General features: G+C 46.8%; 42 protein-coding genes (2 of these 42 cut by a window edge). 17 read left to right on the forward strand and 25 right to left on the reverse strand.

What is annotated here, in order from left to right:
- The 3 genes in view from KDM90_RS07240 to add are tightly spaced (at most 14 nt apart) and all read left to right on the forward strand, a layout consistent with a single transcriptional unit that may run on beyond the window.
- A protein-coding gene (locus KDM90_RS07240; protein ID WP_212674900.1) for an ATP-binding protein crosses the window boundary here: on the forward strand, positions 1 to 1869 show its 3' portion. Its footprint begins 15 nt before the window's first position; the window shows 1869 of its 1884 coding nt (coding positions 16-1884); its start codon lies off the left edge, out of view; the stop codon is at positions 1867 to 1869.
- A gap of 6 nt (positions 1870 to 1875) precedes the next feature.
- On the forward strand, positions 1876 to 2664 hold the full coding sequence (locus KDM90_RS07245) for a class I SAM-dependent methyltransferase (protein ID WP_212674901.1): 789 nt from the start codon (positions 1876 to 1878) through the stop codon (positions 2662 to 2664).
- Between the two features lie 14 nt (positions 2665 to 2678).
- Complete coding sequence (gene add / locus KDM90_RS07250; RefSeq protein WP_212674902.1) at positions 2679 to 3728, forward strand: adenosine deaminase; 1050 nt, start codon at positions 2679 to 2681, stop codon at positions 3726 to 3728.
- 74 nt (positions 3729 to 3802) lie between these two features.
- Here the strand turns inward: add and KDM90_RS07255 are convergent, their stop codons facing one another.
- Positions 3803 to 6313 (reverse strand): TonB-dependent receptor plug domain-containing protein, encoded by a 2511-nt coding sequence (locus tag KDM90_RS07255; protein WP_212674903.1) that lies wholly within the window; start codon positions 6311 to 6313, stop codon positions 3803 to 3805.
- Between the two features lie 293 nt (positions 6314 to 6606).
- On the opposite strand from KDM90_RS07255, the gene KDM90_RS07260 reads away from it, so the two are divergent.
- Both KDM90_RS07260 and KDM90_RS07265 read left to right on the forward strand, forming a co-directional pair.
- On the forward strand, positions 6607 to 7251 hold the full coding sequence (locus KDM90_RS07260) for a DUF938 domain-containing protein (RefSeq protein WP_212674904.1): 645 nt from the start codon (positions 6607 to 6609) through the stop codon (positions 7249 to 7251).
- 187 nt (positions 7252 to 7438) lie between these two features.
- Positions 7439 to 10513 carry a diguanylate cyclase gene (locus KDM90_RS07265; protein WP_212674905.1) on the forward strand — a complete coding sequence of 1025 codons (3075 nt, stop codon included), beginning with the start codon at positions 7439 to 7441 and terminating at the stop codon, positions 10511 to 10513.
- A gap of 11 nt (positions 10514 to 10524) precedes the next feature.
- Here KDM90_RS07265 and KDM90_RS18265 read toward each other — a convergent pair whose 3' ends face one another.
- From KDM90_RS18265 to KDM90_RS07280, 3 genes are all read right to left on the reverse strand, one after another.
- Positions 10525 to 12102 (reverse strand): methyl-accepting chemotaxis protein, encoded by a 1578-nt coding sequence (locus KDM90_RS18265; RefSeq protein WP_212674906.1) that lies wholly within the window; start codon positions 12100 to 12102, stop codon positions 10525 to 10527.
- Between the two features lie 127 nt (positions 12103 to 12229).
- Complete coding sequence (locus KDM90_RS07275) at positions 12230 to 13738, reverse strand: sensor histidine kinase (protein WP_212674907.1); 1509 nt, start codon at positions 13736 to 13738, stop codon at positions 12230 to 12232.
- A gap of 2 nt (positions 13739 to 13740) precedes the next feature.
- Positions 13741 to 14661: a type 2 periplasmic-binding domain-containing protein gene (locus KDM90_RS07280; RefSeq protein ID WP_212674908.1), complete on the reverse strand. Its 921-nt coding sequence runs from the start codon at positions 14659 to 14661 to the stop codon at positions 13741 to 13743.
- 285 nt (positions 14662 to 14946) lie between these two features.
- Here KDM90_RS07280 and KDM90_RS07285 point away from each other — a divergent pair, with 285 nt between their 5' ends.
- Together KDM90_RS07285 and KDM90_RS07290 are read left to right on the forward strand one after the other, a co-directional pair.
- Complete coding sequence (locus KDM90_RS07285) at positions 14947 to 15723, forward strand: substrate-binding periplasmic protein (RefSeq protein WP_212674909.1); 777 nt, start codon at positions 14947 to 14949, stop codon at positions 15721 to 15723.
- Positions 15724 to 15824: 101 nt separating this feature from the next.
- The gene (locus KDM90_RS07290; RefSeq protein ID WP_212674910.1) at positions 15825 to 16106 is read left to right on the forward strand and encodes a PsiF family protein; all 282 of its coding nucleotides are present in this window, start codon (positions 15825 to 15827) and stop codon (positions 16104 to 16106) included.
- 119 nt (positions 16107 to 16225) lie between these two features.
- Here the strand turns inward: KDM90_RS07290 and KDM90_RS07295 are convergent, their stop codons facing one another.
- Complete coding sequence (locus KDM90_RS07295; protein ID WP_212674911.1) at positions 16226 to 18622, reverse strand: heavy metal translocating P-type ATPase; 2397 nt, start codon at positions 18620 to 18622, stop codon at positions 16226 to 16228.
- Positions 18623 to 18784: 162 nt separating this feature from the next.
- Between KDM90_RS07295 and KDM90_RS07300 the strand changes: the two genes are divergently transcribed.
- Positions 18785 to 18991, forward strand: coding sequence for a heavy-metal-associated domain-containing protein (locus KDM90_RS07300; RefSeq protein ID WP_212674912.1), 207 nt, complete (start codon positions 18785 to 18787; stop codon positions 18989 to 18991).
- 35 nt (positions 18992 to 19026) lie between these two features.
- Here KDM90_RS07300 and KDM90_RS07305 read toward each other — a convergent pair whose 3' ends face one another.
- The 5 genes from KDM90_RS07305 to KDM90_RS07325 all read right to left on the reverse strand — a co-directional run bounded on the left by KDM90_RS07305 (position 19027) and on the right by KDM90_RS07325 (position 23231).
- On the reverse strand, positions 19027 to 19758 hold the full coding sequence (locus KDM90_RS07305) for an LrgB family protein (RefSeq protein WP_212674913.1): 732 nt from the start codon (positions 19756 to 19758) through the stop codon (positions 19027 to 19029).
- Entirely contained in the window at positions 19755 to 20159 is a 405-nt protein-coding gene (locus KDM90_RS07310) for a CidA/LrgA family protein (RefSeq protein ID WP_212674914.1), read from the reverse strand. Before KDM90_RS07310 ends, KDM90_RS07305 begins: the two co-directional genes overlap by 4 nt.
- A gap of 68 nt (positions 20160 to 20227) precedes the next feature.
- On the reverse strand, positions 20228 to 21037 hold the full coding sequence (locus KDM90_RS07315; RefSeq protein WP_212674915.1) for a substrate-binding periplasmic protein: 810 nt from the start codon (positions 21035 to 21037) through the stop codon (positions 20228 to 20230).
- A 167-nt stretch (positions 21038 to 21204) separates the two neighbouring features.
- Positions 21205 to 22251: a hypothetical protein gene (locus KDM90_RS07320; RefSeq protein ID WP_212674916.1), complete on the reverse strand. Its 1047-nt coding sequence runs from the start codon at positions 22249 to 22251 to the stop codon at positions 21205 to 21207.
- 35 nt (positions 22252 to 22286) lie between these two features.
- Positions 22287 to 23231 carry a LysR family transcriptional regulator gene (locus tag KDM90_RS07325; RefSeq protein WP_212674917.1) on the reverse strand — a complete coding sequence of 315 codons (945 nt, stop codon included), beginning with the start codon at positions 23229 to 23231 and terminating at the stop codon, positions 22287 to 22289.
- A 214-nt stretch (positions 23232 to 23445) separates the two neighbouring features.
- Between KDM90_RS07325 and KDM90_RS07330 the strand changes: the two genes are divergently transcribed.
- Entirely contained in the window at positions 23446 to 23931 is a 486-nt protein-coding gene (locus tag KDM90_RS07330; protein WP_212674918.1) for a hypothetical protein, read from the forward strand.
- A gap of 153 nt (positions 23932 to 24084) precedes the next feature.
- On the opposite strand, the gene KDM90_RS07335 is transcribed toward KDM90_RS07330, so the two are convergent.
- The 5 genes from KDM90_RS07335 to KDM90_RS07355 form a co-directional block, all read right to left on the reverse strand.
- Entirely contained in the window at positions 24085 to 24495 is a 411-nt protein-coding gene (locus KDM90_RS07335; RefSeq protein ID WP_212674919.1) for a DoxX family protein, read from the reverse strand.
- 141 nt (positions 24496 to 24636) lie between these two features.
- Positions 24637 to 25338, reverse strand: coding sequence for a pirin family protein (locus KDM90_RS07340; RefSeq protein WP_212674920.1), 702 nt, complete (start codon positions 25336 to 25338; stop codon positions 24637 to 24639).
- A gap of 229 nt (positions 25339 to 25567) precedes the next feature.
- Entirely contained in the window at positions 25568 to 27898 is a 2331-nt protein-coding gene (locus tag KDM90_RS07345) for a bifunctional diguanylate cyclase/phosphodiesterase (RefSeq protein ID WP_212674921.1), read from the reverse strand.
- A 726-nt stretch (positions 27899 to 28624) separates the two neighbouring features.
- The gene (gene katG / locus KDM90_RS07350; RefSeq protein WP_212674922.1) at positions 28625 to 30856 is read right to left on the reverse strand and encodes a catalase/peroxidase HPI; all 2232 of its coding nucleotides are present in this window, start codon (positions 30854 to 30856) and stop codon (positions 28625 to 28627) included.
- Between the two features lie 234 nt (positions 30857 to 31090).
- Positions 31091 to 32014 (reverse strand): LysR family transcriptional regulator, encoded by a 924-nt coding sequence (locus KDM90_RS07355; RefSeq protein WP_212674923.1) that lies wholly within the window; start codon positions 32012 to 32014, stop codon positions 31091 to 31093.
- Positions 32015 to 32124: 110 nt separating this feature from the next.
- Here KDM90_RS07355 and KDM90_RS07360 point away from each other — a divergent pair, with 110 nt between their 5' ends.
- The 4 genes from KDM90_RS07360 (at position 32125) to KDM90_RS07375 (ending at position 36233) form a co-directional block, all read left to right on the forward strand.
- Positions 32125 to 33378, forward strand: coding sequence for an acyl-CoA dehydrogenase family protein (locus tag KDM90_RS07360; RefSeq protein WP_212674924.1), 1254 nt, complete (start codon positions 32125 to 32127; stop codon positions 33376 to 33378).
- A gap of 77 nt (positions 33379 to 33455) precedes the next feature.
- A complete protein-coding gene (locus tag KDM90_RS07365; protein ID WP_212674925.1) occupies positions 33456 to 34517 on the forward strand; it encodes a phosphotransferase family protein in 1062 nt (353 codons plus the stop codon).
- Positions 34518 to 34591: 74 nt separating this feature from the next.
- Positions 34592 to 35311, forward strand: coding sequence for a histidine phosphatase family protein (locus KDM90_RS07370; protein ID WP_212674926.1), 720 nt, complete (start codon positions 34592 to 34594; stop codon positions 35309 to 35311).
- A 79-nt stretch (positions 35312 to 35390) separates the two neighbouring features.
- On the forward strand, positions 35391 to 36233 hold the full coding sequence (locus KDM90_RS07375; protein ID WP_212674927.1) for an SDR family NAD(P)-dependent oxidoreductase: 843 nt from the start codon (positions 35391 to 35393) through the stop codon (positions 36231 to 36233).
- A 165-nt stretch (positions 36234 to 36398) separates the two neighbouring features.
- Here KDM90_RS07375 and KDM90_RS07380 read toward each other — a convergent pair whose 3' ends face one another.
- Complete coding sequence (locus KDM90_RS07380; RefSeq protein ID WP_212674928.1) at positions 36399 to 38372, reverse strand: sigma-54-dependent Fis family transcriptional regulator; 1974 nt, start codon at positions 38370 to 38372, stop codon at positions 36399 to 36401.
- Between the two features lie 453 nt (positions 38373 to 38825).
- Here KDM90_RS07380 and exaC point away from each other — a divergent pair, with 453 nt between their 5' ends.
- The 4 genes from exaC to KDM90_RS07400 all read left to right on the forward strand — a co-directional run bounded on the left by exaC (position 38826) and on the right by KDM90_RS07400 (position 45192).
- A complete protein-coding gene (exaC, locus tag KDM90_RS07385; protein WP_212674929.1) occupies positions 38826 to 40346 on the forward strand; it encodes an acetaldehyde dehydrogenase ExaC in 1521 nt (506 codons plus the stop codon).
- A gap of 177 nt (positions 40347 to 40523) precedes the next feature.
- Positions 40524 to 40901, forward strand: coding sequence for a DUF779 domain-containing protein (locus KDM90_RS07390; protein ID WP_212674930.1), 378 nt, complete (start codon positions 40524 to 40526; stop codon positions 40899 to 40901).
- A 314-nt stretch (positions 40902 to 41215) separates the two neighbouring features.
- Positions 41216 to 42136: a phosphate/phosphite/phosphonate ABC transporter substrate-binding protein gene (locus KDM90_RS07395; RefSeq protein ID WP_212674931.1), complete on the forward strand. Its 921-nt coding sequence runs from the start codon at positions 41216 to 41218 to the stop codon at positions 42134 to 42136.
- Positions 42137 to 42153: 17 nt separating this feature from the next.
- Entirely contained in the window at positions 42154 to 45192 is a 3039-nt protein-coding gene (locus KDM90_RS07400; RefSeq protein WP_212674932.1) for a hybrid sensor histidine kinase/response regulator, read from the forward strand.
- Positions 45193 to 45223: 31 nt separating this feature from the next.
- Here KDM90_RS07400 and KDM90_RS07405 read toward each other — a convergent pair whose 3' ends face one another.
- The 9 genes from KDM90_RS07405 to KDM90_RS07445 all read right to left on the reverse strand — a co-directional run.
- Positions 45224 to 46780, reverse strand: coding sequence for an amidohydrolase family protein (locus tag KDM90_RS07405; RefSeq protein WP_212674933.1), 1557 nt, complete (start codon positions 46778 to 46780; stop codon positions 45224 to 45226).
- A 115-nt stretch (positions 46781 to 46895) separates the two neighbouring features.
- On the reverse strand, positions 46896 to 47984 hold the full coding sequence (locus tag KDM90_RS07410) for a S1/P1 nuclease (protein WP_212674934.1): 1089 nt from the start codon (positions 47982 to 47984) through the stop codon (positions 46896 to 46898).
- A gap of 224 nt (positions 47985 to 48208) precedes the next feature.
- Complete coding sequence (locus KDM90_RS07415; RefSeq protein WP_230409659.1) at positions 48209 to 49978, reverse strand: bifunctional metallophosphatase/5'-nucleotidase; 1770 nt, start codon at positions 49976 to 49978, stop codon at positions 48209 to 48211.
- A gap of 198 nt (positions 49979 to 50176) precedes the next feature.
- Positions 50177 to 52573, reverse strand: a complete 2397-nt coding sequence (locus KDM90_RS07420; RefSeq protein WP_212674935.1) for a TonB-dependent receptor — start codon at positions 52571 to 52573, stop codon at positions 50177 to 50179.
- Positions 52574 to 52883: 310 nt separating this feature from the next.
- Positions 52884 to 53726: a 2OG-Fe(II) oxygenase family protein gene (locus tag KDM90_RS07425; RefSeq protein ID WP_212674936.1), complete on the reverse strand. Its 843-nt coding sequence runs from the start codon at positions 53724 to 53726 to the stop codon at positions 52884 to 52886.
- Between the two features lie 135 nt (positions 53727 to 53861).
- Positions 53862 to 54854 (reverse strand): nucleoside hydrolase, encoded by a 993-nt coding sequence (locus KDM90_RS07430; RefSeq protein WP_212674937.1) that lies wholly within the window; start codon positions 54852 to 54854, stop codon positions 53862 to 53864.
- A 143-nt stretch (positions 54855 to 54997) separates the two neighbouring features.
- A complete protein-coding gene (locus KDM90_RS07435; protein ID WP_212674938.1) occupies positions 54998 to 55966 on the reverse strand; it encodes an ABC transporter permease in 969 nt (322 codons plus the stop codon).
- Entirely contained in the window at positions 55959 to 57056 is a 1098-nt protein-coding gene (locus KDM90_RS07440) for an ABC transporter permease (protein WP_212674939.1), read from the reverse strand. The genes KDM90_RS07435 and KDM90_RS07440 overlap by 8 nt, the downstream gene beginning before the upstream one ends.
- Positions 57053 to 57671 carry the 3' portion of an ABC transporter ATP-binding protein gene (locus tag KDM90_RS07445; protein ID WP_212674940.1) on the reverse strand. Its footprint extends 902 nt past the window's final position, so the window shows 619 of its 1521 coding nt (coding positions 903-1521); its start codon lies beyond the right edge, outside the window; the stop codon is at positions 57053 to 57055. The genes KDM90_RS07440 and KDM90_RS07445 overlap by 4 nt, the downstream gene beginning before the upstream one ends.

Below are 57671 nucleotides of genomic sequence, written 5' to 3' on the forward strand. Positions count from 1 at the left end.
AATCAAGCCTTGCCCCTCCTTCAATTTGCCGCAGGACTGCATTCATACCCCGGTTTTGCGTACGGACATAAGCAAGCTTCTATCTCGAGCGTGTTGAAAATCAATAAATCAATCAACATTGCAATACCATCGAGACTTGAACAACTCAATCAACAAATCGCAGAAAATCTAAAGGCGCCGGTGCCTGAATTAAATTCGTCAGACGATGACAACATCATGCACAGCATCTGGCATTGGGTTCAAACCATACAGATCGCCGCAGAACATCCTGTATGGGGAAGACCCTACACCGAACGTTCCAATAAAAATATTGAACCCGTTTTCCTTTTTAGTTTTCCTTGCTTCCACCATGAATCGTGCACGGCAACACTGAAACTAGTCATCAACACATTTAATCTCGCGTTCTCTACATTAGAGATCTCGCCTGATTTTTATGAGCACCATTTTCTGACGAAGGCACTGGAGCTAATTGAGCAAATCAAGCGATATCACCTCAAGGGTTTCAATCCGATTCATTTTTTGACCGCAGCATTCGAATTGAATACTCCGGTGATTTTCCTCTACCGAAATGTTATGCAATTTGGTCAGGGAATCAATGCGAGAGTGATGAATAGCTCGTTTAGCGAGAAGACACCCGTTGTCGGTGTGCAGCTGGCCCGCGACAAACTCGCTTGTTCACATTTGCTGCGTATGGCCGGTTTGCCAGTCGCGGAGCACGTTATGGTGCGCACACTTGACTCTGCACTTTTAGCGGCCGCGCAACTCGGTTTTCCTGTGGTTGTAAAACCAGCAGACTCAGATGGCGGTCGCGGTGTTTCAGCGCATTTACGCGACGAACTCGCTGTAAAAGACGCCTATGGAAAGGCATTAGAGTTTTCGAATAATATTTTGGTCGAAAAACATATCTTCGGTAAAGACTATCGAGTCCATGTTGTACACGGAAAAGTGCAAACAGTCCTCGAGCGCGAGCCAGGTGGTGTTCGTGGTGATGGCCTATCCACTGTCCGTCAATTGATCGAAAAACAGAATGATGAAAGAAAGCACGCGACCGACGACAGACGTTATTTGCATCCGATTCATATTGACCATGAAGTTGACACGATGCTTGCAGAAATTGGCTTAAATCAGCAAAGTATTCCGAGCAAAGACCAATTTATTCGCCTGCGCGCAGCGTCAAATGTTGCTAGTGGGGGAATACCCGTCATTGTCGATAAAATCAAAATGCATCCAGACAATTGCGCTTTGGTCGAACGAGCCACCGATATTCTTCGTCTTGATATTGCCGGTGTCGATTTACTTATTCCTGATATCAGCGTTTCTTGGCTGACCTCTGGTGCTGCAATCTGTGAAGTGAATGCACAACCACAAATGCATACAACAATGCACAAACCGACATTGCAGGCTTTGCTTGGTGAAAGAAATGGGCGAATTCCATGCTTTATTTATTTATCCAGTGCGCCTAACAAAAAAACTATCCAAGAGATTGTCGACGCAATGCGACCCTTTGGGACAGGTATTGGCGTCGCAACCCAAGATACTGGGACACTCGATGAGCTCTGTCTACTGAAAGGCCATAACTCGGTATTTGAACACGCTCGAGGACTACTAATCGACCCACATTTGCGTGCTCTTCTTATTGTCGTCGATGAACGTGATTCTGGTATTTTAAAATCAGGCTGGCCAATCGATATGTGCGACTACCTTTTTATCGACCATTCTGAGCCAAGTCTCAACCGTAAGAAATATTTATCATTTACAAATGGAATTGAAGTACGACAAAAGCTGGAACTGACAAATGAGCATGCGAACCCTATCAAACAAAGCGTTATGCAAGCAATGTCCAATACACTAACTGCTGGGCACGCTTAATTTCTTATGACGACAGCGACACACAATACCCAATTATGGAACCAAAATGCCGACGCATGGAGCGAAGGCATTGCATCTGCAAAAGACCAAATTAACGAAAGTTTCGGAATCCCGTATTTTCTTGGCTTGCTCGGTGATATTCACGGATTACAGGTACTCGATGCGGGTTGCGGAGAGGGACGAAGCACTCGACATCTCGCTCGTCGAGGCGGCCTGATGACCGGCATTGATATTGCAGAATCCATGATCGCCAATGCAAAGAAAAAGGCCGTCGATTCCGCGATTAAAGACACCGCACCAATCAATTATTTTGTCGATTCCTGCCAACAAATAAAAAGTGCGGAAGACAAGCAGTATGATCTTGTTACTTCCTATATGGCACTGATGGATACCCCTGATTTACCGCAGGTTTTAGCAGAGTTTTTTCGGGTACTTAAGCCTGGAGGAAAACTAGCGGTGATGGTTAGACACCCTTGTTTTTTCACACCTGGAATGAAAATTCTCAACAATCAAAATGCGCAAAGAGTTGCACTTACCGTTAGCAATTATTTTTTACGGCAAGCATATGTCGAAAAATGGTCGTTCTCCGAACAGGATGGAAACGCTTTTCAAGTGACGCGCTATCCTTATACGATCAGCGACTATCTACAAAATTTACTGAAAGTCGGCTTCCAATTGAGCCAAGTTGTCGAGCCAAGGCCAACAGCACCGATGGTTAATCAAGAACCTCGCCTTCAGTTTTGGCAGCAACATGCAGCACTTTATTTATTTTTCTCTGCGACTAAGCCGACGTAAGTGGGACGAATACGATGCACGCCCATCCCCCCCTTGATACCCAACTGCATGAGCGCATTCGTCAATTGGCAAAAGTTGAATTGCACTTACATCTTGAGGGTAGTATTTCACCAGAAACCTTATTAGATTTAGCGAAGAAGCATCAATTTACGATACCTGCAAAGTTCGCGACACCAGACCTCGTTCGTTCGCACTATAGCCGCTACAAAGATTTCCGTGACTTTGTGAACATCTTCATCTTAGGTGTGAACTGCCTCAAAACACCAGAGGATTTTTATTTGGTGATGAAACAACTGGGGGCCCGTCTCGCCAGCCAGAATGTTCTTTATGCTGAGGTCACTTGGACGCCACAATTCTATTTACTCAGACCGTGTGGCCTTGACTCGATCTTGCGTGTATTAAATCAAGCCCGCAGAGAAATCGAAACGGAATTGGGCATACGAGTTCGTTGGATTCCCGATTTGATTCGTAATTTTCCGAAACCCGCCCCCAAAGTAACGCAGTGGTTGATACAGCAGATGCGTCGTGGCGACAGCGGTATCGTCGCGCTTGGCTTAGGCGGTCCTGAGTATGCACACCCAGCGAGCAATTTTGAATTAATATTCCAAGCCGCACGAGAATGTGGACTACCAGCAAATCCACATGCGGGTGAAAATGATGGCCCAATCAGTGTTCGTAACACTTTGCATTGCCTTCAACCACGTCGAATTGGACACGGCGTCCGCGCAAGCGAAGATCCCGAGTTGATGGCATTACTTCGCACACAAAGAACTCATTTGGAAGTTTGCTTGAGTAGCAATATTCAATTAGGTATCTACGCTGATTTCGAACAGCATCCACTCAGGACTTTGCTCGATGCAGGCTGCGAATTGAGTTTACATACTGACGACCCAGTGTTGTTTCAGACCAGCCTCAATCAAGAATACCAATATGCTTTGGAATACTGTGGCATGCATTGGAATGAATTACTTCAATCGATCAATGCGGCCTTGAATGCGAGCTATCTTGATGAGTCAACAAAACGCATTCTACAAAAAGAACTTTCACGCAATTCAATGGTATGAGCACCCACTCAATCAAAAAAAACGGCGCCTCTTCGGCGCCGTTTTCATGAGAAACATCGACTAGACCTTGGAAACTAGAGACTATAGCTCATACGTGCATATACAAACCGACCGGAACGTCCAAATGGTGAGTAATTAGAAAATGTCGTCGCACCTGTTGTGTTCAACGCAGGTAAACGAGGGTCACTATAGACATCAAATAGATTGTCCGCTCCGACAGCCAACTTCAATTTCGGAGAAAAATGGTAACGGAACTCAAAGTCAACCAAAGTTTTGGGTGATAGCACTTGGTCCAATGCAGCCGTTGTACCAGGGTCTAAAACTTCACCATAGCGGGTCGCACGAAGTGTTGCACCAAAATCGCTTAATTTCCAGTCCACGCTGGCGTTAAGCTTATTACGCGGTTGCCCTTTTTCAAAAACCAACACATTAATACGATCAAACAAAATCGGTGCTGGACTCAACGCAGCCAATTGTGCTGTCTGCGGCACTTTGGTCACTTCAGTCTTGGTAAAATTCCCTGCAACAGTAAAATCAAATCGCCCTGATGACTCCGTCAATAATGGCCAATTCGATACGATATCCAGTCCCTTCGTTGTCGTATCAACCCCGTTAATAAAGAAGCGTCCGCCACCTATTCCGATAAAGCCTTGCGCAGTCAAATAATTCCGCACGTTTGCCGCAGTCAAATTTTCAGACAACACGATACGATTACTTAATTTGATCTGATAGGCATCAACTGTGATACCCAATTTTCCGAAGCTGAATACAGCTCCCAAGGATTGATTAAATGATTTTTCTGCATCCAGTGGCTTCGCGCCCAACGCTACTGCCGCAGGGTCAGTTGGCTTAAATGTCGTTATTTCAAACGGTACACCGTTGATGAAATTCGTTGCTGTTGAAGTAAAGTACTGTTGCTGTGGGGATGGCGCTCGGAAGCCATTCTGCAAAGACCCTCGAATCCCAAATTGCTTACTAAAATCATAGCGAGTTGCAAACTTGCCCGTCACGTTACTGCCAAAATCCGAGTAACGTTCAGCACGCAACGCGGCCGATGCTTGCCATTCTTTGCTTAGATTCGTTTCGACATCAAGATAGGCGCCGATTGCGCTACGGCTATTGTCGGATGCGTTCGCTGGCGTAAAGCCAGGAAATACTTGCGCACCAGGCGCAGTGGGTGAACCATTCGCCAGTTTTTCGCCGCCAAAGCGATACGAATCGGCTTCGCCCGCAAACAAACTGTACCCTTCACGACGAGCCTCAAATCCAGTTGCGAAGCTGATCGGGGATGAAAATTCTGGCAAACTAAATGAACGCACCGCCGACAAATTAAATACTAATTGATCGTACGAAAAACCACCTGCGTAAAATTGCTTCTTGCTATTTGGACCGATGGAACGATTCAGGGTGTCTTTAATCGTGAACTGCATCTTATTTTTGCCGTAACCCAAAGACGCATCCATATCCCAATTACCGGCCAACCAACTCACGCCAGCGGTCGCACTAAAATCATCGACCTGTGGTGCTATTTTGGGTAAAAAACCATCAGGGTAAACAGCAAGTATATTTTGATCCTGTAATGGTCGCCGGAAAAAACCAGCCGACAAGGCATCACGTCGTTGGTAACTAGACCAACCATAAATTTTTGTCCCGCCTTCTAATGTCTGACCGGCATTCACGAACACCGTCGACTGTTTCAGTTCTGGTTCGCCATACCATGCATCGAAACGATTGAAAGTCTTCTCACGTGGGTCAAATGCACCGGAAACCAATGGGTATTGCTGGCGAAAATCCCATCCACCCCGTTCGGTATGCTCTTGATCTTTTAACTCGGCAGCAATCGTGACATAGCCAGTTTCACCAAACGATAATCCCTTCCAAATACTCAGTGTTCCAGTTCCGCCGTCATGGCGCTCGCGGGATGTACCGGGAGCGGACCATGTCGCACCTGCAGGCGTCGCTGAAGTCAAGTAATCATATTCGGTTATACGCTGACCGTAGCTTGCTGTCACTTCGCCGCCATCACGATCTTCACGCAAGCGTAGATTAATTACTCCAGAGAGAGCATCTGAGCCATATTGTGCCGATGCTCCATCACGCAGGACTTCAATGTTCTTCACGATCGCGCTAGGAATCGTATTTAAATCCACCGCCGCGGCACCACGCCCCACGGTACCATTCACGTTAACTAAAGAAGATGCATGGCGGCGTTTCGAATTCACCAATACCAAAGTTTGATCCGGTCCTAAACCACGCAAAGTCGCCGGCCGTATCGTATCTGTTCCATCGGTGAGTCCGGGACGCGGGAAATTTAGAGAAGGCAAAGCCACAGACAAGGCCTGATTGATTTCACTCACACCTAAGTTTTGTAAAGATTCCGCAGAAATCACATCGACAGGTGCCGTTGTATTTGTCGCAGAGCGATTTTGCATCCTAGTTCCCGTTACAATCACGGACGCCGGCTTATCGTCTTGTGATTGTATTGAACTGGTGACCGCATTAGTTTGCGCAAAACTCCAACTTGAACAGAATGTCGACGCAATTGCCAACACGAGAGTTGACCGCTTTAATTTAGAATGCTGCATTGAAAACCTCCAGACATAAAATGACACCAAGTGCAAAAAAAGAAATGGGGGATGCAGACGACACAATGTGAGAACATCATGACAGCAAGAAATTTTCAAGTCAATTTAAGCCCACTGAGATACAACAGATAGTCCTAAACACAAAACTTTCCTTGAATAGCCGTATCGCTCCAATGAAAAACCCATCGTCAACTCAGGGTTTCAAACAAATTATCAAAACGACTTAGAAAACGAAGAACTGTCATTTAACCAATCGTTTTCTGAATAGACCAAACCGTCAAACACAACGCACCATGAACATCGACGTCAAACAATATTCTCCCGCCTGCGAGCGCAACCAAGATCCCATCTTGGCGCAACTAAAACACTATTTAAACAGCGCCATGCATGTTTTGGAAATCGGCAGCGGAACGGGACAACATGCTGTCTACTTCAGCCAACATCTGCCACATTTAATGTGGCATCCAAGTGACAGATGTGAAAACCATCCTAGTATTCGTGCATGGATTGCTAGTTCAACTAATAACAATATCGCGCAACCTATCGCATTGGATGTCGCCCATGATCCATGGCCTACGTTCAAATTCGATGCCATTTTTACTGCCAATACCTGCCACATCATGCGTTGGGAAGAAGTCTGCATAATGTTGAAAAAGGCAGCATCAGTGCTTAAAACCAAGGGCCACATGTTGATTTACGGGCCGTTTAATTACGACGGTCAATTTACCAGCCCAAGCAACAAAGATTTTGATGCTGCATTACGCCTACAAGCGCCCCATCGCGGTATCAGGGACATACAGGACATTGTGCAGATTACCAATACATTCGGTTTCGATTTACTGAACGATATCGCCATGCCTGCGAATAATCGCTTACTGGTATTCTCACTCCTAGAAAACACCAATGACAGTAATCATAGCCCGAGAAACGACGAATGAAATAAGTCTCTTCTTAGTTTGTGCAGTACTTGTTAAAAATGGTTAAAGAAAGGAATGACGCCAAGCTCCGGTGCTAGAGTAGCGCGATTAAGCTCAGCCAATAATTCGTTCGTCTATCGAAATCGCGCACCTGATGAGAATTTTCCAATCTGTTTTTACCACTTTTGTATTTCTCTTCCTGTGTCTAATGAGCGGAAATACCAATGCGGAAAAAATCGACACAAAGCATCAGAACCCATATCTCGCCGAGCGCCTTCATAACTTCGAAAATGGTACGCCACTACTGCGCCATTTCAGTCCACAAGAATACAAAGCGCAGGGACAAAACTGGGCAATTGTTCAAGATCAACGCGGCATGATTTATGTCGGCAATAACGATGGTGTTCTCGAGTACGACGGCGAACGTTGGCGCTTAATTCGCGTTGCCAATCAAACTACTGTTCGTTCGCTAACAGTCGATCAGAGTGGGAATATATTTGTCGGCGCTGTGGGTGAAATTGGCTATTTAAAGCCCGATGCATCGGGGCGCATGCAATATGTTTCATTGCTAGAAAAACTTGCCCCAGACGACCGACAATTTTCCGATGTATGGCGTTGCTTTGCGACCGAGCAGGGCATTTTCTTTTCATCCTATCAGCGTTTGATCCGAATCCATGGTGAGCAAGTCGAGGTCTGGAAACCCAAAGTCAGTTTTCAATTAAGTTTTTGGGTCGATCAACAACTATTCATTCGCGATGCAGAAGTTGGACTCATGCGCTTAGAGGGTAAAGAGCTGAAACTAATAACAGGTGGTGAACGCTTCGCCTTTGAACGGATCTATACAATTTTGCCATGGAGTCGAGATGAAATCAGTGGCAAAAACCAAATATTAATAGGAACCCGCCAACTCGGCTTTCAATTATTTGACGGAGACCAATATAGCAAGTGGCCCACCGAAATCGACAAAGAGCTGCAAGCAAATTTACTCTATAGCGCAGCACAATTATCTGATGGTCATCTCGCGTTTGGTACCATCCAAGGTGGATTGTATATTATCGACAGACAGGGACATCTACTCACCCATTTAGATAAAACAAATGGCTTACCAGACCAAGCGGTTTATGGCTTGAAAGTCGATCAAGCAAAAGGCTTATGGGTCGCACTTGATCGAGGCTTATTGCGAATTGAAGTAAGTAGCCCACTCACCAAATTCAATGAGACCAATGGCTTAGTCGGTTCCACACTGTCCGTGCACCGACATCAAGGCAGAATCTATGCTTCGACCACACAAGGCTTATATCAGTTAAAGCCGGGACCAGACGCGCGATTTGAACGAGTCCCAGGCGTCGATGGTCCCACTTGGAGTTTCTTATCGATCGGAGACACACTACTGATAGCCAACTATCAAGGCGTCTACGAAATTCAAACTCATCGGGTCAATCGTGTCCTGAGCGCAGATGCAGCCTTTTCTTTAGCACAATCGAAAAAGTACCCCGACTTCATCTTGGTTGGATTGCGCAGCGGCTTAGCAATTCTTCATTACAAAGATGGGCATTGGCAAAATGCCGGCAGCGTGCCCGGAATAAAAGATGAGATTCGAACAATTCAAGAAGATACGGATGGTCGAATCTGGGTGGGAACGAATGCCAGTGGCATTTTAAGAATCTCTCAAGACAAGCTGTTCTCAATTAACAAGCAGCCACAGGTTGAGCGTTTTGGTGTCAGCCATGGGCTCCCTAATCCCAACAAGAATTGGGTCTATTGGATTCAAGACAAAATCCGTTTTGCGACGGCAAAAGGCGTCATGCTCTTCGATGAAAAAACGGGCCGCTTTATGGTTGATCCATTATTTGAAAAACTCTTTAGTGAACCTCGGCCCGTATTCAGTCTGTATGAAGATAAACAACGCGGCATTTGGATGTTTTCACAGCATCAAACGACGGGATCTGAAGAAGTCGGTATCGCGAAATTGCAAGCTAATGGAAGACTAGAGTGGGACTCGAAAGCACTGAGCGCCCTCTTTGGTGAACGCGCAGAGGGAATGATGCGCATTCTCAGTGATCAAAATGGCGTCATCTGGCTTGGAGGTAGCAAGGGATTGTTTCACTACGACCCCCAAATTCAACAAGACTACCAATATCCGTTTGCTGCGATGATACGCAATGTCAGTAAAGGCGATACAACAATTTTTGGTGGTGAAGGTCAGATTCAAAAACCAGCTCTTGCTTATCAAGACAATCGACTCCGTTTTGACTACGCCGCACCGAATTTCAATTCACAAAAAATGAGTCAATTTCAAGTTTTCCTTGAAGGAAACGATGAGGGTTGGTCGGACTGGACAAGCGAGAGCTACCGAGACTACAGCAATCTCTACGAAGGCAACTATCAGTTCCGCGTCAGGGCTAAAAACCACTATGGCACGATCAGTCAAGAAGCCGTTTTTGCATTTTCAATTCAGCCACCTTGGTATCGAACTATTTGGGCATATTTGTTTTACGCTGCCTGTGGTGGCTTCATTCTTTTCATCGCAGTTCACTGGCGTTTAGCGCGCCTGCGTCGCCAAAAATTACAGCTTGAGCAATTAATTACAGAACGAACGGCAGAACTCCAACACGCTTATGCAGAAATCGAAAAAATCAGCCTGACCGATCCTCTCACTGGTTTAGGAAATCGACGCTTCTTTACCCAGCAAATTGAGCAATTGGAAGTCCATCCCTTGCAGGATGAACGCCGCCAAGCGAACGCAAGCCGCCTTGCCTTCGTGATGTTGGACATCGATTACTTCAAACAAGTTAACGACCGTTTCGGACATGCGGCAGGCGACACAATCTTAACTGGATTTGCCGAGATACTTCGGCAGCATTGCCGAAAAGATGATTTGGCGATTCGTTGGGGGGGTGAAGAATTCTTATTATGCGCAAAAATCAGTGATGAAATGGAGGCACTGCTTTGGGCAAGTCGATTAAGAAAAGCAATCAGTGCTGCACCATTCAATCTCAGAGATGGGATGCAGCTCAGCTGTACTTGCTCCATTGGGATTGCATGCTTCCCATTTCAACTCGACGCACCCGATGCCTTGAACAAGGAAGATATTATCGGCTTAGCCGATATGGCACTCTATCTCGCCAAACAACAAGGACGGAATCGCTGTATCGAACTCTATCCAAACAAACAGGTCATACAACACTTACAGGATCACATCCCGCTCGACTTCGCAGCACTACTCAATTCCGGCATGTTACTCACGCGCTCGGATCTCGATATGATACCTCCTGCTGAATAAGCTCACCATCGCTAACGTAAGACTGGTCGTGCGGAGAACGCGGTGTTACCGCCAACTTTAAACACACTCACCAATTCAGACAAGGTCGCCGCTTGATTTTGCATTGCTTCAGCAGCGGCAGCGGCCTGTTCGACCAAGGATGCGTTTTGTTGTGTCACACCATCCATTTGGATTATGGCTTGATTAATCTGATCGATGCCTGTCGATTGTTCCGTGCTGGCGGCGGTAATCTCAGCAACAATATCGCTAACACGACGCACGCTCTCGACAACTTCGTCCATTGTCGCACCTGCTTGATGCACTAGGCGCGAACCCGCATCAACCTTGTGCACTGAATCGTTAATCAATTCTTTAATTTCTTTTGCTGCTGCTGCACTACGTTGCGCGAGACTCCTTACTTCGGAGGCGACGACTGCAAACCCTCTTCCTTGTTCGCCAGCTCGCGCCGCTTCAACCGCAGCATTCAAAGCGAGAATATTCGTTTGGAACGCAATTCCATCGATCACACTAATAATATCGACAATCCGTTTTGATGATTCATTAATCGATTGCATCGTCACAACAACTTGCGAAACGACTTCCCCTCCACGTTCAGCGACTTCAGAAGCAGTGCCAGATAACACATGAGCTTGCTTAGAATTGTCTGCATTTTGCTTCACGGTTGATGTAATTTCCTCCATCGATGCCGCGGTTTGTTCTAACGAACTCGCTTGTTCCTCAGTGCGCGAAGATAACTCAAGGTTACCCGCGGCGATCTGACTCGACGCGGTTGCAATTGTCTCAGTCCCAGATCGAACTTGCCCAACAATTTGCAACAAACTATCGTTCATTTTCTTTAATGCTTGTAGAAGATTACCCAACTCATCATTTGAATCACAAATAATCGCACGCGTTAAATCCCCAGCAGCAACTGTTTCAGCAATCGAGACTGCTTCGTTGATCGGACGCACAATGCTTGCCATTAGCCACCACCCCATTCCTACGACAATTAAAAATGCCAGAAGCAATGCGGCTGCGGTCAACCATGTAAATCGAACAAAAGCATTTTGCGACGCGTCGAATTCTTGCTTAGCGACCGTGGTTTGCAATTTAACCAACTGATCCATCGCTAAGCGTACAGGATGAAACAAGTCTGCCAATTCGTGCGTCACCAAGACTTTTACTGAATTGAGATCGCCAGCTTTCAAAGCAGCAATCGTTGGGTTTAAAGCTTTTTCTAAGAATATTGCTCGCTTCTGTTCGAAACTTTTTGCGAGAACTTTTTCCTCTTCAGTCAAGAAGGTTGCCATGTATTCCCCCCAAACTTGGGTCGCCTTGGCTCGATTTGCCTCCACTTCGGCGACACTTTTTGCTATTTGCTCTGGTGCTTCATTGGCAGCACGTGAGACAGCAATTTGATTTGTTTGGATTAGCCTGATAACCTCATCGAGTTGGCTGAGCGCTATCAAGCGATCATTATAAATCGTCTTCGTTGCGTCGTTTCCATTGGAGAGCGCCCAAAAACCTGCAGCGCCGATCAACATTGCGATCAAACCCAAAGTCACTAAACTCGCAATCAATTTTGCCCGAATAGTTAAATCTTGCAGCATAACCATCTCCTCAAAATATCTGAGCACAATTGGCCCATTCAATTCCGCAATTTAATTGGCATGCGCCTTATTCCACTTTTAAACGCAATCTTGCCCATCGCATGCAACTTGGAACATTTCAAAAACACTACTTCAAACGCAATGTGAACCAAAACAGACTGCCTCCGACCTGTCCATGCTCATAGCCCACTTCACCACCTAATTTATTGACTATTCGCTGAACTATCGACAGTCCGAGACCATGTCCTTCGGTATTGTTCGTATCAAAACGAGTGAATTGTTCAAACAGGCGACTTTGTTGTTCCGCACTCAATCCAGGCCCCGCGTCTTGTACCCAGCATTTAACATAGCCATTCGCTAAATTGGTTACACCTAATTCGATTTGGGGACTATTACCGCCATATTTAATCGCATTCGACAAATAATTCACCCACACTTCTTCAATCCATTGCGCATTGCCGCGAACGATGGGCCAAGTTCCTTTGATACTTATACGTGCGTGGCGCTCTCGAGCGAATGAATCTAATCGCTGTTTGGCTTCGAAGACCGTGTCCTCTAGAGATACTCTCTCCATGGGTATTTCGTCCTGCTTTCTGACACTCGACAGCAACAACAAAGAATCAATAATGGCATGCATTTTCTTCGCCGATTGTTGAATGCTATTGAGTAACACTCGATTACGCTCTACGGATAACTCGAGAGTATCTGTATTCAACAAAGTCGACGCTCCCATCAAATTACTCACAGGCTGTTTTAAGTCATGCGCTACGGTATGCGCATAGGCATCTAACTCACGATTTTGTAGAAGAAGTTCATCCGACTTCTTCTCGAGCAATGATGATTTCGACCGTAAATCGGCCGTTCTCTCCGCAACAAGAAACTCGAGTTCCTCGCGGTACAGTTCTAATTCCTTGTCTAACGCATCACGTTTTTCCAACTCATCCTGAATACTCAAACGCATCGCATTGATCGCGAACACCACTAAATCTAACTCGTCTTGCGCTGCTTTGTTTCGACGCTGCAATTTAAGTTCTTTTTTCAGATTTGTGAGATCGAGTTGCTGCAAATATTCAGCCGTTTTTTCCAAATGTCTCCCGATCCAATGACGAATAATCAAAAGAACAAAAAATGCCAACATCAGTAAACTGACCGTCGTCGTGACTGCAATACTTTTTGCAGTATTCCACATCTGTTCCTCGATATTCGTGGCCATCAACTCCACGTGAAGAACCCCCAACGCAAACTCTTCCTTCCCCTCTCGATAGATAATTTTGAAATCACGCTCAAGTAAGGTCTTTGCATGAGCAGCATTTTTTCGTCTCCACTGATCTTGCAGCTCGCCTTGCAAATGCAATAAACCGACGTCTGGAATCTTGGCAATGCCATCCAGCAGCGCATCAATTCTCGGACGATCAACCGACCACATTCCTGCCGCTAGGCTTGGCAAGTAGCTCGCTTCAATTTCAGTAAATCGCGTTTCCAAATGCGCAATTGCTGAAAAGTACGCGCGATAAATTTGGATAGCAGTGACGGCACTGGCAACCACCATTGTAAAAATCAAAACTGCCCAAACGATCTTACTTCCAAGGTGCGTGCGCTGGACATTAGTAGAAGGGTGGAAATTCTCGACAACCATACTTAAAATCCTAACGCGGGTGAAAACCACAATTCCCTATGCTGCAAAGGCGTCGCGGAACTGAGGTAAGGATTGTCGAGTTTAAGAATGCGCCGATTCTTTAGGTCTGCTTGCGCTATCACGGCCCCAAATTGTTTTAAGAAGAGAGTTCGCATGCTGCCGTCTTTCATTGCGATCAGCAAACCGCGCTCTATCGCTGCAGCAAGTTTGATTTGATCTTTTTTCACAAAAAAATAAAGCGGTGCTGGGTAATAGAGAACCCAATTCGGTGCAACGCGAAAATCCAATGATGAGTGTGCCTGCAATTCCACATCAATTTCCATCACAGAGCGAGGAAAATAATCAATCCTGCCACGCTTTAACATCTCGAACAGTCCCTCATAACTCGAACTCGGGCTAACTTTAAATTGATTCGCGAGGAGAATTGGATAATCTGGCCAATCGTGTCCCTGCCCTGCTCGTAAATGCCGTAATTCGTTTGGTGCAGTTAAATTTGCAAACTGTTGTGTTTGATTCGCATTGATCAACAAGAGACGCCATCCCAATAACCCCCTATCGATGGGAATGCGGATCGGCAATAATTCTTCTTCTCGTTCTGGATTCGTCATGGTCCAAACAACGTCGAGTTCCTTGCCCATCTGAACCTGACGTAGCGTACGCCATTGCGGCATACTAATTTTGCTGGGTCTGGCTTCAAAATTTTCACCAGACTTTAATAATGCCAACTTTAACAAAGCGATCGGATAGTGTCCGCGCTCATCATTCGACATCGACGCTGCCCATGCATAAGTCACGATCTGTTTCGACCAACTCAACTGAGGCAATAGACAAAGCACCAGTACCATGCTGTTGGCAAACTTGGAGCCCACCAACGAGCGTCGGCCAACAAGAATAGCGGTCATGAAAAGAAATAAGAGCAACACGTTCTACACCTTCGTCATTTCCAACAAATCACACATTGACCAACTAGAGTTTAGGGACGGTTTATTTCCTCGTCGCTCTATCTTATCTGATTTCAATCAGCCAATTTCGAATTGAGACCTTTCTGTTGTAAAGAGGTGATATCAGAAAGAAATGTCTAATTAATAGCGGTAGCACACTGCTTCTGCCTTTCATCGCGCGCGATGCGAATTGTTGATTGAATTTCTGGAATTCTTATGCGACCATCTTTTAAATCTTTCCTTGAAGCATGAATCGAAGGCAATTAGATGAAAACATTCCGACTCGTCGCGATTATCTTTCTCATCAGTCTACACATGTCTGTCTTCGCAGAAGTCAGAACACCGCTAAAGTTGTGCTTCGAAGACGCTGCACAACGTCCCTGGACGATGCCTGATGGGTCCGGATTGAATATCGAACTCCTCCGCAAAGTTGAATTGCAAATCGGGGAACGATTTGAATTGTCAGCCAAGCCTTGGAAGCGGTGCCTGGAAGAAGTCAAGCATGGTGTGATCGACGGCTATTTTGGTGCTGCTTATTCAGAGGAACGACAAATTTTCAGTGTATTTCCCAGCTTGGCAGACGGACAGTTAGATACAGCAAGTGCCTTGAACGAAGATGTCGCGAGGGTCTTTATCGACAAAAATAGCGCAGCGCGCTGGGATGGCAAGCGTTTTCGAGGAGTCAGTCAAGCGATCCTTGTTCAACGCGGTTATTTAGTTGGCGATATCTTGCGAGAACAAGGTGAAAAGATTAGAGAGATTCGGCAAATTGATGAAGCTTTTGATCTACTGATTAAACAACGCGCCGAAGTCGCTATTTTGCAAGGAATTGATGCCTATTTCCTAACGCGCCACGATCAACGCTACAAGGATAGGATCGAAATCTATGCTTCCCCGTTTGTCAATTTACCCATGTTTCTCGCTTTTAGTCGAACCGCCTATACTCGTGATGCAAACCGGATTCAAGCGATCTGGGCTGCCATCAAAACAATACGTCAATCCAGTAGCTACCAGCTTTTGCTTGAAGCAGCGAGTCAGCGCTAAATCATCCCCATTTGCATTTTTTAACACAGTATTGATTGCACCTTACGAAGAAGTCTTCTATAGTCAGATTCAAACCCTCACTCACTTTAAAGGAGTCACTCATGAAAAAAATCGTAATCTCGCTAGCTCTACTCTGCCCGATGATGATGGCACACGCTGTCACCGCACAACAATCCAAAATGACCACTTGCAACAAAGAAGCAACGGGCAAGAAAGGCGATGAACGCAAAGCGTTTATGAAAGAATGTCTGTCGGCAAAACCAGCCGTCGAAGAAAAAAAACTGACCACGCAACAAGACAAAATGAAGTCCTGTAATGCGGATGCAAAAGGGATGAAAGGAGATGAACGCAAGCAATTCATGTCCACATGCCTCAAGAAATAAACCAATTTTGATCGGGAACCTGCATAGACCAACAGAAATCCGGTCATTGCAGGTTGGTCACAGGTGAATTGATCGCCATAAAGTTTGATTTAGAAACAACGGTCGAAACTCTACCATCTTTACGGCTGCCAGCGCTTCAAGAGCAATGCATTCGACACGACGCTCACACTGGAGAGTGCCATTGCTGCTCCAGCCAACATCGGATTTAAATATCCGCAAGCGGCTAAAGGAATGCCGATCAGGTTATAGATAAAGGCCCAGCCTAGATTTTGGCGTATCTTATTGTAGGTTTTTTTCGAGATCGCGATAGCGTCCGCGACCAGTAAGGGATTGCCACGCATCAGTGTTATTCCTGCCGTATGCATAGCAACATCGGTACCAGTTGCCATCGCCATTCCGACGTCAGCGGCAGCAAGTGCGGGTGCATCGTTAATCCCATCACCAACCATAGCAATGCGCGCGCCAGTCCGCTGCAACTGGCGAATCACATCAGATTTTTCAGCTGGTAAAATTTGTGCGTAAATTTCATCGATTCCAAGCTGTGTGCCAACTGCATTTGCGCTGCCCCAATTGTCGCCACTCAGCATCACGGTTCGTAAACCTAAGCTTCGCAAACGCGCAATGACTTGCGCGGCTTCTGGTTTAATTTGATCGCCAAATACCAAACTCGCAGCTAGATAAAAACCAGTTTCATCCTGTATCGCTAAGCACGCAACGGTCCGTCCAGCTTGTTCCTCCCGCTTAATCTCTTCGAGTGCAGTACTTGTATTGAGACCAAGCTCAACCATCCAAGTCAAATTTCCTAAATAAATTACTGACTCAGTCGCACTCTTTACAGATGCTTGCACACCACGGCCTGGAGTTGTCACTGCATCGACAACTGAAGCGATCTCGACACCCGCTTGACGTGCACTTTGCATCACAGCATAGGCCAAAGGATGATTGCTCGTCTGTTGAACAGCCGCTGCCAACCGCAGCACTTCAGTCTGGGATAATCGCTCGCTCACAATTTTTATTAGCTCGGGCTTCCCTTCAGTGAGCGTACCCGTTTTGTCAAATGCCACAGCGGTCAGCTCATGCGCCAATTCCATTGCTTGCGCGTCTTTAATCAGGATACCGTGTTGAGCAGCAACGCCTGTCCCAACCATGATCGCAGTCGGCGTTGCTAAGCCAAGTGCACAAGGGCAAGCGATTACTTGCACGGCAACCGCATTCAATAAAGCCTGCTGCCAATCGCCATTTGCAATTCCCCAAACCAACAAGGTCAACAATGATAAACCCAAGACCACGGGAACAAACACGGCGCTAACACGATCAACCAAGGACTGTATAGGAGCCTTGACTGCCTGTGCATTTTCCACCATCCGAATGATTTGCGAGAGCATGGAATCGGCACCAAGGCTCGTCGCCTTGACCAGCAACAAACCATCTGAATTAAGTGAACCACCAAACACTTTTGCGTCAATCGATTTACTGACTGGTAGATTTTCACCCGTCAACATCGATTCATCAAGGTGACTCCGTCCCTCGACGATCAGACCATCGACTGGTAGTCGAGATCCCGCTCGTACAACCACGATATCACCCTGCCGAACATCGTTCACGGGCAATTCAATGTCAATACCATCTCGACGCACTATCGCGCTGTTCACGCGTAAAGAATCCAAAGCACGTATTGCCTCCAAAGTCTGGTGTTTCGCTCGGGTTTCCAGCCATTTGCCTAGCAGCACGAGCGTAATCACGACCGCGGATGACTCAAAATACAAATGTGGCATCCTATGAGCAGAATGCGCCATCATGAGATACAAAGACAAACCATAAGCCGAACTGGTTCCAAGTGCCACCAACAAATCCATGTTGCCACTGCGTGCTAACAAGGCTCGCCATCCAGCTCGATAAAAACGTGCACCAATATAAAATTGTACTGGTGTCGCAAGTAATAGTTGTACCCATCCCGGCAACATCCAATCGATACCAAATGGACTGAGGAACATTGGAAGAACCAACGGCAAGCTCAACGCAATAGCTAGGTACAATTGTTGAAGTTGATGCCGCGCGATGACGTTTGGGCTCGCTGCAGAGGGGAATTTTGCAGCCGTATCGTCGTGCAAATTCGCTGCATAACCAGCGCGCGTTGCGGCAGCAATCAATTCTGACGACGTGGTTTCCATTAAGGCTTTGATCTGGGCTTTCTCTGTCGCTAGATTCACACTGACTTGAATAACACCATCGACTTTCTTGAGTGCTTTTTCAACTCGTCCAACGCACGATGCGCAACTCATGTCACCGATACTCAAAACAATTTCTTGGCTTGCAACGGCATAACTTGCACGCTCGACTGCCTCAACCAGCTGATTCAGACCAATATCTTCCGCTAATTCTATCCTTGCTTTCTCGGTGGCTAAGTTCACAGAAACGGCGGAAACACCAGGAACGGAACGTAACACTTTTTCGACTCGGCCGACACACGACGAACACGTCATACCGAGTATGGGAAGATTAAACAGCTTTTGCATAATTAATGTAGACGTAATCGCAATCCTAAGAATTCTACACCCGCCTGCTCGTTAACATCTCGACCATTGATGATGAAGCGCAAATCCCTCTGATTAAAATCAAGCAACTTAGCCCTAAAAGAAGATTACAATCGCATTTTCAGCAACATCAGGATGTAGACTATGAGCGAATTTCATGTAGAAGATATGACTTGCAAGCATTGCGAAGCGAGTATCACCAAAGCGATCCAACAGCTTGATAGCGCAGCGATCGTACAAGTTGATCTACCGCGACACATCGTCAGAGTCGATTCAAGTCAAAGCAATACTGCGATCGAAGAAGCCATTCGCGACGCGGGATTTACACCGCAATTGCAAGGTTCGGAATAGCGCCCTAGTTTGCCTTTCAAGAATCCAAAGGGATGCTAATAAAAATAGCGCACCAGCAACGGGACTAGGGTGGGCGCAATGAAGGCCGTCAACATGCCGTTCAACCCCATTCCGAGCCCTGCAAACGTGCCAAGCTCTTTACTCACTTGAAACGCTCTTGCTGTACCAATGCCATGCGCAGCGAGACCAAGCGCGAAACCACGTATTTCCGGTGATGTAATGCGCATCCAATTGAACAAATAACGCGCGACCAATGCTCCAAAGGCCCCCGTTAATATAACAATCGCCGCAGCGATCGATGGACTACCACCAATTTTATCCGCGATACCCATGGCGATCGGTGTGGTCGCGGACTTGGGGCCAATAGAAAGGGCAAGTTGGGTTGAGCCCTGCATCCAAATAATCATCAAGACCGCCGAACACATCGCAGTCAAGCAGCCAGCCAATAATCCCATCATCAATGGCAACAGCTGTCGACGTAGTTTTGGCAATTGTCTAGCTAATGGAATTGCCAGTGCAACAGTGACTGGGCCTAACATCAAGTGGATCGCTTGAGCGGAAGCAAAATACCGTTCGTAGGAGATACCGCTTCCGAGCAAGACGACCACAATCATCGTTACCGCAATGACGACAGGATTAGCTAGCGGCGAATATTGACAACGTTTCGCAATCCACAGCGCGCACAAGTACGCGAGCAAGGTAAGCCCCAAAGCAAACATTGGCGTGTGCCCTAACTCTGTCCAAGCCCGTTGCCAACTCACGCTCATAGACTTGACCTATCTTTATGCGTCGAATTTACGCTCGGTTCAATGGGATGACTAGCTTGCTCAGGCTGGGTATGAAAGAAGAAACGCATGGTGAGAGCGGTGACCACTAAACATAATAAGGTACTGACCATAATCGCGACAACCAATGCAAACCAATGTTGTATAACACCGCTTACCGAAACCATAATTCCTACCCCAGCGGGAACAAAAAATAGCGACATATGCTTCAAAATGCGGTGACTCGATTGTTCGACTAGTTCCATCAAGCGTGGCGATAATAGTAAAGCGATAAACAACAAAACCATCCCAATGACTGGTCCCGGAATGCTCAAAAGAAAAGCATGCGCAATACCTTCCCCCATACATTGAAAGACGATCAATATCGCAAGTGTCACTAACATAGGTTTTCTCACTTCCCTTTGCGGATGCAAGCCGCGTAAAAAACTACTCCAAGAATCAGCCGACACATCTATTTTGTGTATTGCTGCACAACGAGCTGAATCTTTCCATCGCGACGTAGTTTCTCAACACTGGCTTGCAGTTTTTCAACCAATTCGGGGTTCGACTGTAAATTCATTGCGAAGTACAAATCACCGCCTTCATGTAATTTCATCAGTTTGATATATTCCTCGGACGCGATGCCGAATTGCTTTTGATTCATCGCCATGCCAATCTCTGTATTCACGACGACGTCGAGCTTACCGGATTTGAATACACGCATTTCATCCGAATTGGAATTGAATAGTTGAATCGCACTCGCTGCCACCCCAGCTTCTCGTAGTTCCGTGATACTAGCCTCTGCTCTGATTGCGCCCACTTTAAATTGATCTAAATCTCGTATGCTATGAATTTTGTGCGCTATATCAGTACGTGCAAACACCCAAGTAGTGCGGGGTAAAATCGGTCCTATCCACAAGAATTGATGTTCACGCGCGGGAATACGTGCAATCGTATAAATCAGCGCATTGGCATTATCTTGGGTGGTCTTATAGGCACGGTTCCATGGAACCAATTGCAGATCGCATTTTAATTGTGCCTGCGAACAGGCGAATTGCAAAATATCCGTCGCAATACCTTTAAGCGTATTACCTTGCTTAAAATTGTAGGGTGGCCACTCTTCCGTGTATGCCTTTATTTCTTGTGATTGGACAGCCGATCCGCTACAAACCAGCCAGATCAACACAAGGAAATGTCGAATACTTGCGCGAAACCGCGCCCCATTCCGTTTGATCGGAACATCAACTATTCTGAGTCGAGAATATGTTATTGATTTTTTCATACCGTATCGTTTGCCAACATCCTTGTGCAACAATTAATCATCACCAACGAACAAACATCAACAAACAACAGCGCGACTTTAATTTTGAGATGAGCGTATCGCCACCCATCCACCCCCTACCGTATGCCTGTCAAGAAATTGTCGCATAAACTGTGCACATCCAAACATCAAACGGAAATCGGCAACCCAGTCTTTTGCGCAATCTTTTGCAGAACCTGTTGCATCTTTTGATTGTCAGCATTCAAGGCCGCAAACATATATGCAGAAAAATCAGCGAGACGATCAACTGACAAGCCTGGATAGACTGGATACACCGACTCGTCCGGATCGAGGAACAACTTACCATCATCACGTTGCAAGTATTCACGCGCTACTTCTGCATTAGAGTCCCGTACTCCAGCTAAAAACGTCATACGAGACTCATGAGTAAACATTGTGTATTTTGTTTGATCGATAGGTATCTTTTTACTCTGCAAAAAACCGATGAAGGCATTGCGATCTGCAAGACTCGACAAATGTTGATTGAACAACCGAATTAATTCAACAATCTCAAAGGGAGGTGTCACATTCGCCTCACTTTTTAGTTCCGCGTCCAATTCAATTCCGATCAAACGAAGAAAGTCATTCACAACATTCTTTCGATACAACTGCGTACGCTCGAAAGGACGGACAATCAACTGGGAACGTCCAAATACATGCGCGATTTTTCCTAACAGTTCTCGATAATCCCAAGCTGGATTTTCACGTAAATAGTCATTAAACGACACGGAACCGCGTGCGCCACCTTTAATCACTTGTGCCCAACTTGATTCCATTCGGAGATCTTGACGACGCAAATAAATAATCACTCGAATATCCGATGTGATTGGTGTAAAAACTTCTTTGATTGCTTCATAATCTTCAACAGATTTGCCAAACGCAAAATGTTCGGAAGAGACAATTAATTTTCTTGCCGTGGTCGCAAACAAATCTCGGCGAATTTCGGCAATTACGCGATCTCTATCAATCACGGCCCCATTCAAGTACGCGGGTTGTCGTCCCAACACGCCATGTGCAAGTAAACTTTGTGACGCTTCTGCTGGTCGATAATAGGCACCGTGTATTGGATAAAAGTAGCCATCTTTGGCAAGTTGCGCTTGATGCCCTGCTAAAAATTCTTGAATCGACGAGGATCCGGTCTTAGTGGTCCCAAAATGGAGAAACAGAGTTTTCATTTTTCAGTGTATCGATTGTGATTAAATTCGCGCTACTAGGCATACTTCTGACGAATACCTAAAAGCGCCTCACGTGTCACAGGTTGCGCCAACTGTTCAAGCCACCATTGCAAGGCTTTTCCTTGCTGCTGTTTCGCAGCCCGACGCCACACATAATAACTTTGTACGCGTTGTTGTGCTCGCTCAACTTTTTTCTCGACCAGTCGTCCCGTATCCAAATATGACTGAGCCACGCAGGTCGGCAAGAAACCAACGCCTAAACCGCGTACCTGCGCATCCAATTTTGCGGGTAAATCCGCTACTGTGAACACATCTTGACCACTCAATAGGCCAATCGACATGCTACGACCATGTTGCACACTATCTGCAATTGCGACTGCCCGATGTTGACGAATCACTTGATCAGACAGAGGCTCAGGTGCGTGCACTAAGGGATGATGCGGTGCAACCGCAAAAGCAAAATAAACACACCCCAACAACTCGCGTTGCAAGCCCCCCTTAGGATGCGCATCCATGACAGCGCCTAACGCTAAATCTGCTTGCCCCGTCATCAGCGCTTCTAAGGTCCCAGACAAGGTTTCCGTGCGCAATTTTAACTTGGTGGGTGGCTTCATTTGAAAAAAATCCTCACACAAATCCATCACCGTACCTCGGTCGATAATACTATCGATTGCAATGGTCAACTGCGGTTCCCATCCTGTTGCGACACGCTTTACACGATTCGCGATCGCATCGATTTCAAGTAGAAAGTGGCGTCCCTCTTCCAATAATTCCGAGCCAGCGGCAGTCAACCTTGCTTGGCGTGAACTGCGATCAAAAAGTAGAACATCCAACGCATCCTCAATTTGGCGTACGCGATACGTCAAAGCACTGGGAACCATATTGAGTTGCCGTGAGGCGGCCGCAAAACTACCTGAATCAGCAATCACTTGCAGCATGGCCAAAGCTGCTGGCGTTAACACATCGCGCGGAGAGTTCATTACATCCCAATGTCAGAGGTCCAAAATTATACAAATAATTTAAATGATGCCATTGAATCTTTATCCTCGCTGAAGTTTTATAAACGACGCCACGCCATGCTTAAACGTAGGTGTGCAATTTTGAATTGCTATGGTGTCGAGAATTGTTATTCATTTGCAATTGTGTTAATTTTCGGTTTTATTTTTTTAGCTATCGATTTATTCTGGAGTACACATGGATCAAGAAAATCAAAACAGTATCGCGTCCAACATCACCAGTCTCGGTGGCAAGTCATGGACCGCTTATGTCCCTGTTGTTTTGCTAGGCTTGCTTTTGCTAGGCGTGCTGACCCCACTCGCTTCGCTTCTTTCAATAGGTGTTGGGGTGGTCGTGGGCATTTGCTCACTTGCCGTGCTGCTCTATCAATTTCTTGAATTGAAGAGCTATCACCTTTATTTTGACGATGTCGGTGTATGGATCTATTCCGGCATCTTACCTTGGAAAAAGGGCGTGGCAGGTGTCAAGTGGCGCGATTTAGATGAGGCAACATACACCCAATCACTTGGTAGTTGGCTGTTTAAATCATACTCTATCCGTATTGGACATCGTTTTACGAAATCCAGTGAGATCGTGCTCAGCCATATGGCGAATGGGCAAAATATTGTTATAACGATCAATCAACATCATCAAGACTTAATTCGAACAAGTGGCTTGAATTAGTCACATGATTCGTGCTTGTGACACATAAGAGTTATTGAGGTAGAAATCTCCAATCCGTATCGCATCCACGGGTCGGCAGTACACTCCCACCACCAATTTAATATCGAGACGCACTGGTTGTTAACACAGTGCGTCTCGCTCAAAACAAAGAAACTAACTCACACGACGAGCATCGATGCTCCACTGACCTCCGCCAAATGCAGCCAAGACCATTAAACCACCAGCGACGGCTATATTTTTGAAAAATAATAATTGGGTGACATACGCTTGGTCTGCTGGGACGGCCCAATAGGCATGAAAAATAAATGAGGCAAGCAAGGTAAAGAATGCCAACGCGATAGCTGCCCACCGTGTTCCCAAGCCGAATATCAATGCCAGGCCACCGACAATTTCCAGCGCCAATGCAGCTGCAGCAGCTAAGGTAGCGGCTGGCAAACCAACCGAAGCAATATATCCCACAGTTCCTTCAAATCCATTTAATTTTGCGAAGCCAGCTGGCAAAAAGAGTCCCGCTAACAATAAGCGTCCTACTAAGGCACCTGCATTTTGTAAAGTTGTTGTCATGATGTTTCCTTTTGATAAATTGAGATATGAAACACCGAGCAGCCCGGGTTAACGCGAAGCTCGATGCAACGATAATGTCTGCTAAATAATTAAATACGAGGTGGCACAAAGGTGCCAAACAAAACGCCCGCTAACGCAATACTAGGCCGCGAGATCAAACACTAAGACTTCTGCGTCGCGGCCCTTTTGTAACGAAATCCGCGTTTCTCCCGCCATTTTTAAGGCGTCGCCGCCGACAAGTTGTTGTCCATTCACTTCCAGTTCGCCACGAATCAAATGCACATATGCTTTGCGCTCAGCATTCAAAGTTAAACTTGCCTCCTCCGCACCATCGAACAATCCTGCGTAAAGGCGAGCATCGGCGTTCATTGAAACAGAATCGAAGGCACCATCTGGCGACGCAACTAATGCCAAAGCGCCGCGTTTACTCGCTGCTGGTATCGTTTTTTGCTCGTACCCGGGTTGAATTCCTAATTGCGATGGTTGTATCCAAATTTGCAGAAAATGGGTGGTTTGACCATCGGCGTGGTTGAATTCACTATGTCTAACACCAGTGCCAGCACTCATACGCTGCACGTCACCAGGAGGTATTCCTTTGACATTTCCCATACTGTCTTTGTGTGCCAATTCGCCACTCAAAACATAGCTGATAATTTCCATATCGCGGTGCCCGTGGGTACCAAAGCCGGTGCCTGCGGCGATGCGATCTTCATTGATGACCAAAAGATTGCCCCATCCAAGGTGTTCAGCATCATAGTAATTGGCGAATGAAAACGAATGATAACTTTTCAACCAACCGTGATCAGCATAGCCGCGTTCCTGCGATTTTCTTAAGCTCAACATGATTTTCCCTACCTTTCATTTTTCCCCATCGCAAGCCACTTGCTTGCGATGCGATAGGTAAGATTATGAGGTAAGTATTCATCATATAGAATGAATGAATTTGAAAGCATCATTCAAATATTTTGAACACTAACGACCAATGTATTGGCTCATTAAAAGTCTTTAAGAACCTCAACATCTCTGAAGATTAAACGAAGTGAAACCTACGTCTAGAAAGTTGGGGCGGGATTTAGATTGAATTTGACGTGCGCTCATCCATTGCCCGTTCGAACTCTTCGGCAGCTTGCGGACGTCCAAAGAAATAGCCTTGATACAAGTCGCAACCGTACTCCATCAACAGTTGCTTTTGTTCGGAGGTCTCTACCCCTTCCGCGATCACATTCAGGCCTAAACTTTTTCCTAAAGCGATCACTGTTCGAACGATGGACGCATCATTCAAGTTGGTGGTGACATCACGAACAAATGACTGGTCGATTTTGAGTTGACTCAGCGGCATCAGTCGCAAATAGCTTAATGACGAAAAACCCGTACCAAAATCGTCAAGCGAAAAACGCAAACCAAACTTTTGTAGTTCACGCATTTTCGCGACCACCAATTCAACATCGGAAGCCAACGCACTTTCGGTTAACTCCAACTTGAGTTTCTCAGGACGCACTCCAGTTTCTCGTAAAATAGCTTCCACCTGCTGAACGTAACTTGCCTCATTAAACTCATGCGAACATACATTGACCGCAATGCTTAAATGCTGTCTGCGTGGATCACTTTCCCATAGCTTCAACTGTTCACATGCGGTTCTCATCACAAAACGCCCGACGGGTACAATCAGACCTGTTTCTTCTGCCAATGGAATGAATATGGCAGGCGAGATCATGCCACGTTCTGGATGAAACCACCGCACCAAGGCCTCAGCACCGACGACTTGTCCTTGTTGATTGACTTGCATTTGGTAATACACGCGCAACTGTGAAGTAATACCAGCAACAAAATCCTGCTTAAATTGCTCGCGCGCATAGAGACGATCCAGCAAACTGCGATCAAACTTTACAATCTGATGGCGACCACGCCGCTTCGCTTCGGCGACTGCTAGCTCAGAAAATTTCAATGCGTCATCAGTGCTAATGCTGGCATCACCTATTATTGTCAGTCCAATTGAGGCAGGACATTCGATTGCCATAGTCGGGAACTGTATCGGTGCATCCAGGATTGCCATCAGTTGTTGCGCCACTTTCTCGACATTCAACTCTGCGTTGTGGCGATCAACATCAAGATGTTTCAATAGAACGATAAATTCGTCACCTCCTAAACGCGAAATCACCATGTCATCATCTTCGAACGACTGCAATCGTTTGGCAATTTCAATCAATAATTTATCGCCAACATCATGCCCACGCGTGCTGTTTATGACGCCAAAATTATCCAAATTAATTAAGACTAAAGCACACAAAACGTCGCCATCGCTAACTTCAGAAATCGCGTCCTGCAAACTTGCTAATAATTCCGTGCGATTGCACAATCCTGTTAGAAGATCGTAATGAACCAAATGATCCATCGCAGCGTCTAGCACACTGGTTTCATCCAAGCGTTTCGTCGCGATGGGATGAGCCGTATCGGAACGGATCAAAGCAAAATGTTTGGCAGCATCAGCCAAGCGGATCAACGGCTTGGCAATTCGACCTGAAACGATCCATGCGATTCCAGCAAATAGGACTGCCATCAATATACTAATCCCATAGAGCATTTGCCTACTTTCTTCCACGACCGAAAGAGCAAATCGTTTGTGTTCGCGCACAACAACAGTCCAACCAAGCCCCTCTTTAGGAATATCGGTTAACACTCTTTGGGTCGCAACCAAATACTGGTCATTCGATGTCACGGCGCGAATATCTCCAATAGCCTCAGTTTGCGCAACCTGAAACTTCAAGAGCCAATTTCCTTCTCGATTAGCAATCAGCACTTCAATCGGCGTTTTTTTACGGCGTTTTTCCAAAGTATTCGAGACGACTTCATGCACCCATTTCCAAAATAAATGCGCGGATAGGACTGCACTAACGCGTTGATTCACCTTCACAGGGACAGCCACATCCACAAAGCGAACAGGCTCATCACTTTGATCTCGTCGGAAATAGTGGTCAAGTAATTTGGCGTCGTGAGGATCGCTCACATAATCAGCATTGAAACCTTCTTTGAACCAAGGTCGTGACGAGACATCCGCCCCCAACAACAATCCATCTGAGCCAGACATGATTCGTCCATCGGCTCCAGCCAAGCCTATCCATGCGTAGATGGGCTGGCGTTTCTTTAAGTTGCTAATGACTTCATCGACGGCAGAGGTTTGAGTAAGTTGAACCTCGCGAAGTAAATCGGCCAAGAGGGCTAGCTCTCGCTGTCGGTCTTGGAGATCTTTTACCAAGGTGTGGGCAATTTCGTCCGCTGTCGCATCGAGAGATTCATTGGCTGCTGTTTGCAAACTTGCTTCGAAACGCATTTCGAGAAACAAGGTCAACGCGATACCGAACAATAACCAAAGCATACCCATCACGAGTGAGATGCGTGCCCTCATGCTCCTAGTCGGTGAAAGTCTGCTCAACCATTGTCTCATCATCGAAGCTTTCCAAAATGACTTCCTGAAATTCGTTTGTGCAAAAAACAGGGAACGCATCAAATCAATCGACAAGAACATTTCGTTAAGTTCTGCAATTGCCAGCTTAGATCAATTCAACGACATTAACTCGGCCTTCGCGAGAATTTCTATCAACGGGTTCCAATGACTTATTGCACGGATATTGCACGGAACGCGATGATGTCAATGCATGCAGTATTCATTTGGCTTTGCGTATGTGCAGGATCAAAACAAACTACGTCGTCAGTTGAATTCTTGCAATCGCACTCACCGCTTACCATAGGCAACCTAGTCGTAGGTGAACATTGACTTACCTCTGCATAGAGCGAGGTTTTGGTTTCCGCGCAAATTGAACATCGCTGACAGATGGTACATTGAAAGGGAAAGAAATTGCCAGTTTCGTCAGTAAAAAAACGAGGAGGAAAGTAACTTGCTTACCACAGTTGGCACAGCGTGTTGGAATCGATTGACGTTGGCACTAAACGTCATTCTGCAACAGCTATGATGATTTTTTTGAAATACAGTAAATTGACAGATGACATACGGTCGAGCAAAAAAAGGATGCTACCGCAATCGCCTAGCGTCAGATAGGAAGCGCACAAAACATCGTGTCAAATTGCACCCGTGTTCACAACACGATGTTTTGTGAGTTGATGGCTAAACTGCTTATTTCAGATCAAACCGATCCGCATTCATTACTTTATTCCAAGCTGACACGAAATCTTGGACAAACTTTGCATTCGCATCTTGACTTGCATAGACCTCTGCCAATGCGCGTAATTGCGAATTCGAACCGAAAACGAGATCGACAGTCGTGCCAGTCCATTTCACTTCGCCAGTCTGACGGTCACGCCCCTCTAGCACACCCGCAGCTTTGCTTGATGTTTGCCATTTTGTTCGCATATCTAACAAATTGATAAAGAAGTCATTACTTAGGGTTTCAGGACGTTGCGTGAAAACACCATGCTGCGACTCACCTGTGTTTGCATTTAATACACGTAAACCACCGACTAAGACTGTCATTTCCGGCGCACTTAGATTGAGTAGTTGGGCTTTGTCGATCAACATTTCCGCTGCATGATGCTCTAGGCCCGCTTTAACGTAATTGCGGAATCCGTCTGCGGCTGGTTCAAGTACGGCAAACGAATCCACATCGGTCTGCGCTTGATCTGCATCCATACGACCAGGGATGAATGGCACTTCAATAGTTTGACCTGCTTTCGCTGCAGCCGCTTCAATCGCAGCTGCACCAGCCAATACGATTAAGTCCGCAAGGGAAATCCGTTTATTGTCCGACTGGGCAGCATTAAACGTTGTCTGAATTTCCTCGAGTTGCGATATCACCTTTGCCAATACAATAGGTTGATTCGCAGCCCAGTCGCGTTGCGGTGACAGACGAATCCGCGCGCCATTTGCACCACCACGTTTATCGCTGCCACGGAAGCTCGCAGCGGACGACCAAGCTGCATGAACCAAATTCGCAATACTTAATCCGGCACGCAGACTGGAATCCAAAATCGTTTTCTTTAAAGCCGCAATATCGCTGGCGTTCACGAGAGTATGATCGACCGCTGGTATCGGGTCTTGCCAAATTAAAGTTTCATTTGGGACTAAATTTCCCAAATAACGTGAAACAGGGCCCATATCACGATGCGTCAACTTAAACCAAGCACGGGCGAAAGCATCGGCAAATTGCTCAGGATTTTGATGAAAACGACGCGCGATCTTTTCATAAGCTGGATCAAAACGTAAAGATAAATCTGCAGTCGTCATCATTGGAGCATGCTTTTTCGCAGGATCGTGCGCATCGGGAATCAAGTGCTCAGGCTTACAATTCTTGGCAACCCATTGTTTTGCTCCAGCCGGACTCTTGGTCAACTCCCATTCGTAACCAAACAACATATCAAAATAACCGTTATCCCATTGCGTAGGGTTGGGCTTCCATGCACCTTCAATACCGCTTGTCGTTGTATGAACACCTTTTCCAGAACCGAATTGATTGATCCAACCCAATCCCTGATCTTCGATGCCAGCCGCTTCCGGTTCGGGACCAACTAGAGAAGGATCACCCGCACCATGTGCTTTACCAAAAGTATGTCCACCGGCAATCAAGGCCACTGTCTCTTCGTCATTCATTGCCATCCGAGCAAACGTCTCGCGTACGTCTCGGCCCGAAGCAACGGGATCAGGATTGCCATCTGGTCCTTCTGGGTTCACATAGATCAGACCCATTTGCACCGCAGCTAAAGGATTTTCCAGATCACGTTCACCTGAATAACGGCTATTCGCTTTATCGCTCGTCGCCAGCCATTCTGTCTCAGAACCCCAATAGATGTCCTCTTCCGGTTGCCAAATGTCTTCGCGGCCGCCAGCAAATCCAAACGTCTTAAACCCCATGGACTCTAAAGCGACATTGCCTGCTAGGATGAAAAGATCGGCCCAAGAAATTTTACGACCATATTTCTGTTTGATTGGCCATAACAAACGGCGTGCCTTATCTAAATTGCCATTGTCTGGCCAACTATTTAAAGGAGCAAAACGTTGATTGCCCGTACCCGCACCGCCACGTCCGTCGGTAACTCGATAGGTGCCGGCTGCATGCCATGCCATACGAATCATCAGACCACCATAGTGCCCCCAATCGGCAGGCCACCAATCTTGAGAATCTGTCATGAGGTGTTCGAGATCAGCAACCATGGCCTGCAAATCCAAGGATTTGAATTCCTCTGCATAATTGAACTCCTCGCCCATAGGATTGGACGCTGGTGCGTGTTGGTGCAAGATATTCAACTTCAGTTGGTTTGGCCACCAACTTGCATTACTCGGCGCGCCTTGAGCAACGGCGTGCTTAACAGCAGCAGTAGTCGCATGAAATGGGCATTTTGAAATATCGGACATAGTAACTCCTTGGTTATTTGTTAGGCTGTTGAAGTAGCGATCTATTACCCAAGTCATTCTAGAGAGCAGCCAATCATTAATCAATTTAATTAATTTTATAGATTTGATTGATTTTACCTAATTGCCACAGCACATCGATCGAATTCCCCCGTGCTATGTCATGACGGTAGGATCGTGAGTCGATCGGTAACGGTATCCCGCAGAGTTTTTCTACTGCACGAAAATGCGCCTGCGCTACAACTGCGGTGTATGCATCAATGCTAATAATTGCTGGCGCAACCAAGCGTTCGCTGGATCGCGTTCGGCACTAGCGTGCCAATACAGATGAGCATCAATCGTTTGCGTTTCCAATGGAAAGGCGCTAATACAATTGGAAAATTGTGCATTTGCAATGGTTGCATATTGTTCGGGCATGGTTAACAACAAATCGGTTTCGCTGACAACCCGACAGGCCGCAAAGTAGTGCTGACAACGCAAGACAATATCGCGCCGCCATCCTTCTCGATGAAGTTCAATATCTTCCAAACCCATTCCCTGGCGCCGTGAAGAGACAAGCACATGTTGTTGTCCAAGATATTGCTGCAAACTCATCGACGTATTTCCCGCAGGCCCTAAGCTAGTATGTGCTTGACGTGACAATACGACCAAGCGGTCACGCGATGCCCTTTGTTGATGGATGGCCGCAGACATAGGACTAGGCACTTCTAGCACTAAATCCAAACTACCACTGGTCAATTCTGATTCGATATCGCGTCGGTCAACCCGCACGCTGGACAATCGTATTCCAGGGGCGTCCTGCGCTAGAAGGCGCAACAAAGGAGGCAAAATTGTCGCTTCAAATACATCGCGCAATCCCAAATGAAAATGGCGCTGCGTTTGCCTTGGATCAAATCGCTGTCCGCTGTGCAAACTGGCTTCGAAACACTGCAATCCCTGTCTCACTTGAACAATGATGCTGCGGGTAAATTGGGTCGGCGCCATCGTTGCCCCCTGACGCACAAACAAAGGATCATCAAACATCGTCCGAAGGCGCGCCAACGCATGACTGAGCGCGGGCTGACTCAGATTCAATACCTGACTAGCACGTGTGATGTTGCCCTGGCTATAAATAGCGTCAAGCACGACAAATAAATTTAAATCGGTACGAGATATATGCATGAAATTCATTATGCCATATTCATATCATTCATTTGAATTATTTAAGCGTTCCTCGTATGCTCCATTAAACGGATTTTCACCAAGCTAAGGCTGCCTTTTGAAAGTACACCATGAACTTCGCACACTCTGAGAATGCACAAGCCCTGATCGCACGACTACAAAACTTTATGCGCGAGCATGTCATACCGGCTGAAAAGATTTATGCATCACAGTTACAAGGTGGTACAGATTGGACGCAGTGGCGCCAACCCGAAATCATGGAAGAACTGAAACGCAAAGCCAAAGATGCGAGCTTGTGGAATTTGTTTTTACCAGAAGATGGCGCGCGTCTCACGAATGTCGACTACGCACCTCTCGCAGAGATCACTGGTCGATCGATGATTGCGCCTGAAGTCTTCAACTGCAATGCACCTGATACCGGCAACATGGAAGTGTTGGTGAAGTATGGCTCAGAGCAGCAAAAACGCGATTGGTTACAACCGCTGATGGCTGGACAGATTCGTTCAGCGTTTTGTATGACAGAACCTGAGGTTGCATCCAGCGATGCCACCAACATGCAAGCCACTGCAGTAGTTGAAGGCGATGAAATCGTTCTCAATGGTCGCAAGTGGTGGAGCTCTGGGATCGGTCACCCAAATTGCAAAGTCATTATTTTCATGGGACGCAGTGTCAGTGCCGATGACACACACACCGACAAGCACCATCAACATTCCATGATTTTGGTGCCACTCGACACCGCAGGAGTGCAAATCGAGCGCATGCTGCCGGTCTTCCATACTTTTGATGAGCCCTACGGACACGGCGAAGTCAGCTTTCGCAATGTTCGGCTTCCTCTTAGTGCTGTGATTGGCGGTGTGGGGCGAGGCTTTGAAATTGCACAGGGTCGCCTTGGTCCGGGTCGAATACACCACTGTATGCGCGCAATTGGCGCGGCAGAATACGCTTTAGAATTACTCTGCGAACGTGCACTACAGCGAGTCGCATTTGGCAAACCCTTGGCTAAGTTAGGCGCCAATGCCGACATCATTGCGAATGCAAGGATGCGCATTGAACAAGCCCGTCTCCTTACGCTCAAAGCGGCTTGGATGATGGATACGGTTGGCGTCAAGTCAGCAATGAGCGAAATTTCGCAAATCAAAGTGATTGCACCGAATGTCGCAACCGATGTTATCGACGCTGCAATGCAAATTCATGGCGGCGCTGGATTATCAAACGATTTCCCATTAACTGCTTTATATGCCTATGCGCGTGTATTGCGCATTGCGGATGGACCAGATGAAGTGCATCGGGGAGTGATCGCAAAACTAGAATTGAAACGTACCACCAATCGTCTCGCCGCTATAGGCGATGTGTCAGACGTGTAAAAGTGCAGCGCAACCAGCTTACCAGCGACCAGATCTCAAATCGCGCTGGCGCGACCAAAAGGAAGAAAGGAAATTGCATGTTAGATCAAGCGACGACTGTACGCATGGGTGAAGAATTAGATCTCGACAAACTCGCCACGTTTTTGCATGACCAAAATCCCGCATTCAATGGAACGCCCGACATCGCACAATTTGCAGGCGGAGCATCTAATCTAACCTACTTACTCCACTATCCAAAAATCGACGTTATTCTGCGGCGCCCACCGTTTGGCCACCGCGCAAAATCAGCACATGACATGCTGCGTGAAGCAGCCATTATGCGCGCGCTGAAGCCAGTCTATCCTTATGTCCCGCACGTGATCACCACCTGCCAAGATGAGCACATCATGGGCTGTGACTTCTACGTAATGGAGCGACTGCATGGGATCATTCCACGTAAAAATTTACCGAAAGAACTTGTCCTAAGTCCAAACGAAACCCGCCAACTTTGCCTGAATGTCATCGATAAGTTAATCGAACTCCATCAAATCGACTACCAAGCTGCCGGACTAGCATCACTTGCCAAAGGCGCGGGTTATGTCGCTCGTCAAATGCAAGGTTGGTCTGATCGCTATCGACAGGCGAAGACCGAAGATGTAGGCGATTTCGAAGATGTCATTCAATGGTTACAAGCACACATGCCAGCAAGCGACACCGCCACCTGCCTGATCCATAATGATTTCCGTTTCGATAATGTCGTATTAAATCCCAGCAAGCCCTGTGAAGTAATTGGCGTGCTCGATTGGGAAATGGCGACACTCGGTGATCCTCTGATGGATCTGGGCAATACCCTAGCCTACTGGGTACAGGCCGACGATGATGCAGTTTTTCAATCAGTACGACGCCAGCCTACACACTTGCCGGGCATGCTAACGCGCCAAGAAGTCATAGCTTACTATGCACAAAAGACGGGTTATGCCGTCGATCATTTCGATTTCTACGCGATCTTTGGTTTATTTCGACTCGCTGTCATTGTGCAACAAATCTACTATCGTTTTTTCCATCAACAAACCAGCAATCCGGCATTTGCTGAATTCGGAAAATTAAGTTTGTACCTAGAACAACGTTGCTCACGATTGATAAAAGAGACTTCGCGCTAAAGCAGCGGGAGCAAAAGAGCCTTCGAACCAGTGACGGACAGAAACGATCCTTAAGTATTTTTTTGATTGGAAGTATGAGCTACATTTATCTTATTCGACATGGACAAGCCAGTTTCGATGCTGACGACTACGATCAGCTCTCGTCACTTGGAGAAGAACAGTCACGCAAGTTAGGCGAATGGCTGTCTCGCACCAAACAAACTCTTGACCATGTTGTCATCGGTGGGAATCGACGCCATCGACAAACGGCCCAACATTGTCTACAAAGTTTTGGCACTACCCAAGCATCGATCCTTGAACAAAATTGGCTAGTGGATCAAGGTTTCAATGAATTTATGCACGAAGAAGTTTTACTCAAGCATAGCCCCGAGTTTGATCATTTTTCTGACCTAAAAAAATCAATCGCACAACAGTCGGATCCACGACGCGCATTCCATTCGCTGTTCAGCGCAGCAATGACACGTTGGACTAGCGGCGAATTCGATGACTACAGCGAAAGTTGGATCGCATTTCAGCAACGCTGCCGAATGGCATTACGCAAAGTGATCGACCTCCTTGAAGGCACGGAGCACAACAAGAATATCGGCATATTCACCTCTGGCGGCACGATCTCAGTCTTACTACAGCCAATTCTTGGAATTAACGATCAACATATTTTTGAACTCAACGCCAGCCTATTGAATACAGGCGTCACACGTCTGAAGGTCAGCACGCAACAAATACGACTACGCGATTTGAACAGCACTGCTCACTTGGAATTGGATGGGAGACCAGAGTTACTAAGCTACCGATAGAGCAAAACCACACAGCGGAAAGTCATCGCAATTTGAAGTAAACAAAATATCCACTTGAATCACTTAGGGAGTGTACTGAATGCAAGAATTAAAAGGAAAGGTAGCCGTCATCACCGGCGCGGCAGAGGGAATCGGTAAAGCAATCGCTTTCGCCGCTGCGGTCGAAGGCATGCACTTAGTTTTAGCAGACATCAATGCCACCATCTTAGATCAAACCGTCCAACAAATACGCGCTGCTGGAACCGAAGTGATAGGACTCACAATTGACGTCTCAAAAGAAGACCAAATTCAACAGCTTGCCGATACAGCGTATTCCCAATTCGGTGCTGTCCATCTCTTAATCAACAATGCTGGGGTGGCTTTCGCCAAGTCTTCATGGGAAACCACCGCCAAAGATTGGGAATGGATTATGGGCATCAATCTGTACGGCGTAAGTCATGCATTACGTATCTTTGTACCGCGCATGTTGGCAGCAAATCAGCCCGGCCATATCGTCAATACGGCCTCACTCGCGGGCCTGATTGCTGAACCGGCGTTGGCGGCTTATAACGTCAGCAAATTTGGGGTGGTTGCCTTGAGCGAAGGCTTGTATCACGACTTGAGCTTACGTAAATCTTCCATTGGGGTTTCCGTTCTATGCCCAAGTTGGGTGAAAACACGAATCGCAGATTCAGAGCGACAACGTGATCCGGCAGACCGTAGTCAAATTGAGAGCTTAGGAAAAGTCACACAAAAAACAGGCGCAGCTGTGATGCAGGCTGTTGCTTCGGGTATCGCGCCAGAAAAAGTCGCCCAAGATGTGATGGATGGCGTGAAAAATAATCAATTTTATATCCTGACTCATCCTGAATCGAAAGCAGCAGTCCACATTCGAGCCGAAGACATCATACAAGGCCGCTCGCCGACTTTATTACCCATTTAAACTAAGCCGATTCAAATTTCAAAAAACGGCTCAAACTTCGACGACCACGGCCTCACAGTGACTGAATTTTTTATCTATTTTTGTCGCAATGATTCAACTGTCATTCAAGACTATCAAGGGCTCAGTCGATCACGGGTTTTGAGCCGCCCTTTGCATCTCCACACCCTAACTCTCATTCATTTGCAATTTACGATACAGCGTCTGCCGACTGATACCTAGATTCCGTGCGGCAGCGGAGACATTACCATTCGCATTGTGTAAGGCTTGTTGAATCAAGTGCATAGAGTGCAAGTGTAAATTATCTGAATCGGGCACACCTGACACGCCAGGCTTACGCGGGACAACGAATTCAGCGCGCATTGATGCATCCACATTACCGCCTAGTTCTTGCACAAGATCGCCACCTAAATGCTGCCAAGAAATCAGCGTCTCAGCCTCATCCAACAATGCGACCGCAGCGCGCAAAACATGACTCAACTGACGCAAATTGCCTGGCCAGCGATAACGCTTCATCGCACGTAATACATCGTCAGCGATCAAGATATCGGCTGTCGGTGACACTTCCCGTAAAATATTCGCAAGCAATATGTCAAAATCAGCACGCTCGCGCAAAGGCGGCAAACACACATTCAGTCCGTTGATGCGATAAAACAAATCCTCTCGAAACAAGCCTTGCGCGACGCGCGATTTCAAATGTTGATGTGTTGCACAGACTAAATTGAAATCGACCGTGAGTGACTGACTACTCCCTAATGGCGTCACCTGCCGCTCTTGCAGCACACGTAATAATCTGGTTTGCAGCGGCAAGGGCATATCACCAATTTCATCGAGAAATAAAGTGCCTCCATGGGCTTCACGCAACTTACCCATCGCGCCGTTCTTTGAAGCACCAGTGAAAGCGCCCGCCACATATCCAAACAATTCTGCTTCAATCAGATGCTCTGGGATTGCCGCACAATTGACCGCCACAAAAGCGGCCGCTTTGCGCGCGGATCGACGATGAATGGTTTGCGCGAAGACTTCTTTCCCGACACCGGATTCGCCTGTGATTAATAATGGGATCTGTTTATCAATGACCTTCCGCGCCTTTTCCGCCATACCCTGCCACATTTGATCGGCGGGCGTCTGGGAACCTTCTTCGACGACAGGCGGCGGGGAATAATGCGCAGCCGAATTCGGAACGCCAGAGTAAATCATTTGCCGCACTTGGCGACTCTGCGGATGGATCATCGCAAATAGCGCAGCGCCAGATCGGGTATAGACTCGATCCGCCTGCAATTTCACTCCGCGCTGATTCGACAACAATTTTTGCCAATGTTGCTCAAATATGTGCGACCAAGAACACACACCTAGATCACCATACTGCAAATTCAATAGCAGCAAGGCTTTCCGATTGGCACCGACTAAGCAACCCTCTTCCGAAAACGCCAATAGGCCTTGCGCGACAGAACCAATTCCCTCCGCTCGCGGATGAATTTGTACAAGTACATGCTGCCGACACGCACTCATCACCATACTATTTTCTATCATTTGTGCCGCGGTCGAGACTAGTCCTAGGGTATGCGGATGGCGACTACGATGGTCCCCTGAAATATCGAGAATACCCATCAACTGCCCTTGAGCGGACAAAATCGGTGAAGCAGCACAAGTCAAAAATTCATTCGGCTCCAAATAGTGTTCAGCACCATTGATTTCAATTTCACTCGAAGCAGCGAGTGCTGTTCCAATTGCATTAGTACCGCGGTGGTGCTCCGCCCATGACGCGCCGCATTTCAATGCGACACGATCTGCTTTACTGAGAAAATCTAAATCGCCTAAAGTATGCATCAAGACACCTTGTGCATCCGCAAGGATCACCATGCTATGGCTATGTTTTACCTGTTCAAATAAATACTCGATGACAGGCTCAGAGTGACTGATCAAATCATGATTCAGTTCGCGTGCTTGGCGCAAATGCGCCGCATTCAAATTGTCATCACAAGGATTCACGCCTAAGGGTGACAATCCGGCTGAATAACTGCGTTGCCACGATTGTGCTACGCGCAAATCAATATCAGCTTGCGGACAAATTCCCTGTTCGAGCAATTGTAGACGCGCTTGCTTCAAATGGGGTGCGGGAAGAATGGCGTGTTGACGCATACAGGTCTCCTGCCGCGCGGTATTTGCATATTGTTCATTGCGCGGATCGTTATAGGTGTTGAGTGTAGCGCAGATTGCCCTAGTTGGACATTCCAACCACCTGAGGCACAAGAGAATTTCAGACGCAAATTAGAATAGTGAATAGCAACTGTCACAAAATGTGACACCTGTGACAGTGCAAGTTGAGAAAGTGTCCGAATTAGCGACAGGAGAAATAAAGATTAGCCTCGACAAACACAATAAAAATAATCGAAGACTTTTCGAATCCTTGAACCTTTTGTTGCGTCTTCATAGAAGGTTGCAATGCAACAAATAAAATGATCACCGCGCATCGGGTCTCCCACAAGAAATTGGCACGCCATTTGCAATAGAGATAAACGACAACGTCACGTTCAAAGAAAAACGTTGCAGAGTCCATAGTTCGTGGACAGCCACTCAAAAAAGGAGACTAACTTGATCTATCAAGCACCAGGCGCAGAAGGCGCCAAAATTCAATACAAAGCACAATACAATAATTTCATCGGCGGCAAATGGGTTCCACCAGTCAAAGGGCAGTACTTTGATGTGATTACGCCAATTAGCGGCAAAATTTATACCCAAGCAGCGCGCTCTGGCGCCGAAGACATTGAACTCGCACTCGATGCAGCGCATGCGGCAGCCGATGCTTGGGGAAAAACGTCTCCAACTGAAAGAGCGAATCTACTTAACAAAATTGCCGACCGCATCGAAGCGAATCTCGAAGTGCTCGCCTATGCAGAAACCGTTGACAATGGCAAAGCAATTCGCGAAACCTTGAATGCAGACATCCCTCTTACTGTCGATCATTTCCGTTATTTCGCGGGTTGCATACGCGCACAAGAAGGTGGTTTGTCGGAGCTGGATGAAACAACCGTCGCGTATCACTTCCACGAACCACTCGGTGTGGTCGGCCAAATTATTCCTTGGAATTTCCCTATTCTCATGGCTGCATGGAAACTCGCACCAGCATTGGGTGCGGGCAATTGCGTCGTCTTGAAACCTGCAGAATCGACACCGATTTCGCTATTAATTTTGATCGAACTGATTGCCGATTTATTGCCACCTGGCGTTGTGAATATCGTCAACGGCTATGGTCGCGAAGCAGGCATGCCTTTGGCGAACAGCAAACGGATTGCGAAAATCGCCTTCACAGGTTCAACTTCGACAGGTCGCGTGATTGCCCAAGCTGCAGCGAATAATCTGATTCCTGCAACCTTAGAACTGGGTGGAAAATCCCCGAATATTTTCTTCGCCGATGTGATGGATGCGGCTGATGCTTTCCTCGACAAAGCAATTGAAGGCCTCGTGCTTTTTGCGTTCAATCAAGGTGAAGTTTGTACTTGCCCATCTCGCGCTCTTATCCAAGAAAGTATCTATGACAAATTCATGGAACGAGTATTGCAACGCGTGGCTGCAATCACGCATGCGAATCCTTTGGATACCAACACCATGATGGGTGCGCAAGCATCAAAAGAGCAATTAACCAAAATCTTGTCTTATCTCGATCTCGGCAAACAAGAGGGAGCGGAAGTCTTAGCCGGCGGCGGCCAAGCGCATCTCGGTGGTGATTTGGAAGGTGGCTACTATGTGCAACCGACGTTATTTAAAGGGCACAATAAAATGCGGATTTTTCAAGAAGAGATTTTTGGACCCGTCCTAGCAATTACCACGTTCAAAGATGAAGCAGAAGCGCTCGCGATCGCTAATGACACCTTATATGGCTTGGGCGCGGGTGTTTGGAGTCGCAATGGCAATGTCGCCTATCGCATGGGTCGAGCAATTAAAGCCGGTCGTGTATGGACGAATTGTTACCACGCGTATCCAGCTCACGCTGCGTTTGGCGGTTACAAAGAATCAGGTTTGGGCCGTGAAAATCACAAAATGATGCTGAATCACTACCAACAAACCAAGAATCTTTTAGTCAGCTACAGTGAAAATAAGCTAGGCTTCTTCTAAGCACGTCTGTTTTCGCGCGATAGAACGGGCGAGGTGCAAAGAAGCATCTCGCCCATTTAATACCCATTTGATGCACATTTGATGCCCGCTTGAGTATTACCGTCTATGCCAATAAATCTGAACCATTCTCCGCATAGACCCAGCCCCAATTCGACCCCATATTGAGTGGAAACCATTATGACGGAACGTGTCATCGCCACCCCTGCAGCACGCGAGTTAATCGCGGAACTGAAAGCCATGTATGGCGAAATACTATTTCATCAATCTGGCGGGTGCTGCGACAACAGTGCCGCAAACTGTTATTTACCGACAGATCTCACCATTGGCGCATACGATATTCAACTCGGCGTGATCGATGGCGTGCCTTTTTACATTGGCAAACAACAATACGAGTATTGGAAGCACACCCAGCTTATCCTTGACGTGATCGAAGGCCATGGCGGCACGTTCTCCTTGGAAGGTGCAAGCGGAAAAGCATTTCATACACGGGCACGGCTGTTCACCGACACCGAGTGGCAGAGTATTGCTGCGCAAGTTAAACAGGATTTGCTTTAAGCATCCCATTCGATCACCTACGCTTCGCACTCGAACTTGCCCAGACCCCGCAAGTTCACTCACATTTTGCTTGTCTCCCCCAACATTATTTAGTCTGAAAACGGCCGTGACTTTCATCTTGCAGGGATTGATATCCGTGCGCCACGCGGCGTTTGTCGTTTCGACAATTTGCTAAATTTCGTCAATTTTCAATTTGTCGCGGCCGAAGTTGCTATAGTGATAGAAGCTGCGGACAATATGTATCGACGGAGTGAATCCAATACGCTCGCACGTCGCTGTCTATTTCCGTCAATCTTTCACTCTGAAGATCACCTATGGCAAGTCCGACTATTGCAAACGGCACATCCAACGCACCCAGTTCATTCAAGCGCCGTCCGTTTTGGAGTCAATGGATCATCGGTGTCGTCGCCTTCATTGGCACGGCATTCTGCCACGCGCAGAACACCAATCCGACACAAGCATCGTCCGTCTATCGTTTTTCACCTGTCAATCAGTACGGTTTAGAACTGACGGCACGTTACTGGAATCCTATCATTGACTATGTTTCGCAAAAAGCCGGCGTCAAATTAGAACTTAAAGTTGGCCGCACTTCGGCAGACACGACTGCCTATGTCTTGGCAAATGAAGTTGACTTCGTATTTTCTAATCATTTGTTTAGCCCTGAACGCGAAGCACTGGGTTGGAAGGTATTTGGACGTCGAGCAACACCACCTATTCACAGCCAAATTGTTGTATTGGCCGATTCGCCGATTCAAAAACTCGAACAACTCAAAGATCTTCCGGTTGCCTTTCCTGGGCCAGAGGCATTGGTCGCCTACAAATTTGCTTATGCCCAGTTATTGCAACGGCAAATTCCGGTGCAAGTCGTTTTTGGCGGGAATATGGATGGTGCATTTGCCCAATTACTCAGTGGAAAAGTGAAAGCGGTGGGCGCCAATTCTCAACTCACCGAGGGGTGGGTACAACGAGAAGGCAAAGCAATTCGGATAGTATGGCAATCCGACCCGCTGCACGATCTTGCGCTCATGGCATCGAAAAATGTACCCAAGAAAGACTTACTCGCTATCAGCAAAGCATTCACCGAGATGCTCAAAGATCCCGTGGGGAAAACAATTTTAGCGCATGCATCCGAATTGGTGAAATTACCACCTGGCAGCCAGTTCGTCGCTAGTACCGGCACCGAATACGCAAGCTATAGAAAATTTTACCAAACTGCCCCTCCCAATTTACGTTAGGTTCACCGAATTCGCTTATGCGCACTGCACTCGCATTCCTTCGTCGTCTACTACCTTCTTCATTGACGAATCGCGTCTTTGCACTTTATAGCATCAGCCTCCTCTTCTTTGTCAGCGCCGGGCTCTTTCTGTTTTTGCGCTTTCATTTCCAATTGCAAATTGAACAGTCCGAAGAAGCCTCGGTCATGGTGGTCGAAGTCGTCGCCCAAGCAGTACAAGATAGTGTCATTATTGGTGACTACGACACGGTACGTAAGACTTTGGACAAAGGCGTCCAAGGCTCGGTCTTTGCGTCCGCTGCATTTATCGATCTCGCAGGTGGGGTCGTCGATGTTAAACGGACGAATACGTCGAATCCTCCTCCACCGCTTTTCATTGTGAATTGGGTGAATGCGCGGCTACATGATGTCAATCGTACGATCACCGTCGGTGGCAAAGACTATGGCGTCTTACGCTTACGCTTTGATACTTTTACGGTAGCGCAAGATCTATGGTCGCTCTCTTTACTAGTGATTAGCGTTGCGATATTCAGCCTTTTGGGTGGCTTGGTCATCGTCCGTTTTCCTTTGCAACGCTGGCTCGGAGGCCTAGAACGCCTGCGAGGCATGCTCGAAACACTTGGCACCCCTGGCAGCAGTGTGGTGGAACTCGATACGCGCCACGAGCCAAGCGAGATCCAAAAGTTGGTCGATATGTTTAACAAAACCGCCTACTTGGTGCGCGAACGCGAAGCGACGCGACGCGCATTGGATGACCAGAAATTCGCGCTCGATCAACATGCAATCGTCAGTATCACCGACCTCGACGGTAAGATTATCTATGCCAACGACAAATTTTGTGAGATTACTGAATATAGCCAAGAGGAATTGATCGGAAAAAATCACCGCATCATTCAGTCTGGCTTCCATTCAAGCGATTTTTTCGTCCAGATGTGGGACACCATCTGTGCGGGTAAAGTCTGGCGCGGCGAAATCTGCAATCGGAAACGCGGCGGTGCTTTGTACTGGGTATCCGCAACGATTGTCCCTCTGCTCGATGCGCAAGGCAAGCCGCATCAATTCATCGCGATTCGCACGGATATCACCGAAAGTAAAAACGCACAACAATTGATTCTGCAAGCCAAAGAAGCTGCGGAAACGGCGAATCGAGTCAAGAGCGATTTTTTAGCGAATATGAGCCATGAAATTCGTACGCCGATGAATGGCATTATTGGGATGACCGAGTTGGCGCTCGATACCGATTTAAACACGGAACAGCGGGAATATATCAACCTCGTCAAAGTTTCAGCGGTTTCACTTTTGCAAATCGTGAACGACATTTTAGATTTCTCCAAGATCGAAGCAGGAAAAATGGAAATCGACAAGGTAAGCTTTTCCCTAGAAAGTTTATTGAGCACCACATTAAAAACACTCAGTACGCGAATCGAGCAAGCAAAACTTGAGTTGTTGCTCGATATTGCCGCCGATGTCCCGCAGTATGTGATCGGCGATCCTGGTCGTCTCAAACAGGTTATTACCAACTTGGTTGGCAACGCGATCAAATTTACGGAGACGGGTGAAGTTGTTTTAAGCGTCCGCCTCGCTCCGCCTACTGATGGTGAGAAGGTACAAATTTATTTTGAAGTGCAAGACACCGGGATAGGCATCGCCCGCGAAAAATTTGATTTGATTTTTAAAGCGTTTTCGCAAGCGGATACTTCGACGACAAGACAGTATGGCGGGACTGGCCTAGGCCTAAGTATTTCCGCGCAGCTAGTTAAACTAATGGGTGGAGAAATCGGGCTCGATAGCGAGCTGAAACGAGGCAGTCGATTCTACTTTACGATTCCCTTTCATTTCGATCCAAGCCAAGACAACACCGCCCCACTCGAATTAACGCAACTACGCGGACAGCACATATTGATCATCGATGATCATCTCCGAAGTCGCGATTTATTAACGCGTCAACTTCAAGAATGGGATGTACGCACCACCGTCGTCTCCAGTGCAAATGAGGCGTTACAGCTACTGCAGCGCTCCGCCTCACAAGCAAGTTGTTTTGACTGCGTCCTTATCGACGCACAAATGCCCATCATGGATGGCTTTCAACTTGCTGAAAGCATGCAAGCATTTTCCGCAAGGATCAAACAGAGCATCATGCTGATCACCTCGGAAAAGCAACAAACCCATATTGGCGACCTCGATAAATTGGGTATCAAAAACCATTTGCTGAAGCCAATCTCACGCAGTGAATTGTATGCTGCGATTCTTACGACGAATCAGGCGTCAGCCTCGCATCAATCCTTACAAACTACATCGCGATTCAAGAAAAATCGGAAGCCTCTGCACATCTTGCTGGCAGAAGACAATTTAGTGAACCAAACTTTGACAATCCGACTCTTAGAAAAACTTGGTCATACGATACAGTTGGCGGAAAACGGATCTGAAGCCGTGAGACATTTTCAAGAAGGCTATTACGACGCAATCTTAATGGATGTCGATATGCCACTCATGAATGGGTATAAAGCCAGTCAAAGAATAAGGCAACTGGAGCAACACAGCCATCAGCATACACCGATCATCGCATTAACGGCGCATGCAATTGAGGGAAGTAAGGAAGCCTGCCTTCAACATGGTATGGACGCCTATCTGAGTAAACCGATTGATGTTGATGCACTATGGCGCGAACTTGAAAAAATCCATCACGTCCAACCCACGATCACGCTTTCGGCCTCGCCCGACAACATGTACCAAGGTTCTGCTGATTTGAATAAAATGCGAGAAATGATTGGCAATGATCGCGAGTTGTTCAACGAATTAAGTCGTCTCTTCGCGCTCGACGCACACAAACATTTAACGGCAATTCAGACGGGTATCGCTGCTGGTGACTTCCAGGCAATTCGACAAGGTGCCCATTCCATTAAAGGCATGGCTGGGGTTTTTTATGCTGAATCAATAAAGCAGTCGGCGATTGCGTTGGAACGCACTTCCGACCTGACACAAGCGCCCCTTTTACTTGAACAACTGCAGCGCCTTATCGCCAACCTAGAACAGACCATCGCCCAGTATCATTGGTAAGGACAATCACAATAAGGACCGCAAAACCCAATTAAGGTTGCTTCGTATGTTTCAAGCTAAGCGCTAATTTTGCAGCCGCAGCCTCAAAGCGATGGAATCGCTGAGTTAGCATTTGGATATGTCTCGTTTTATCGGCATCGCTGAGGAAAGAATAGCGAATACTATTAAATACCGTTGCCTTCAGTGTGTCATAGCTCGGTTGATAACGACTCGCGAACAAAACATACTCATGACTTAAGTTATTGCGCGAAACGCCAGCGTCATCACTTGATATCACGAACGGAACCTGATGCCGTAAATACAATGCAACGGGATGGGCATCCGGCTTCATTCCCAATATAAATTCATTGCTAGTCAAATTAATTTCTAGCGCAACATCGCGTTGTTTGATTTCAGCAAGGAGTTGATCTGGCGCTGCTTCGTGGATGAGATCCACAGCATGACCAATCCGTTCCGCTCCTGCGATTTGTACAGCGGTGCGGATATGATGTTGCAAATGTTCTGGCTGTACCATGCCCAAACTGAGCTCCCCCGCATGTAAGGATAATCGCACTTTGGGGAAGCGTTGCTTCAAGAATGCAAACATCTGCATGTGCATGCGATAGTCGCGTAAGGCGACAAGACCATGCTCTGGTCCAACGATATTCACACCAACAATCAGAGGATTATTTTGACTCGCCGAAAAGGCAGCAAACAAACCAGAAAAAGTTCGCGAAAGCGAACTATTCCGCGACACATAGCTTTGTATGCGCAAACTAAACTCATCGTCATCAATTCCCGCCACGTCTTGCTTTGCTTCATTGACATAGTCTGTAATTCGCTTCTGCGCCTGCGGATCATTTTGCAAAAAATCTGCAAATTGTGCCCACGCCTGATGCAAGGTTTCTATATTTGTCTCATTCCCCAACGCATCGATTTTTGCAGATAATTCAGGATGGTCCGTGACTGGCGCGCTCTTCAGCATCGTTTCCAAATACTGTTGATTTTCTGCCTTGGCTTGCTGCTTTAAAATTTGCAGGCCTTGATTGGTCGAGTACTTTGCAATACCAGAAAAATATCCGAAAGTATTAAAAAAATGCTGATCGGGCGGAACTTGATGTTGCACATGGTTGCCATAATCCAAAGTCGACCACGCCATCAACAATTCGCGATAAAGAAAATTATCTTTGCGTATCGCATCAACTTTCAAGCAATTCTTATTCGTCTCAACGAGCTGTTCAGGTCGAGTCTCTATCTTCAAACGTTCTTGCTTTTTGACTGCGTCATTGTCACGATAAATGCAGAATCCTCGTTGCGCTACCCAATCCAAATAATGTTCAGCATACACAGAGCCAGAGTAATGGTGATGAATGTCACCACCTTTGGGTAACATATTCATTAGCATTGTCAGCTCTGCCAATCGAGGGCGCGCGGCTGAGGTCGTCGAATGACTGCCCTGAATTAATTGGGCATAGTAATCCCGCGTCGCTTGCAAATTGCTTTGTATCGTTTGACGACTATCTTGCGCAACGACGGGCGTACAGGTCATCGACAGCAACGCAAAAGAAATAGCACTAAAAGAAATGGGCAACAGATTCTTTTTTAACATTTTTTCTTCCTCTATTTTTTCTGCGTCTTTTCAATGTATTTTATGGAAAGCGAAGAGATCTCATTCTATTCATCCCCTGCTCCAATCTAACAGCATGCCCATCTAACAACACAAGTTAGGGCCAAATTTTCTGTAGAAGTGCCGCAAGACGATATCCTGCTAGTTGCAACTGTTTCTGAGTGATCTCTGTACTCGTTTCGATATAGTTGCTAGGCAAAGTCGTATACCACGAAGAAAACTCGATACCGCGGCGACTTGTGACCTTAATTCTCTCGGTTGCAACAATATTAGAATAAGCGACTTTTGCCGATACCAGTCCCTCATTCGCCCATTGCTCTGGCCAAGTAATCGGATCGCCACTGTTCTGGCTATTTGGCACCGGAGCCGCAAGCATCTTGTCGGTCAAATCTGCAACGGTGCGGACACCCAACTTACGCATCACATTTTCTACCACGGTGACATCCCAATATAAATGCAGTGGCTTTCCGATACGCTTTGGCTTATCCGTTTCTGTGACGCTGCCTGCTGCCTTCGCGGCCGCCTCATCACGTTTAAACAATTCGACATCCCTTGCGGTCCATGTCGCTTTATCCTCGATCAGCAAATTATTCCCACCTTGCAAATCAAAGATCGTCACACCGTCAACTTGTTGCTTGCTGGTCGGCGTCACAAATTGATTCTCACTATTAATGTAGGCAGCGCCGACATGCAATGGTTGGTGAATATCGCCAACCAAATGCGCAATCATCAACAGCGCCTGACGCGGAGTAAATCGGTGGGGATTACTGCTTTCCGTATCCTTGCCTTGCAATACTGCAATCGCCTGCTTCAAGGTTTGGACGATATCATGATCGGTCGTGCCGACTCCACCAGCAATGTATGCCGTATTTTGCACAGGTGTATTCGTATAATGATAGGCAGCATGCGCTGGATTTTGAATTGTGAAAGCGACCATCTCGGAAGTTTGTGGGCCACAGAATGTGCCCTTCGCACAATCTGCCCAAATCGAGAGCGATTGCAGGCTTTCACCGGATTGCAACAGGGCTTGAACCTTAGCACCGGCATTTGTCCCTTTCAGCAGTCGATCAGCGATTGCACCAACTGTCTTATGTCCTTCATCTCCCGATGCGACAGCATGCAATGAAACCACACTCAAACTCAAGGCAGCGCCACACAAAAGTACGAATGATTTGATTTTATTCATAAACTTGCTTTCTCAAAATTTTCAACAATTTTTTAATCTTACTTGACTGCGCATCCCTACAAGTTCGCGTAATTCGTCGGCTTTCCTTGATCTACTTATTTGATCAATTAATCGATCAAATCATCGATCAAATCATCGATCAAATAAGCAATCAAACAAGCGACCAATCCGCGCCAACGATAAACAGGCAAATCGTGTTCATTCAGCGGCAATCATTATTCCATTTAATTGATACGTTTGACTCGGCCCGCCGCCTGCAAACTACCGACTGGAGTACCTGCGGCTTCACGCACTTTGACGTAATGAATAAATACGTCAAGATCTTTAATTCCCGTATCGATCACATCGGTCGCTTTCAAAAAGGTAGGAATGCGATCACCACCACCAGCAATAAAATTATTCGCGACAATCCGATATGTGCGTGCATTATCAATCGCAACACCGTTTAGTTTCAACGTTTCTGGGAGCACCCGCTGACCGATCGGTCGTTGTTTATCCCAAGTGTAGGTAAGACCTTCCGATACCTGCAAAACATTACGTCCATCTGGCGATTCCTCATCAACCCACATTTGTTCTTCTAGCAGTGTTCGCAATTGTGCGCCGGTGAAGCTCATCAAAACCAAGGTGTTTCCAAAAGGTAGTACCGAAGAAGTTTGTCCATAGGTGCTCATATTGCCACCTACGGTTTCCAAATTACCACGTATGCCTTTATTGTTCATCAGTGCTATCTCGGCTCCTAGGCTTTTGACTGCTTCGAGTTGAGCATCCGCGACAACATTACCGAGCGGTGATTCGCCAGCATCGTTCATCTTTCTGCTAAGCGTTGCAACTGCCAAACGCGCAATCGGCTGTGTAATAATCGCATGACTCAGTTCGCGTGCTCTCTCAATCAAACCCGTCATTTCTTGCGGGATCGGCTCGGTGGATGGCGTCATGGGAAGATTGACCGCTGAGATCTCTTGCACTTGATGGTGGATTGGATCAATGGTCAAACGGAAACGAGTAAGGAGATGCCCATACATTTGGGCTTGTGTTACTAAGCGTCCCTCCACTTGGCAAGTAAAACCGGTATGGCTGTGACCACTCACGATTAATTTGATCGCCGGATCAAGTCTCTTGACGATGTTAACAATTGGGCCTTTGAGTTGGGTACACGCAGGTTGATCAAATGCTTCTGTGGTCGTACCGCCTTCGTGAATCAAGACAATAAAAACACTCACACCTTGTGCTTTCAGCGCGGGTATGGCTTGATTAATTGCCTCTGCTTCATCGATGAAACGCAACTCCTTCACATTTTCGCGAGCAACCATCATCGGCGTATCGCGTAACACTGCGCCAATGAAGCCAATTTTCACACCTTTCACGTGCTCGATGTGATAAGCGGCGAAGTAAGGATTGCCGCTGGCTTTGTCCAACACGTTCGCAGCGATGTACTTAAATTTTGCGCCGGAAAATTCACCATTAAACTTACAGGCTTTATCAGGTCGCGGCGAATCGCAGCCACCTTGCATTTGACGCCTCAGCTCTTGCACACCTTGGTCAAATTCATGGTTACCTAAAGCGCTGACGCGCAAGCCCATACGACCCAGTGCTTCTAAAGTTGGTTCATCCGCAAAAAGCGAAGAGATCCCTGGACTAGCACCGATTAAATCCCCGCCGCCTACAAACAATAAATCCTTATCTTGTTGGCGCCACGCCTGTAAATACGCGCCGAGGACTTCGATCCCGCCACCCGTCACTGTTTGTGGTGTCGCGATTCCGGCCCGCGTCAAATTGAATTGTTCTTTTTCTATATGCCCGTGAAAATCATTGATCGCCACCATGTTAATCACGATAGGCTTTTGTTCGCTCGATAGCGGAGAAGCAGGCGAAGGCTGTGAAGATACTGGCGTGCTGTAATTCGCACAAGAGAGCAGACTCAGGCTCAACAGTGTCAGCAAGCCCGTACGCGCTAGAGTGGGGGAAGAGAGATACTTGAAGAAATTGGGTGTCATGTGTTCAGACAATCGAAGACGAATGAACAGTTCACAATTCCCAGTTTCATTCGACAAAATTAAAAGGTCTGCAACCGAAGTTGCAGACCGAAACGACTTAACTACTTGGAACGATCACACATCCTATCGTTTTGTCCCTAAGGCCAACGCAATAGAGACAGGTGCGATCGCATCCAAGCTCGGAGCACAGTACAGGGATTAGAAATCGCCTGACAATGTCACAGATGCAAAGCGTGGTGAACCCATGTAGTAGAACACGGTTTTCGCAGCAGCAGTACCATACGCTTTCGCATTAGTAATGTTAAAGCTTGATGGATTGCGGTACTCACGGTTTGTCAAATTGCTGATGTTCAAACGCAATGTAGGTTTTTTCACCCAGCTCGTATTCGGGAATTGATAACCGAAATCCAAACCAACCAAGGTATAGCTTGGAACCAATTCATCATTGGTCATCGTTGCCCATTGTTCGCCTGTGTATTTGACTTTGGCACGTGCATAGAATGAACCAGTTTCATACATTGCGCTCAAGCCTGCTTTCCATTCTGGCGTTAAAGTCATTTGCTTGCCAGCAGTTGGCAGTGTCGCCGTTTTGCTTACGATCAAATCGTTTTTGATTTCACTGTTCGCGTAACCGATAGAACCATAGAAAGAGAAGCCGTTCACTGGCGTGTTACCCAATTCCAATTCCCAACCATACGTCTTCACTTTACCAACGCTAGTCAAACTGCTGATATTCGCAACTGGGTCGTAAGCGGTCGCTTGACGATCACGGAAATCGACAGAATACAAAGTCGCTTGTGCAGTCAATTTATCGCTTTGCAAACGGTAGCCCAAATCCATATTCATGGACGTTTCTGCTTTGACATCCACTGGCATTGTCGGTTGATTATTCACCAACACAACGTTGTTCGTTGTGGAATACACGAAGTTTGGAGGTGCCTTCATGTTTTTCGCCAAGCTGAAGAAGACCTGATTGTTATTATCAATCTGGTAGCGAGCGCCCAATTGTGGCAATACTTCGGTGTAGGTTTTTTCGATATGGTAATCGACGCCAGAGTTCGTGCCTTCGTTCGCCTTATTCGTGAAGTCACGCTTCATGTTTGGCGCGCGCACGCCGACATTGATCGTCAATTTATCGTTCATCAAACTGACTGTGTCTTGCGCGAAAATTTGGCTAGAAGTACTGATCGTTCTCCAATCACGGGATTGGAACGGTGTACCGTCAGGACGCAAGATACGTCCTTCCTTCAACCAGATGTCATTTGCATTGCCGTTGGCATCCACTGCAACCATAGGGCCGAATTGGTCGTGTGTCGCGCGTTCGTACCAGAAACCAGCCAACAACTGATGATCACCCATAGTATGGGTAACAGATGCTGTCACACCAGGGCGATTTGTGCGTGTCACGCTACTGTTTGCAACGATTACGCGGTCCAAGGTGTCGCCGTCACCATTCAAATCGACTCCCGCTGTATTTTTGCCTGTCGTTTTGTTTAAGAACCCTGCTTCGGATTGCAATTTTTGTTGGTTACCACCTGTACCATAGCCATACCAAAAGTAAGGAATGACTTTGATGTCGGTATTCTCACCAATACGCATTTTCGCCGTCACGGAAGCGATGGCGTTTTCGAACGGATTTTTTGTCAATTGATAGTATGCATCGCCAAATGCCGAATTCGTATCGCTACCTGCTTTGCCTGGTGAGGCTGCAGCGTGACCAACCCAAGTTGTGGCGTAATCATAGTTATAACCAAACTTTGCCAAGTCAGCTAAGCTAAAGGAACTGATGTTTTGATTGATTGCGCGGTTGTACAACACAGTACCGCTAATGTAGTTGAATTTATCAAAATCAGTACGGAAGCCAGCGTCGATATGGTCGCGATTTGCACCGCCTTTACCTTTCCATTTATCGGACTGTGCGTGCGATCCAGAAATAAAGAAGCGCGTTTTCAAACCCTCGATCGTGCCTGTGTCATAACGTACATACGTTTTTGACAGATTCAATTGACCCAATGTTTGCGCGATACGCAAACGAGAAGTTTTTGAAGGATCGCAAGTCGTGATACCGAAGTTACCACCAGTTGCACCGATTTGTGGAGAATCAACGTCGGTTGAACCTTGCGTCACAAATTGGGTACATGTGTTTTCTTGATCCACATATTCTTGTGGGTAGACCGAGAAACTACCGGAATCATTCACTGGTACACCATTGATGGTCGCACCGATTTGGTCACTATTAAAACCACGCAATGTCAAACCACCACCGAACAAACCTGTCGCGTCGTAGTTATAACTATTCACCGCTGGCATCAATTCCAAAGCTTCGTATGCGTTACCTGTTGGACGTTGTTTCGCCAACTCTTCCGCTGTAATGGTACTGCGTGCTTTTGGTGTATTTTCTTGAACCATCAAGCCCATACCGACTTTCTTACCCGTGATCGTCACTTGAGATGAGCTGATCACTTCATTGGATTCGGTTGACTCTTTATTTTGCGCGTACGCGCTCGACATACCCAAACAGGTCAGTTGGCAAGCAACTGCTAACATGGTTAGGCGCATCGGGGTACGGCTCAATGGTTTTCTTGTTTGCTTCATGTAACACTCCTTACTCGTTGATGTGATTTAAATTGAATCTGAATTTCTTTGCATCTTACTTATTGCTCGCTTCAATCGATTTCGAATCGATTTCAAAACTGAGGCCAACGTATAAAAATCTCTATTTCACTTCATTACACTATTGATTATGCAAATGTGTACGTACAAAAAATCATGAAAATAAATAAGTAACATAAGCTGATTTCATCGCATTTTTACTTCCAGAAGATGACAGCCTCGTTTTTCTTTTAGAGTAAATGCTCGAATACAACAGCGATTGCACTTTCTTCTTTATCACTTACTATTTAATTTAATTTTTAGAATGCAATTCATGCAAACGCTCGGTTAAATACGAACCGGCTGTATGCCGTGCGGATAAGACCACTTCTGGACGTGGGTGCAAAAACAATGGCAATGAAACGCGAGATTTTTTTGCTTCCTCACCAGTCGGATTGAGGACTCGATGAATCGTCGACGGGTAGTATCCCTCAGACGCTTCGCACAACATATCGCCGATGTTGACAATCAACATACCAAAGTCACACGGTACATCATGCCACTCGCCATCCTTCCCAACTACTTGCAAACCTGCCGCCGTTGCTGCCGGCAAAATCGTCAGCAAATTAATATCGCCATGCGCGGCAGCACGTACTGCCCCTGGTTCTTCATCACCACTCAATGGTGGGTAATGTAAGACACGTAGTAAAGTTTGTTCGCTCCCCGTGATCATTTGCGATAAGGGCATTGAGTATTTTGCTTTGACTTCTGCTGGCGTGTATTCCTCCACCCATTGCAACAGTGTCGCAGCGAGGTTCGCGCCATCTGCGTAATAGCGGCGCGCTGCGTCAGACACCTCAGCTGGATAGCGCCCCCAAGGGTAGATATGATAAAACTCTTTCAGATCTCGCTTGGTGTAACCCTTCGCAGTTTCCGAAACTGTAGGTGAAAAATAACCATCATATTTCTGCGGATCATACGCATATTGATGTTTCGCCTCAGATTGAAAAAAACCATACCACTCTGCATACACAGAGTTCAACAAAGCTTGTGATAAAGGGTGATTCGTCAATACGCCAAAACCGGTATTGTGCAAACTTTCTGCAAAGTCTTTTGCCGCAGTGGGGCTAGTAAAATCAACGGGTGTTATCAGCATGTTGCACTCCTCGAACTATTCATAAAATTTTCACCAAAGCCAGTGAGAATAAGGCTTTAGTACAGATACTCTGTGACACTAGATACAGTCACATCAACTGGAATTAAAGCGCAAATCTCGCGGGACATTATTGAGCTAAGCCAACAGCGGTGTACGCAACCAACTTGTTTCCAAGACTTGCTCAATCAACTGCACACACTGACCCGCGTCAACTTGCATACAAACTGTTGTCACAGGACGATTCGGTTCCCAACCCGGTTCTGCATAAACGAGATGACCAAGACGATCGAGCATAGTCTGACCATTACCCATTCCTTCGAGCTGCACGCGAACCGTGCCAACTTGGGTCTCAAACAATTCTGGAGCGACCAAATAGACGAACGCCAAAATATCGTGCCCGTAACAAGCATGTCCCAACTCTGGACGCGCTTTCTCATGAAAGTCGCTGTAGAAATTCACTGCGTGCAAGAGTGTTGCTAACGCAGGATGGTGCTGGTGATGTTGTGCGAGTTTTTCAAAATAGATCGAAGGCATAACAACACGATGGGTCACATCGAGTCCGACCATCGCCAGTTTCCAGCCTGCTGTGAATACCCAATCTGCCGCATGCGGATCATTCCAAACATTTGCTTCTGCAACAGGCGATACGTTACCTGGTTCAATGATCGTGCCCGCCATTAAGACGACTTCTTTAATCAATTGCGGCAGTGTAGGTTCGAGCTTCAGTGCAAGTGCTAAATTGATCAATGGACCAACTGCAACGATGCTGATTTCGCCGGGATAGCCACGCGCCATTTGAACGATGTACTCTGCGGCAGAGATCGCTAAAGGAGTTGCGTTGATTGCCAAACGTGAGGGTAAGTTGCCTAAGCCATCATCACCATGAATAAAGCCTGGCGGCGTACCCGGCGTCTTCATTAGAGGCAATGCGCCCCCTTCCGCAACCGGAATATCAAATCCGGCGAGACGGGTCAAATACAGCGCGTTTGCGGTCGCCTGTGGCACTTTCACATTGCCAAAAGTGGTCGTGATACCAACGACGTCGATCGCCGGATGCGCTAAGGCAAAATACAAAGCCATGGCATCATCGACACCTGGGTCTGTATCAAAAATAACTTTATGTGACATATTAATCTCGTTTTTGTCTCGACAAATATCCTTATCCAAACCGTAACGTTGGACAAGCTCACTTTCATTTCAAGGCAGGCTTTGCCCGGTTCAGGCAAGAGCGAATCCTCGCTATTTCTTCAATTCATTCCGCGCGTTGTTCCTTAACGCGATTTTACAAATGGCACACCCAGCGCTTTTGGCGCCACGGATTTTGCCATCACACCAGCCAATACAATTACTGTCACAACAAACGGTAACATTTGAATCAGCGAACCTGGTATCTGTCCGACAATTGGAAATGCCACGCCTTCCATTTGAATTTGTAATGCAGCAAAGAAGCCGAACATCAAACAACCCAAGGCGGTTTGGATTGGGCGCCAATTACCGAACACCATCGCAGTCAACGCTAAGAATCCATTGCCTGCGGACATATCACGCAAGAAAAAACCGCTTTGGACGATCGCCAAATACGCACCCGATAAGGAACACAACACACCACCGCATAGCAGAGCCAAATAGCGGGTCTGCGCAACATTAATCCCGGCCGCATCGGCTGCATGCGGATTTTCACCAACTGCGCGTAGACGCAAACCAAAACGACTGTGGTTCATCAGCCAATGCAAAAAAGGAATCAAAGCAAATGCGAGATAAACGAGGATCGTGTGTCCACCCAAAAATTTGCCGAGCAGCCAATTCAAAGCGGGAATGGTCGACCACCAATCGGCAAAAGGAAAATTGAACACAGCAAAACGAGCCGCGCCAAGATCTGGACTCCGTCCGCCCAATTGAAAGAAATACTGCGCCAAAACAAATGTCAGGCCGGACATAGCGATATTGATCGCAATTCCAAACACCAGCTGGTTGCCTTTTTGATTAATTGCAACATAACCCTGCAACAAGACGATGCAACAAGAAACCAAGATGCCTGCAGCGACGCCGAGATAGGGATTTTGGAAAGCATAGGTACATGCTGCAGCGACAAACGCAGAGGCCAACATTTTGCCTTCAAGGGCGAGATCAATGATCCCGCTGCGTTCCGCGAACACGCCCGCAAAGGCAGCGAATAAGAGTATCGGTGCACTCCGTATCGTCGCCACCAAAATCGTGGAGAATTGAAAATCTTCAAACATGCTTCCCCCACTTCTGATCGATCGAGTTTAGGATACGTGACAATGCTGGTGCGTACATATTTTCCATTGCACCACAAAACAGAATAATCAATCCCTGGATAAATACGAAGGTCTCAGCAGGAATATTCGGTTTTTCTAAAGACAAGTCGAAACCACCTTGTATCAAGATTCCGAACAAGACAGCAGATAGAAAGATACCAATCGGATGTTGCCGTCCCATCAAAGCCACCGCGATTCCGATGAATCCAGCACCATTGGTAAAATTCAAACTCAAATAATGCATCGAACCAGCCAGCGTGTTCATTGCCGCCACACCGGCCAAGGCCCCCGAGACTAACATCGTCACGATCACCACCATCGCCATCGAAATGCCAGCGTATTGAGCGGCATGTGCACTCTTTCCGGCAGCCCGCAGAGCATAGCCCCAACGGGTGCGCCAAACGACAACACCGTAAATTAGCAAAAACAGCACAGCCAAAACAAAACTCAAATTCAAAGGTGTGTCACCGAGCACTGGAAACACACTACCCAAGCGAGGCAGCCACCCCGTTTCCGCAAATACGCGGCTCGCAGGATTTTGTTCGCCAGTTGGGATCATGTAAGTAATGATCAGAAAATTCATCAGAGAAGCAGCGATGAAGTTAAACATAATCGTCGTTACCACGACGTGACTACCGCGCCGCGCTTGTAAATAACCAGGGATAAATGCCCAAGCAGCGCCAAACAAGGCCGCGCCCATAAAGGCCAAAGAAATCAAAAACCAAGACGGCATGCTTGCATCAAACTGCAACATCACAAGTGTGAGACCCAATCCACCCAAGTACATTTGGCCGTCACTACCGATATTAAATAAACCAGCCTGCATAGCAACGGATACCGACAACCCAGTCAAGATAAAGGTGGTGGCATAGAACAGTGTGTAGGCGAAGCCTTCCACATTACCAAGCGAACTATTTACCAATATTGCCAATGCCTCTAACGGACTTTCGCCCAACAAATAAATCACACCAGCAGCAACAACCAATGCGGTCAGCAAATTCAAAAAGGGAAGAACGACATTGGTCGCCCAGCGAGGTAGATCGGAATTCATTTATGTAAACCACCCATCAACAAGCCGATACGTGTGGTGTCGTAGTCAGCGATATTCAATTCTCCCGTGATGCGTCCACCTGACATCACCAAGATACGATCCGCCAAGGCGCGGATTTCTTCTAATTCTGCGGATACCAACAAGATCGCGACCCCAGCATCGCGTAATGCGAGCAATTCGGTATGAATGCGTTGAATCGTGCCAATGTCCACTCCTCGGGTAGGCTGCCCGACTAACATGAGTTTCGGTTTCGCTGCGATCTCGCGAGCCAACACAATTTTTTGCTGATTTCCACCTGACAACTGCGATATGCGTAAGTGTGAATCGAGGGGACGAACTTCAAATTGCTCCAGCAAGGCATCACTCGCGGCAACCGCCTGTTTTTTATCCAGGTAAATTTGTTCACTCTGTTGGCCCAACAGGCAATTTTCCCAAACAGAGAATGACTTAATTACGCCGTCACGCAAACGATCTTCCGGAACATGAGATACGCCCAATTTGCGCAATCGCGCCGGCAACTTAGGATCGCGTTTACTGAAATCAATCGCCTCCTGCTGAATCACAACCTGACCAGTCATCAGATCCGCTTGCGCAAAACGCATCCCTGACAGGATC

It is taken from the genome of Affinundibacterium fentianense (genome assembly GCF_018139545.1).
Lineage (GTDB): Bacteria > Pseudomonadota > Gammaproteobacteria > Burkholderiales > Burkholderiaceae_D > Undibacterium > Undibacterium fentianense.

What these genes read in the sequence shown, in the direction of transcription:
- KDM90_RS07320 (WP_212674916.1), bottom strand. Translation starts at nt 22,251, where the DNA reads ATGAAAACTCTGTTTCTCCATTTTGGGACCACTAAGACCGGATCCTCG.
- KDM90_RS07275 (WP_212674907.1), bottom strand. Translation starts at nt 13,738, where the DNA reads ATGGTTGTCGAGAATTTCCACCCTTCTACTAATGTCCAGCGCACGCAC.
- katG (WP_212674922.1), bottom strand. Translation starts at nt 30,856, where the DNA reads ATGTCCGATATTTCAAAATGCCCATTTCATGCGACTACTGCTGCTGTT.
- KDM90_RS07305 (WP_212674913.1), bottom strand. Translation starts at nt 19,758, where the DNA reads ATGAGCGTGAGTTGGCAACGGGCTTGGACAGAGTTAGGGCACACGCCA.
- KDM90_RS07325 (WP_212674917.1), bottom strand. Translation starts at nt 23,231, where the DNA reads ATGAACTCTCCGCGCGATGTGTTAACGCCAGCAGCTTTGGCCATGCTG.
- KDM90_RS07360 (WP_212674924.1), top strand. Translation starts at nt 32,125, where the DNA reads ATGAACTTCGCACACTCTGAGAATGCACAAGCCCTGATCGCACGACTA.
- KDM90_RS07295 (WP_212674911.1), bottom strand. Translation starts at nt 18,622, where the DNA reads ATGCAAAAGCTGTTTAATCTTCCCATACTCGGTATGACGTGTTCGTCG.
- KDM90_RS07430 (WP_212674937.1), bottom strand. Translation starts at nt 54,854, where the DNA reads ATGTCACATAAAGTTATTTTTGATACAGACCCAGGTGTCGATGATGCC.
- KDM90_RS07440 (WP_212674939.1), bottom strand. Translation starts at nt 57,056, where the DNA reads ATGAATTCCGATCTACCTCGCTGGGCGACCAATGTCGTTCTTCCCTTT.
- KDM90_RS07355 (WP_212674923.1), bottom strand. Translation starts at nt 32,014, where the DNA reads ATGCATATATCTCGTACCGATTTAAATTTATTTGTCGTGCTTGACGCT.
- KDM90_RS07330 (WP_212674918.1), top strand. Translation starts at nt 23,446, where the DNA reads ATGGATCAAGAAAATCAAAACAGTATCGCGTCCAACATCACCAGTCTC.
- add (WP_212674902.1), top strand. Translation starts at nt 2,679, where the DNA reads ATGCACGCCCATCCCCCCCTTGATACCCAACTGCATGAGCGCATTCGT.
- KDM90_RS07335 (WP_212674919.1), bottom strand. Translation starts at nt 24,495, where the DNA reads ATGACAACAACTTTACAAAATGCAGGTGCCTTAGTAGGACGCTTATTG.
- KDM90_RS07415 (WP_230409659.1), bottom strand. Translation starts at nt 49,978, where the DNA reads ATGACACCCAATTTCTTCAAGTATCTCTCTTCCCCCACTCTAGCGCGT.
- KDM90_RS07420 (WP_212674935.1), bottom strand. Translation starts at nt 52,573, where the DNA reads ATGAAGCAAACAAGAAAACCATTGAGCCGTACCCCGATGCGCCTAACC.
- KDM90_RS07245 (WP_212674901.1), top strand. Translation starts at nt 1,876, where the DNA reads ATGACGACAGCGACACACAATACCCAATTATGGAACCAAAATGCCGAC.
- KDM90_RS07375 (WP_212674927.1), top strand. Translation starts at nt 35,391, where the DNA reads ATGCAAGAATTAAAAGGAAAGGTAGCCGTCATCACCGGCGCGGCAGAG.
- KDM90_RS07290 (WP_212674910.1), top strand. Translation starts at nt 15,825, where the DNA reads ATGAAAAAAATCGTAATCTCGCTAGCTCTACTCTGCCCGATGATGATG.
- KDM90_RS07260 (WP_212674904.1), top strand. Translation starts at nt 6,607, where the DNA reads ATGAACATCGACGTCAAACAATATTCTCCCGCCTGCGAGCGCAACCAA.
- KDM90_RS07365 (WP_212674925.1), top strand. Translation starts at nt 33,456, where the DNA reads ATGTTAGATCAAGCGACGACTGTACGCATGGGTGAAGAATTAGATCTC.
- KDM90_RS07380 (WP_212674928.1), bottom strand. Translation starts at nt 38,372, where the DNA reads ATGCGTCAACACGCCATTCTTCCCGCACCCCATTTGAAGCAAGCGCGT.
- KDM90_RS07340 (WP_212674920.1), bottom strand. Translation starts at nt 25,338, where the DNA reads ATGTTGAGCTTAAGAAAATCGCAGGAACGCGGCTATGCTGATCACGGT.
- KDM90_RS07435 (WP_212674938.1), bottom strand. Translation starts at nt 55,966, where the DNA reads ATGTTTGAAGATTTTCAATTCTCCACGATTTTGGTGGCGACGATACGG.
- KDM90_RS07310 (WP_212674914.1), bottom strand. Translation starts at nt 20,159, where the DNA reads ATGTTAGTGACACTTGCGATATTGATCGTCTTTCAATGTATGGGGGAA.
- KDM90_RS07315 (WP_212674915.1), bottom strand. Translation starts at nt 21,037, where the DNA reads ATGAAAAAATCAATAACATATTCTCGACTCAGAATAGTTGATGTTCCG.
- KDM90_RS07300 (WP_212674912.1), top strand. Translation starts at nt 18,785, where the DNA reads ATGAGCGAATTTCATGTAGAAGATATGACTTGCAAGCATTGCGAAGCG.
- KDM90_RS07425 (WP_212674936.1), bottom strand. Translation starts at nt 53,726, where the DNA reads ATGCTGATAACACCCGTTGATTTTACTAGCCCCACTGCGGCAAAAGAC.
- KDM90_RS18265 (WP_212674906.1), bottom strand. Translation starts at nt 12,102, where the DNA reads ATGCTGCAAGATTTAACTATTCGGGCAAAATTGATTGCGAGTTTAGTG.
- KDM90_RS07345 (WP_212674921.1), bottom strand. Translation starts at nt 27,898, where the DNA reads ATGAGGGCACGCATCTCACTCGTGATGGGTATGCTTTGGTTATTGTTC.
- KDM90_RS07400 (WP_212674932.1), top strand. Translation starts at nt 42,154, where the DNA reads ATGCGCACTGCACTCGCATTCCTTCGTCGTCTACTACCTTCTTCATTG.
- KDM90_RS07390 (WP_212674930.1), top strand. Translation starts at nt 40,524, where the DNA reads ATGACGGAACGTGTCATCGCCACCCCTGCAGCACGCGAGTTAATCGCG.
- KDM90_RS07255 (WP_212674903.1), bottom strand. Translation starts at nt 6,313, where the DNA reads ATGCAGCATTCTAAATTAAAGCGGTCAACTCTCGTGTTGGCAATTGCG.
- KDM90_RS07285 (WP_212674909.1), top strand. Translation starts at nt 14,947, where the DNA reads ATGAAAACATTCCGACTCGTCGCGATTATCTTTCTCATCAGTCTACAC.
- KDM90_RS07410 (WP_212674934.1), bottom strand. Translation starts at nt 47,984, where the DNA reads ATGAATAAAATCAAATCATTCGTACTTTTGTGTGGCGCTGCCTTGAGT.
- KDM90_RS07405 (WP_212674933.1), bottom strand. Translation starts at nt 46,780, where the DNA reads ATGTTAAAAAAGAATCTGTTGCCCATTTCTTTTAGTGCTATTTCTTTT.
- KDM90_RS07265 (WP_212674905.1), top strand. Translation starts at nt 7,439, where the DNA reads ATGAGCGGAAATACCAATGCGGAAAAAATCGACACAAAGCATCAGAAC.
- KDM90_RS07370 (WP_212674926.1), top strand. Translation starts at nt 34,592, where the DNA reads ATGAGCTACATTTATCTTATTCGACATGGACAAGCCAGTTTCGATGCT.
- KDM90_RS07395 (WP_212674931.1), top strand. Translation starts at nt 41,216, where the DNA reads ATGGCAAGTCCGACTATTGCAAACGGCACATCCAACGCACCCAGTTCA.